Origin of the sequence: Pseudoduganella rhizocola, assembly GCF_045984285.3 — a bacterium.
GTDB lineage: Bacteria > Pseudomonadota > Gammaproteobacteria > Burkholderiales > Burkholderiaceae_D > Rugamonas.
Genome location: NZ_JBJQIK030000002.1, coordinates 445,548 through 501,752, shown reverse-complemented (window position 1 = coordinate 501,752; position 56,205 = coordinate 445,548). Strand labels below are relative to the sequence as shown.

General features: G+C 64.8%; 50 protein-coding genes (2 of these 50 running past the window's edge). 29 read left to right on the top strand and 21 right to left on the bottom strand.

All coding sequences use genetic code 11. The features are described from left to right. Positions 1-266: the end of a TolC family protein gene (locus ACJRPG_RS06005; protein ID WP_407999132.1), read on the top strand. 1,237 nt of this gene lie to the left of the window's left edge; the window shows 266 of its 1,503 coding nt (coding positions 1,238-1,503); its start codon lies off the left edge, out of view; its stop codon occupies positions 264-266. Positions 267-331: 65 nt separating this feature from the next. Here ACJRPG_RS06005 and ACJRPG_RS06000 read toward each other — a convergent pair whose 3' ends face one another. The 3 genes from ACJRPG_RS06000 to ACJRPG_RS05990 are packed head-to-tail and all read right to left on the bottom strand — an operon-like array spanning position 332 to position 3,462. After that, on the bottom strand, positions 332-1,606 hold the full coding sequence (locus ACJRPG_RS06000; protein ID WP_407999131.1) for an NHLP bacteriocin system secretion protein: 1,275 nt from the start codon (positions 1,604-1,606) through the stop codon (positions 332-334). 25 nt (positions 1,607-1,631) lie between these two features. Then, a complete protein-coding gene (locus ACJRPG_RS05995) occupies positions 1,632-2,897 on the bottom strand; it encodes an amidohydrolase family protein (RefSeq protein WP_407999130.1) in 1,266 nt (421 codons plus the stop codon). Then, positions 2,881-3,462 carry a TetR/AcrR family transcriptional regulator gene (locus tag ACJRPG_RS05990; protein ID WP_407999129.1) on the bottom strand — a complete coding sequence of 194 codons (582 nt, stop codon included), beginning with the start codon at positions 3,460-3,462 and terminating at the stop codon, positions 2,881-2,883. Before ACJRPG_RS05990 ends, ACJRPG_RS05995 begins: the two co-directional genes overlap by 17 nt. 323 nt (positions 3,463-3,785) lie before the next feature. On the opposite strand from ACJRPG_RS05990, the gene ACJRPG_RS05985 reads away from it, so the two are divergent. From ACJRPG_RS05985 to ACJRPG_RS05975, 3 genes are all read left to right on the top strand, one after another. Beyond that, entirely contained in the window at positions 3,786-5,309 is a 1,524-nt protein-coding gene (locus tag ACJRPG_RS05985) for a DEAD/DEAH box helicase (protein ID WP_407999128.1), read from the top strand. A 113-nt stretch (positions 5,310-5,422) separates the two neighbouring features. Further along, positions 5,423-6,322: a L,D-transpeptidase family protein gene (locus tag ACJRPG_RS05980; RefSeq protein WP_407999127.1), complete on the top strand. Its 900-nt coding sequence runs from the start codon at positions 5,423-5,425 to the stop codon at positions 6,320-6,322. Between the two features lie 23 nt (positions 6,323-6,345). Then, positions 6,346-7,029, top strand: a complete 684-nt coding sequence (locus ACJRPG_RS05975) for a M23 family metallopeptidase (protein ID WP_407999126.1) — start codon at positions 6,346-6,348, stop codon at positions 7,027-7,029. On the opposite strand, the gene mepK is transcribed toward ACJRPG_RS05975, so the two are convergent. After that, a complete protein-coding gene (mepK, locus tag ACJRPG_RS05970; RefSeq protein WP_407999125.1) occupies positions 7,030-7,566 on the bottom strand; it encodes a peptidoglycan L,D-endopeptidase MepK in 537 nt (178 codons plus the stop codon). A 99-nt stretch (positions 7,567-7,665) separates the two neighbouring features. Here mepK and ACJRPG_RS05965 point away from each other — a divergent pair, with 99 nt between their 5' ends. The 4 genes from ACJRPG_RS05965 to ACJRPG_RS05950 all read left to right on the top strand — a co-directional run bounded on the left by ACJRPG_RS05965 (position 7,666) and on the right by ACJRPG_RS05950 (position 11,687). Further along, the gene (locus ACJRPG_RS05965; protein WP_407999124.1) at positions 7,666-8,097 is read left to right on the top strand and encodes a MarR family winged helix-turn-helix transcriptional regulator; all 432 of its coding nucleotides are present in this window, start codon (positions 7,666-7,668) and stop codon (positions 8,095-8,097) included. Beyond that, positions 8,094-9,356 carry an MFS transporter gene (locus tag ACJRPG_RS05960; protein ID WP_407999123.1) on the top strand — a complete coding sequence of 421 codons (1,263 nt, stop codon included), beginning with the start codon at positions 8,094-8,096 and terminating at the stop codon, positions 9,354-9,356. Before ACJRPG_RS05965 ends, ACJRPG_RS05960 begins: the two co-directional genes overlap by 4 nt. A 35-nt stretch (positions 9,357-9,391) precedes the next feature. Continuing rightward, positions 9,392-10,321, top strand: coding sequence for a LysR family transcriptional regulator (locus tag ACJRPG_RS05955; protein WP_407999122.1), 930 nt, complete (start codon positions 9,392-9,394; stop codon positions 10,319-10,321). Positions 10,322-10,403: 82 nt separating this feature from the next. Next, complete coding sequence (locus tag ACJRPG_RS05950; protein WP_407999121.1) at positions 10,404-11,687, top strand: Glu/Leu/Phe/Val family dehydrogenase; 1,284 nt, start codon at positions 10,404-10,406, stop codon at positions 11,685-11,687. Here the strand turns inward: ACJRPG_RS05950 and ACJRPG_RS05945 are convergent. Next, positions 11,684-13,300, bottom strand: coding sequence for a methyl-accepting chemotaxis protein (locus tag ACJRPG_RS05945; RefSeq protein ID WP_407999120.1), 1,617 nt, complete (start codon positions 13,298-13,300; stop codon positions 11,684-11,686). The genes ACJRPG_RS05950 and ACJRPG_RS05945 overlap by 4 nt on opposite strands. Before the next feature lie 227 nt (positions 13,301-13,527). Between ACJRPG_RS05945 and ACJRPG_RS05940 the strand changes: the two genes are divergently transcribed. After that, positions 13,528-15,570 carry a S9 family peptidase gene (locus ACJRPG_RS05940; RefSeq protein ID WP_407999119.1) on the top strand — a complete coding sequence of 681 codons (2,043 nt, stop codon included), beginning with the start codon at positions 13,528-13,530 and terminating at the stop codon, positions 15,568-15,570. Positions 15,571-15,602: 32 nt separating this feature from the next. Here ACJRPG_RS05940 and senA read toward each other — a convergent pair whose 3' ends face one another. Then, the gene (gene senA, locus ACJRPG_RS05935) at positions 15,603-16,808 is read right to left on the bottom strand and encodes a selenoneine synthase SenA (RefSeq protein WP_407999118.1); all 1,206 of its coding nucleotides are present in this window, start codon (positions 16,806-16,808) and stop codon (positions 15,603-15,605) included. A gap of 36 nt (positions 16,809-16,844) precedes the next feature. Between senA and senB the strand changes: the two genes are divergently transcribed. The 4 genes from senB (at position 16,845) to leuA (ending at position 21,894) form a co-directional block, all read left to right on the top strand. Then, positions 16,845-17,846 carry a selenoneine biosynthesis selenosugar synthase SenB gene (gene senB, locus ACJRPG_RS05930; RefSeq protein ID WP_407999117.1) on the top strand — a complete coding sequence of 334 codons (1,002 nt, stop codon included), beginning with the start codon at positions 16,845-16,847 and terminating at the stop codon, positions 17,844-17,846. Further along, on the top strand, positions 17,843-18,892 hold the full coding sequence (selD, locus tag ACJRPG_RS05925) for a selenide, water dikinase SelD (protein WP_407999116.1): 1,050 nt from the start codon (positions 17,843-17,845) through the stop codon (positions 18,890-18,892). The genes senB and selD overlap by 4 nt, the downstream gene beginning before the upstream one ends. Before the next feature lie 12 nt (positions 18,893-18,904). Next, on the top strand, positions 18,905-19,771 hold the full coding sequence (locus tag ACJRPG_RS05920; RefSeq protein WP_407999115.1) for a hypothetical protein: 867 nt from the start codon (positions 18,905-18,907) through the stop codon (positions 19,769-19,771). 425 nt (positions 19,772-20,196) lie between these two features. Further along, complete coding sequence (gene leuA, locus ACJRPG_RS05915; protein WP_407999114.1) at positions 20,197-21,894, top strand: 2-isopropylmalate synthase; 1,698 nt, start codon at positions 20,197-20,199, stop codon at positions 21,892-21,894. Here leuA and egtB read toward each other — a convergent pair whose 3' ends face one another. Together egtB and egtD are read right to left on the bottom strand one after the other, a co-directional pair. Then, entirely contained in the window at positions 21,895-23,145 is a 1,251-nt protein-coding gene (gene egtB / locus ACJRPG_RS05910) for an ergothioneine biosynthesis protein EgtB (RefSeq protein WP_407999113.1), read from the bottom strand. A gap of 4 nt (positions 23,146-23,149) precedes the next feature. After that, complete coding sequence (gene egtD, locus ACJRPG_RS05905; protein ID WP_407999112.1) at positions 23,150-24,151, bottom strand: L-histidine N(alpha)-methyltransferase; 1,002 nt, start codon at positions 24,149-24,151, stop codon at positions 23,150-23,152. A 113-nt stretch (positions 24,152-24,264) separates the two neighbouring features. Between egtD and ACJRPG_RS05900 the strand changes: the two genes are divergently transcribed. From ACJRPG_RS05900 to ACJRPG_RS05860, 9 genes are all read left to right on the top strand, one after another. Beyond that, positions 24,265-25,131 (top strand): putative selenate ABC transporter substrate-binding protein, encoded by an 867-nt coding sequence (locus tag ACJRPG_RS05900; protein WP_407999111.1) that lies wholly within the window; start codon positions 24,265-24,267, stop codon positions 25,129-25,131. A gap of 3 nt (positions 25,132-25,134) precedes the next feature. Continuing rightward, a complete protein-coding gene (locus ACJRPG_RS05895) occupies positions 25,135-25,956 on the top strand; it encodes a phosphonate ABC transporter ATP-binding protein (protein WP_407999110.1) in 822 nt (273 codons plus the stop codon). Positions 25,957-25,961: 5 nt separating this feature from the next. Further along, on the top strand, positions 25,962-26,807 hold the full coding sequence (locus ACJRPG_RS05890) for a PhnE/PtxC family ABC transporter permease (RefSeq protein WP_407999109.1): 846 nt from the start codon (positions 25,962-25,964) through the stop codon (positions 26,805-26,807). After that, positions 26,804-27,592 (top strand): phosphonate ABC transporter, permease protein PhnE, encoded by a 789-nt coding sequence (gene phnE / locus ACJRPG_RS05885; protein ID WP_407999108.1) that lies wholly within the window; start codon positions 26,804-26,806, stop codon positions 27,590-27,592. The genes ACJRPG_RS05890 and phnE overlap by 4 nt, the downstream gene beginning before the upstream one ends. A 5-nt stretch (positions 27,593-27,597) precedes the next feature. Beyond that, the gene (locus ACJRPG_RS05880) at positions 27,598-28,275 is read left to right on the top strand and encodes an ABC transporter ATP-binding protein (protein WP_407999107.1); all 678 of its coding nucleotides are present in this window, start codon (positions 27,598-27,600) and stop codon (positions 28,273-28,275) included. A gap of 151 nt (positions 28,276-28,426) precedes the next feature. After that, entirely contained in the window at positions 28,427-28,714 is a 288-nt protein-coding gene (locus ACJRPG_RS05875; protein WP_407999106.1) for a hypothetical protein, read from the top strand. Positions 28,715-28,881: 167 nt separating this feature from the next. Then, complete coding sequence (locus tag ACJRPG_RS05870; RefSeq protein WP_407999105.1) at positions 28,882-30,051, top strand: efflux RND transporter periplasmic adaptor subunit; 1,170 nt, start codon at positions 28,882-28,884, stop codon at positions 30,049-30,051. A gap of 2 nt (positions 30,052-30,053) precedes the next feature. Continuing rightward, a complete protein-coding gene (locus tag ACJRPG_RS05865; protein ID WP_407999104.1) occupies positions 30,054-33,302 on the top strand; it encodes an efflux RND transporter permease subunit in 3,249 nt (1,082 codons plus the stop codon). A 1-nt stretch (position 33,303) separates the two neighbouring features. Continuing rightward, positions 33,304-34,728, top strand: coding sequence for an efflux transporter outer membrane subunit (locus ACJRPG_RS05860; RefSeq protein WP_407999103.1), 1,425 nt, complete (start codon positions 33,304-33,306; stop codon positions 34,726-34,728). Positions 34,729-34,831: 103 nt separating this feature from the next. Here the strand turns inward: ACJRPG_RS05860 and ACJRPG_RS05855 are convergent, their stop codons facing one another. The 8 genes from ACJRPG_RS05855 to ACJRPG_RS05820 all read right to left on the bottom strand — a co-directional run bounded on the left by ACJRPG_RS05855 (position 34,832) and on the right by ACJRPG_RS05820 (position 44,754). Next, entirely contained in the window at positions 34,832-35,608 is a 777-nt protein-coding gene (locus ACJRPG_RS05855) for a GNAT family N-acetyltransferase (RefSeq protein ID WP_407999102.1), read from the bottom strand. An 85-nt stretch (positions 35,609-35,693) separates the two neighbouring features. Then, complete coding sequence (locus tag ACJRPG_RS05850; protein ID WP_407999101.1) at positions 35,694-36,197, bottom strand: hypothetical protein; 504 nt, start codon at positions 36,195-36,197, stop codon at positions 35,694-35,696. Between the two features lie 76 nt (positions 36,198-36,273). Next, positions 36,274-37,374, bottom strand: a complete 1,101-nt coding sequence (locus ACJRPG_RS05845; protein ID WP_407999100.1) for a response regulator — start codon at positions 37,372-37,374, stop codon at positions 36,274-36,276. Positions 37,375-37,379: 5 nt separating this feature from the next. Beyond that, the gene (locus ACJRPG_RS05840) at positions 37,380-40,817 is read right to left on the bottom strand and encodes a response regulator (protein WP_407999099.1); all 3,438 of its coding nucleotides are present in this window, start codon (positions 40,815-40,817) and stop codon (positions 37,380-37,382) included. Beyond that, complete coding sequence (locus ACJRPG_RS05835) at positions 40,817-41,638, bottom strand: substrate-binding periplasmic protein (protein WP_407999098.1); 822 nt, start codon at positions 41,636-41,638, stop codon at positions 40,817-40,819. The genes ACJRPG_RS05840 and ACJRPG_RS05835 overlap by 1 nt, the downstream gene beginning before the upstream one ends. A gap of 122 nt (positions 41,639-41,760) precedes the next feature. Further along, positions 41,761-43,215 carry a Ppx/GppA phosphatase family protein gene (locus ACJRPG_RS05830; RefSeq protein WP_407999097.1) on the bottom strand — a complete coding sequence of 485 codons (1,455 nt, stop codon included), beginning with the start codon at positions 43,213-43,215 and terminating at the stop codon, positions 41,761-41,763. Between the two features lie 63 nt (positions 43,216-43,278). After that, complete coding sequence (locus tag ACJRPG_RS05825; protein ID WP_407999096.1) at positions 43,279-44,457, bottom strand: GGDEF domain-containing protein; 1,179 nt, start codon at positions 44,455-44,457, stop codon at positions 43,279-43,281. Positions 44,458-44,478: 21 nt separating this feature from the next. Beyond that, a complete protein-coding gene (locus ACJRPG_RS05820; protein WP_407999095.1) occupies positions 44,479-44,754 on the bottom strand; it encodes a hypothetical protein in 276 nt (91 codons plus the stop codon). A gap of 71 nt (positions 44,755-44,825) precedes the next feature. Between ACJRPG_RS05820 and ACJRPG_RS05815 the strand changes: the two genes are divergently transcribed. Next, positions 44,826-45,584, top strand: coding sequence for a spermine/spermidine synthase domain-containing protein (locus ACJRPG_RS05815; RefSeq protein ID WP_407999094.1), 759 nt, complete (start codon positions 44,826-44,828; stop codon positions 45,582-45,584). A 107-nt stretch (positions 45,585-45,691) separates the two neighbouring features. Next, a complete protein-coding gene (locus tag ACJRPG_RS05810) occupies positions 45,692-48,574 on the top strand; it encodes a bifunctional diguanylate cyclase/phosphodiesterase (RefSeq protein ID WP_407999093.1) in 2,883 nt (960 codons plus the stop codon). A 12-nt stretch (positions 48,575-48,586) separates the two neighbouring features. Here the strand turns inward: ACJRPG_RS05810 and ACJRPG_RS05805 are convergent, their stop codons facing one another. Then, positions 48,587-49,060, bottom strand: coding sequence for an acyl-CoA thioesterase (locus ACJRPG_RS05805; RefSeq protein ID WP_407999092.1), 474 nt, complete (start codon positions 49,058-49,060; stop codon positions 48,587-48,589). A gap of 100 nt (positions 49,061-49,160) precedes the next feature. Here ACJRPG_RS05805 and ACJRPG_RS05800 point away from each other — a divergent pair, with 100 nt between their 5' ends. Further along, on the top strand, positions 49,161-50,477 hold the full coding sequence (locus ACJRPG_RS05800) for a M16 family metallopeptidase (RefSeq protein ID WP_407999091.1): 1,317 nt from the start codon (positions 49,161-49,163) through the stop codon (positions 50,475-50,477). A gap of 4 nt (positions 50,478-50,481) precedes the next feature. Then, positions 50,482-51,876 carry a M16 family metallopeptidase gene (locus ACJRPG_RS05795; RefSeq protein WP_407999090.1) on the top strand — a complete coding sequence of 465 codons (1,395 nt, stop codon included), beginning with the start codon at positions 50,482-50,484 and terminating at the stop codon, positions 51,874-51,876. Here ACJRPG_RS05795 and ACJRPG_RS05790 read toward each other — a convergent pair whose 3' ends face one another. Further along, positions 51,877-52,236: a hypothetical protein gene (locus ACJRPG_RS05790; RefSeq protein WP_407999089.1), complete on the bottom strand. Its 360-nt coding sequence runs from the start codon at positions 52,234-52,236 to the stop codon at positions 51,877-51,879. It abuts the gene before it with no gap. Positions 52,237-52,299: 63 nt separating this feature from the next. Then, the gene (locus tag ACJRPG_RS05785) at positions 52,300-52,428 is read right to left on the bottom strand and encodes a hypothetical protein (RefSeq protein ID WP_407999088.1); all 129 of its coding nucleotides are present in this window, start codon (positions 52,426-52,428) and stop codon (positions 52,300-52,302) included. 186 nt (positions 52,429-52,614) lie between these two features. Here ACJRPG_RS05785 and ACJRPG_RS05780 point away from each other — a divergent pair, with 186 nt between their 5' ends. Continuing rightward, positions 52,615-52,776 (top strand): hypothetical protein, encoded by a 162-nt coding sequence (locus tag ACJRPG_RS05780; RefSeq protein WP_407999087.1) that lies wholly within the window; start codon positions 52,615-52,617, stop codon positions 52,774-52,776. On the opposite strand, the gene ACJRPG_RS05775 is transcribed toward ACJRPG_RS05780, so the two are convergent. After that, entirely contained in the window at positions 52,766-52,936 is a 171-nt protein-coding gene (locus ACJRPG_RS05775; RefSeq protein ID WP_407999086.1) for a hypothetical protein, read from the bottom strand. The genes ACJRPG_RS05780 and ACJRPG_RS05775 overlap by 11 nt on opposite strands. Positions 52,937-53,030: 94 nt before the next feature. On the opposite strand from ACJRPG_RS05775, the gene ACJRPG_RS05770 reads away from it, so the two are divergent. Together ACJRPG_RS05770 and ACJRPG_RS05765 are read left to right on the top strand one after the other, a co-directional pair. Next, positions 53,031-53,639, top strand: coding sequence for a sulfite oxidase-like oxidoreductase (locus ACJRPG_RS05770; protein ID WP_407999085.1), 609 nt, complete (start codon positions 53,031-53,033; stop codon positions 53,637-53,639). Continuing rightward, on the top strand, positions 53,636-54,358 hold the full coding sequence (locus ACJRPG_RS05765; protein ID WP_407999084.1) for a ferredoxin reductase: 723 nt from the start codon (positions 53,636-53,638) through the stop codon (positions 54,356-54,358). Before ACJRPG_RS05770 ends, ACJRPG_RS05765 begins: the two co-directional genes overlap by 4 nt. Here the strand turns inward: ACJRPG_RS05765 and ACJRPG_RS05760 are convergent. Further along, positions 54,343-56,205: the 3' portion of a sensor histidine kinase, YfiR-like protein-associated gene (locus tag ACJRPG_RS05760; protein ID WP_407999083.1), read on the bottom strand. Its footprint extends 39 nt past the window's final position; 1,863 of the gene's 1,902 nt are visible here — the last part of the coding sequence; the start codon falls outside the window, past its right edge; it ends in the stop codon at positions 54,343-54,345. The genes ACJRPG_RS05765 and ACJRPG_RS05760 overlap by 16 nt on opposite strands.

The window sequence follows — 56,205 nt, the reverse complement described above, 5'->3', positions numbered from 1 at the left end:
CCGCCCAGTTGCGCGCGTCGGAGCTGACCATCGAACGCTACCAGGCCGCATTGCGGGATACGGCCACGCGGCGCCAGCTGGGCAGCGCCACGCTGATCGATGTGCTGAATGTTGAGGACCGCTTGAACAATGCGCTGCTGGCGCGCCTGCAGTTCCAGCAGGGCTACGCCACGGCGCGTGCGCAGATCCTGTACGAAACGGGACGCCTCCTGCGCACCGCGCCGGACGGCACACTGTCGGTCGCGCTCGAAGACTTGCTGCCGTAGCCGTCGCCCCTGCGCAAGCGAACAGGCGCTAAACTCCTGCCCCCCCGCCTGCGCGGGGGTGACGGTCAGCTGTTCTTGCCGCTCACCGTGCTGCGGAAAATCGGCAGCACAAGGCTGATCGGCCGCTCGTGGTGCACCAGGATCTCGCCCTGGCACATCGCCCCGCTGGACACGGGAACATTGCTGCCCGCTGCCGCCGACCACAGGTAAGGATTGCGCGCCCCGGCCTGCGCTTCGGCGCTGCGCCGCAGCCCAATGCGCACTTCATAGGTCGCGGTGCCGTGCGCCAGCTCGCGCATCAGTTCCGGATTGGTAATCGTATTCAGCAGCCCCTGCGGGGTGGACGGATAGGCCGAGGTCGACAGCACCTGCGCCCGCAGCACGCCGTGCTCCTCGCGCCGCGCGTGCGTCGGCAGCAGCTCCACCTTGTCTTCAACCGAAATCTTCTTGCCGTCTGCCGCCGACACGAACATCACCGCCTCCAGCTGCCCTGCTTCGCTGTCGACCGGTTCCACGCTCAGCACCGGGGTGTCGCGCTTCACCGCGCCGTTCAGCGCCGTTTTCACCTCCACCACGCGGCCGGCGACCGGACTGCGCAGGCGGGTCACGGACTCCCCCTGCGCTTCCAGCGCCGCCAGCTCGCGCTGCGCTTCGGCGCGCTGCTGGTCGATGCGGGCCAGGTTGCCGCCGCTGCTGCGCGCGAAATCGGTGGCCCGCTTGTCCACTTCCTTCAGCTTGCGTTCCGTGTCGGCCAGCGAGGCGCGGGCGTCGGCCAGGTCCAGCGGCGTTTGCGCGGCGGCGCGTTTGGTGATCAGTCCTTCGGAGCGCAGGCGCTGGTCCAGCTCCATCTGCTGCTCCAGCAGGCGGATGCGCTTGCGGTCGGATTCGGCACGCAGCGCCAGGGTACTGCGCTGCTCGGCCAGGCTCTCGGCGCTCAGCTGGCCGCTGCGCTGCATTTCGCCATGCGTCAGCCTGGCCATGGCATCGAGGTCGGAGAGGCGGTTGCGCGCCTGCTGGATGCGGTCGAACAGCTCGGGCGTGGCCACCACGGCCACTTCCTGCCCCGCCGCCAGCCGTTCGCCCGGCTGCACCAGCAGCGCCGTCACGCGGCCTTCCATGTCGGCCGTAACGTCGCTCACGCCGCGCGGATGCATGATGATGCAGCTGCCCGCCACCCGCGTGGGAATATCGCCGAAGATGCTCCACACGATCACCACGGCGATCACGAGCCCCAGCCCGAGCAGGTTGGCCCAGGCCCGCCAGCTTACCCGCGCTACGTGCTGGTCGAAGCTGCGCAGGGCGGCAGGCAATTGGCCCGCGGTCTCTTGTTTATCTTTCATGAAACGTATTATGCCTCGGGACGGCCTACTGCTGGAAGATAAGGCGCCCGGATGCAATGGTGCATTTCACGTCGCCGAAACGCTTGACGTCCACGGCCGGATCGCCGTTCAGGACCACGAGGTCCGCCGCCATGCCGGGCTGGAGTCGCCCGCGCAGCGCTTCCTGGCGCCAGCGCGCGGCAGGCGCGGTGGTCAACGACGCAAGGATCTGCATCGGCGTCAGGCCGGCCCGCGCCATCAGGGTATATTCGCTGGCCGGGTCGAACTCCGTCATATAGCCCACGTCGGTGCCGAACAGCACCTGGCCGCCGGCGTCGGCAAAGGCTTTGAGCTGCCGCTCAGCCAGGGCGACAATTCTTTCCCGCACCTCGCCGGGAACGCGCGCCTTATCCAGTTCGTAGCGCCACAACTGCAATGTAGGCACCACGGACACCTTGCGCGCGACCATCTCCGAGACCAGTTGCGGACTCCAGGCCGAACCGGGCGGGTCGATAGTCGTATGCACGATAATGTCGGCGCCGGCCGCCACTGCCGCGCGAATGCCTTCCGGGTCGGTGGGGTGCACCATCACAAGTCCGCCCAGCCGGTGCGTCTCTTCCGCCGACGCGCGGGCGATCTGCGGGTCCATGCGCCGGATTTCGCCCCGCCCCATCGGGGATGCGACAAACAGCTTGGTGCCATCAGCGCCGGCGGCGATGTTGGCGCGGATGTGGGCCACCGCTGCTTCGGCCGTTGCCGGCTGGGCCAGCTGCCGCAAAATCTCCGGCGGCAAGTCCTTCAGGTAGACCGGAATTCCCTGGTGCGGATAGAGCGGCGAACCTGCCGTGAGAATGCGCGGCCCGCGCACGTCGCCGCTGGCGATGCGCTGCCTCAGCGCGGCGGTATCGGCCAGCATCGAGCCGGTATCCACCACGGTCGTGTAGCCGAAGCGCGTCAGCATCTGCGTCAGCCCCTGTTCCAGCTCCCCGGCGGCGCGGGTAGCGGCGCCGCCAAATTTGTCATCGACGAAGTGCACATGGCTGTTCTGGAACCCCGCGGCGATCACACCGCCCGTGCAGGCAGCCTCGTTGCGGATGCCCGCGGGCGGTGCGGCAGTGCCCACCGCCTCGATCTTCCCGCCGTTCACAACCAGCCATGCGTTGGCGAGCGGCGGTTGGTCCGGCGCCACGTAGAGCTGCGTGCCCGTGAGCAGCCATCGGTCCGCACCGGCGGATCGCGGGACGGTGGTGCAGGCGCCCAGGCTCGCCAGCGCGAACGCTATTGCGGCAAGCCGCTTACTGTTTGATGCCATCGAACAGAACTCCCAAGGATTGAAGATAAAAGGCCCGGAACTGTGCTTCGCTGTAGCTGAAACGGCCGGCACGGAAAAGGGAAATCAGGCCGTGGGCCTGTCCCCAGAGTGTCATGGCGATATCCCAGGGGTCGGCCTTGCGCAGCAGGCCGCGCCGCATGCCCTCGGCCAGCAGGTCCGCCACGACATTGAAGGTCGGCGACAGCCGGGCGCGGAAATCCTCGGGAAAGCGGCGCGCGTCGTCACGCGAGACGGAATAGGCATAGTCGAACAGGTGCGGATGTTGCAATGCGTAGTCGAGATAGTTCTCCATCGATTGCAGCAGGCCTTGCAGCACGTCCGGATGGCGCGAGCGTTCCAGCCACACTTGCGCCACTTCGTTGAAGGCGTCGTCCGAAATCCGCTTCAGCAGCGCTTCCCGATTCGGGAAATGGCGGTAGATCGCCATCGGCGTGATGCCCACCGCGTCGGCTACGCGGCGCATGCTGACGGCAGCCGGCCCTTCGCGCTCAAACAGCTCGCGCGCGGAGGCCAGGATCTTCTGCTGGGTGTTCTGACTGGTCATGTATACACCGTATACACGTCGGGTACACTTGTCAACGCTCCCGCACGCTTGATTCTTTATTTGTGCAGGAATTCCGAAAGTACGGTATAGTGTCGTCTTGTGCGCTGCAACAGGCAGCCACAAACACAGACAAGCAGCTTCGCTAGCCTTCGCGCGTCCCCAGGGACAGCGCTTAAAAAAGCCCCCCCGCCTTTGGTGTCGCACCATGACACCGTCCCGGCGCAAAGCTTTTGTGCCGAAATTTCTATTCTCAGTGTGTAGATCCATTTCGTTTGGTTGACGTTGTCTGCGTTTTTTTGCATGAATTTTACGAAAGTATTCGAATGAGTTTTGAAACACTAGGCCTCCACCCGTCCATCCTGAAAGCCCTGACCGACGCCGGCTATACCGCGCCGACCCCGGTCCAGGAGCAGGCCGTTCCGGCCGCGATTCAGGGCAAGGACCTGCTGGTGTCCTCGCAAACCGGTTCCGGCAAGACGGCAGCCTTCATGCTGCCGTCGCTGCACCGTCTCGCCGGCATCGAGCCGGCGGAAGGCGCACGCACGCCGAACCAGGAACGCCAGGCTGCGCAAGCGCGCGGCGAGCGCCCACGTTTCCGTCCAGCCCAGCCGAAAATGCTGGTGCTGACCCCGACCCGCGAACTGGCTTTGCAGGTCACCACCAATACCGACAAGTACTCCGTCAACCTGCGTCGCATCAAGGCTGTGTCCATCCTGGGCGGCATGCCTTATCCGAAGCAGATGCAGCTGCTGTCGCGCAATCCTGAAATCCTGGTGGCGACGCCGGGCCGCCTGATCGACCATATGGAATCGGGCAAGATCGACTTCTCCCAGCTGCAGATCCTGGTGCTGGACGAAGCCGACCGCATGCTGGACATGGGCTTCATCGACGACATCGAGAAGATCGTGGCCGCCACGCCGGAATCGCGCCAGACCATGCTGTTCTCCGCTACGCTGGACGGCGTGGTGGGTAATATGGCCCGCCGCATCACCAAGGACCCGCTGACCATCCAGATCAGCAGCACCAGCGCCAAGCACGAGAACATCTCGCAGCGCGTGCACTTCGTGGACGACCTGTCGCACAAGAACCGCCTGCTGGACCACCTGCTGCGCGATGAAACGCTGGACCAGGCCGTGGTCTTCACCGCCACCAAGCGTGATGCAGACACCATTGCCGACCGCCTGAACATCGCCGGCTTCTCGGCCGCCGCACTGCATGGCGACATGCACCAGGGCGCCCGCAACCGCACGCTGGACGGCCTGCGCCGCGGCAACGTGAAAGTGCTGGTCGCGACCGACGTGGCAGCGCGCGGCATCGACGTGCCGAACATCACCCACGTGTTCAACTACGACCTGCCGAAGTTCCCGGAAGACTATGTGCACCGTATCGGCCGTACCGGCCGCGCCGGCCGCAATGGCCTGGCGATCTCGCTGGTGAACCACGCCGAAGGCATGCATGTGAAACGCATCGAGCGCTTCACCAAGCAGACCATTCCGGTCAACGTGATCGAAGGCTTCGAGCCGAAGCGTACCGCTCCTCCACGTTCGGCCACACGTCCGGGCTGGAAGCCGGGCGATGGCCGCAAACCGGGCCAGCGTTCCTTCAGCAAGCCGGGCGCACCGCGTGAAGGCGGCGGCCACTATCGCAGCGAGAGCGCACCGTTCCGCAGCGAAGGCCAGCGTCCTGAAGGCGGCTACCGCAAGGAAGGCGGCTTCCGCAGCGAAAGCGCGCCGCGTGAAGGCGGTTTCCGCTCCGAGGGCGGCTTCCGCCGTGAAGCAAGCGGTGGCTACAAGGGCAGCAACCCGCGTTCGGGCGATGCACCGCGCCGTCCATGGGGCGAGCGTTAATCGCTGATGCCTGAATAAGAGGCCGCCGGTGCGATCCGGCGGCCTTTTTTCATTGCGCGCACGAAGTGCGCTAGCGTACAGAGCGGCCCGGCAGTGCGCGTCACACTGGGCTGATGAAAAAACTATTCCTTACCATGCTGGCTGCCAGCGCCCTGGCGCAGGCGCAAACCGGCGATATCGCACCTGACCTGCGCGCCCAGATCCTGCTGGAACGCGCCCATTTCTCGGCCGGACAGATCGACGGCAAATACGGCAGCAATATGCAGCAGGCCATCAGCGGCTTCCAGAAAGCGCGCGGCCTGCCTGTCACCGGCAAGATGGACAAGCCCACCTGGGATGCGCTGGACGACGGCCAGCAGCCGCTTGCGCAATATACGATCACGGACGCCGACGTTGCCGGCCCCTTCGCAAAAGTTCCCGAATCCATGGCCGACAAGGCAAAACTCGGCGCCCTGAACTTCGCCAGCATCGACGAAGCGCTGGGCGAGCGCTTCCGCTCAAGCCCTGCCCTGCTGAAGCAGCTCAATCCGGGCAAGGACTTCTCGGTGGCCGGTGAACAGATCACGGTGCCGAACGTGGCAAGCATTGCGCCGCTGCCGCCTGCTGCCAAACTGCTGGTGGACCGTTCGGAGCGCGTGCTGGTGCTGCTTGACGCGGCAGGCCGCGCCATCGCGCAGTTCCCGTCCAGCACCGGCAGCGAGCATGATCCGCTGCCGGTCGGCGAATGGAAGATCAATGGCGTAGGCCGCAACCCCCATTTCAACTACAACCCCAAGCTGTTCTGGGATGCCGATCCGGGTGAAGGCAAGGCGCGGATTCCGCCCGGCCCGAACAACCCGGTCGGCGTGGTATGGATAGACCTGTCGATCGACCACTACGGCATTCATGGAACGCCGGAACCGGGCAGCATCGGCAAAACCGAATCGCACGGCTGCATCCGGCTGACGAACTGGCATGCCATGGAGGTGGCAGGCCAGGTGAAGCCCGGGTTCCCCGTGCTCCTGCAGGAGTGAGTCGATAACAAAAGGAGGCTGCGATGAAATGGCTCGTGACTTTGCTGCTCGGCGTTGCAATCGGCGTTGTGGCGGCTGTGCTTTACCTTGGCAGGTCGGTGCCGGTAGCGGCGCTGCAGACGGCGCCTGCCACCGCAACACCTGCCGCCGCACCGGTTGCGGCAGCAACGGCGCCGGCGGAACCGCCGGTATCCGTGCCCGCGCCTGCGGCCACGCCGGTACCGGTGCCTGCCGCCGCCACCAGCGTGCCCACCAACCTGCAGGTCGCCACCGAACCGCTGCTGCTGCCGGTGGCGGGTGTGAGCGCAAAGGAGTTGACCGACACTTTCAACCAAGCCCGCGGCACGGAGCGCAAGCATGAAGCGCTGGATATCCTCGCGCCCAAGGGCACGCCGGTGTTCGCGGTTGCTGACGGCAAGATCGTGAAGCTCTTCACCAGCAAGCCGGGCGGCCTCACGGTGTATCAGTACGATGTGCTGGAAAAGTATTCCTACTACTACGCCCACCTGGACCGCTACGCGCCGAACCTGAAGGAAGGCCAGGATATCCGCCGCGGAGAGATGATCGGCTATGTGGGCACCAGCGGCAACGCGGATCCGGCCACGCCGCACCTGCACTTCGCCATCTTTGAACTGGATGCAAAAAAGAACTGGTGGGAAGGCACGCCGGTCAACCCCTACCCGCTGCTGACGGCGCAGGTGCAGTAATTACCAGTGCCGCACGCGCCCCGTGTCCATGTGCACGAACTTCGAATCGGGGTAGTAGCCCACGCCGCCGCGCTTCTGGGCCAGGGCGGCCTTGCGCAGGTCGTTCAGGTCATAGCCCGGAATGCGCACATCGATCGCCTTTCCTTCCAGGTGCATGCTGTGCTTCGCCACGCCGCCGCTGGCTTCAGCCAGTTTGCGGTTGGTTTCCGGCGAGCGGTAGCCCGAGATCACGTGGATCACATTATTGCTGCCGAACTGGGTGCTCACCTTGTTCAGCAACACGATCAGTTCAGGGTCGATGGGCGCCACCGTATTGCTGCGGTGGTCGCGCAGCAGGCGGTTGATGTCCTGCAGCGCATCGGGGATGAACTCGCCCTCGGCCCAGAACATGGTCCGCAAGGTTTCGCCGGTGTGGGTGTTGTAGAAGCGCAGGCTGCGCTCATGCGGAGCGGCCACGGCGGCCCGCGCCAGGGCTGGCATGCTCAATGCGGAAGCCAGCGCCACCGAACTTTTGAGGAAAGATCTGCGTTGGTTCATGCCTCAATGATACCCCTGCAAAAAAATCCCGGTTTTTATGGCGCGCGGCAAGAAACCGCGATATACTTGCGCAATCAAGTATATCTCATGGAGTTTGCAATGATTACCCCGGATGAGGGCCAGGCCCTCGATTTCTGCCTGCGCCTGGCGCGCGCCCACGCCGCCGTCGTGCGCCGCCTCGACGCGGCCCTGGGCGGCCATTTCGGCCTCAGTTTCGGCGACTTCATGCTGCTGAACCACCTCGCCAATGCGCCCGGCGGCCGCCTGCGCCGCGTGGATCTGGCCGACAGGCAGGGCCTGACCGCGTCCGGCGTTACCCGTTCCCTGCTGCCGCTGGAGAAGATCGGCGTGGTCGCGCGCCGCTCGGACGAACGCGATGCGCGCGTCAGCTATGCCCTGCTCACGCCCGCCGGCCACGACATGCTGGATAACGCCCTGCCCGTCGCACGTGAAATCTGCAAGGAGCTGCTGCGCAATGCAAAGCAGGAAGAGCTGGCGGCGCTGAGCACCGTGCTGGGGAACCTGGCATGAATGCGCCGGCCGATCCGCGCGCGGCCGTACGCGCCAACGCCAACTTCCGCTGGCTGGCGGCGGGTGGCCTGCTGTCCATGCTGGGCGACCAGTTCACGCTGATCGCGCTGCCCTGGCTGGTGCTCAAGCTCACCGGCGACCCGCTGGCGCTGGGCCTCGTGATCGCGCTCATGAGCGTTCCGCGCGCGGTCTTCATCCTGATCGGCGGCGCGCTGGTGGACCGCTATTCGCCGAAGAGTGTGCTGATGCAGACGAAGTTCATCAACGCCGCGCTGATGGCCGTGCTGGCGGCGCTGACGTTTGCAGGACAGGCCACGCTGCCCCTGGTCTACCTGCTGGCCTTAGGCATCGGCCTGGCGCAGGCCTTCTCGATTCCGTCGGCCACCTCGATGTCGCCGCGCGCGCTGCCGCCGCAGTTGCTGCAGGCCGCGAACGGCATGATGCTGGGCATGCGGCAATTGACGATGCTGGCCGGTCCGCTGCTGGCGGCGCTGATGATCGCCCTGGCAGGCGGCGGCGGCAGCGTGCAGGACATGCGCGCTCTTGGCCTGGCCTTCGCCATCGACTGCGCCACCTTCCTGCTGTCCGCCTGGACGCTGGCCAACGTAACACTGCTGCCGGCGCCGCAGCGGGAACCGGAAAAGCAGTTGCTGCGCGCGGTCGCATCCGGCATCGCCGCGGTCTGGCGCGACGCCTCTCTGCGCCTGTGCTTCATCTACTGGGGCATGGTGTCCTTCTTCATCGGCGGCGCGATCCAGGTTGCATTGCCGGTGCTGGCCAAGGACACGCTGCACAGCGCCGCCGCTTTCGGCGTGTTGGTGGGCGCGCATGGCGCGGGCACGCTGCTGGGCATGGCAGCATCGGCTGTGGGCAAGCGGCTGGCGGCACTGCTGCCTTTCGGCGCGATGCTGCTGCTGGGCGATGCGCTGGCCGGGCTCCTGCTGATGCCTTTGGGCGCCATCTCCTCGACGGCACAGGGCATCGCCCTGCTGCTGGCGGTGGGCGTGGTGGGCGGCTTCATGCAGATTGCCGTGTTCACCTGGATCCAGCGCCGCGTGGCGCCGCAGATGATAGGCCGCGCCATGAGCCTCTTCATGTTCATCTTCATGGGCCTTGCGCCGCTGTCGGCGGCCGCCACCGGCTGGCTGCTGCAGCATGTCACGCTGGCGCAGCTGTTTGCCGTGGCCGGCGGCGGACTGGCGCTGTTTGCGCTGCTGGCCTGGCTGTTCACGCCGATGCGCACTATCCAGGCAAGTTAGAATGGCGCCTTCTCGACTGCGCGGACGCACGAAGCATGGAAACCAAATGGCTGGAAGACTTCATCTCCCTTTGCGAAACCAATAACTTCAGCCGCTCCGCGCAGTTGCGGCACGTGACCCAGCCGGCCTTCTCGCGCCGCATCCAGTCGCTGGAAAACTGGCTGGGCACCGACCTGGTGGACCGCACCTCCTACCCTACCCGCATCACGCCTGCGGGGCTGGTGTTCTACGAGCAGGCGCTGGAGATGCTGGGCCAGATCAACGGCGTGCGCGAACTGCTGCGCAACAAGCGTGCCGCCGCCCAGACCAGCATCGACCTCGCCGTGCCGCACACGCTGTCGCTGACCTTCGTGCCGAAGTGGCTGACGGCACTGGAAGCGGAATTCGCGCCGATCAACAGCCGCCTGATGGCGCTGAACGTGCACGACGCCGTGCTGCAGCTGGTGGAAGGCGGCTGCGACCTGCTGCTGTGCTACCACCATCCGCGCCAGCCGGTGCAGCTCGACCCGGGCCGCTACGACATGCTGGTGATGGGCCGCGAAGCGCTGCGCGCCTACGCCCGTTGCAACAGATCGCGCGAGCCCGAATTCGAACTGCCGGGCCGCAAGAACGCCCCGCTGCCCTTCCTCTCCTATACCCACAGCGCCTACCTGGCGCGCATGGTGGACCTGATCCTGCACGACGCGAAACCGGCGCTGCACCTGGAAACGCATTACGAAACCGATATGGCCGAAGGCCTGAAGATGATGGCGCTGGAAGGCCGCGGCATCGCCTTCCTGCCCGAATCGGCCGTCACGCGCGAAGTGAAATCGAAGCTGCTGGCGCGCGCCGACAAGGGCAACGACCAGTGGACCATCGAGATGGAAATCCGCCTGTACCGCGAGCGCCCGTCGCCGCAGCGGCCTGGCAAGCCCATCGTGGCAAAACTCTGGGATTTCCTCGTTATGCAAAATTTGCATAGTTAGATGCACCAACAGCATTGGCCGCGCCAGCGGCTGCGGGCATATGATTCGCGCCATCCAAACACCGCGAATCAGGAGTCATATCATGACCAGCCACGCACTGCCTTCCTACCTCAACGCCGACGATCTCGGACCATGGGGCCAATACCTGCAGCAGATCGACCGCGTCACCCCTCACCTCGGCAGCCTGTCGCGCTGGGTGGAAACGCTGAAGCGCCCGAAGCGCATCCTCACCGTTGACGTGCCTATCGAGCGCGACGATGGCAGCATCGCTCACTTCGAGGGCTACCGCGTGCAGCACAATATGTCGCGCGGTCCAGGCAAAGGCGGTGTGCGCTTCCACCAGGACGTAACGCTGTCCGAAGTGATGGCGCTGTCGGCATGGATGACGGTGAAGAATGCGGCCGTGAACGTGCCGTACGGCGGCGCCAAAGGCGGCATCCGTGTCGATCCCAAGACCCTGTCGCGCGGCGAACTGCAGCGCCTGACCCGCCGCTACACCAGCGAAATCAGCCTGATCATCGGCCCGACCAAGGACATTCCTGCGCCGGACGTCAACACCAACGAACAGGTGATGGCATGGATGATGGACTCCTACGCCATGATCGAAGGTAATCTCTCCACTGGCGTCGTCACCGGCAAGCCGGTCTCGCTGGGCGGCTCGCTGGGCCGCCGCGAAGCGACCGGCCGCGGCGTGTTCGTGGTGGGCCGCGAGGCGGCTGCCAAACGCGGCGTGGCCATCGAAGGCGCACGCATCGCAGTGCAGGGCTTCGGCAATGTGGGCGGCGTGGCCGCAACCATGTTCGCGGAAGCGGGCTCCAAGGTCATCGCCGTGCAGGACCACACCGGCACCGTGGTCAACCAGGGCGGCCTGAATGTGGCGCTGCTGCACAAACACGTGGCCGAAGCAGGCGGCGTGGCCGGCTTCCCGGGCGCGGAACAGACGCTGGACCGCGACGCCTTCTGGGGCATCGAGTCCGACATCCTGATTCCGGCCGCGCTGGAACAGCAGATCACGGCAGCCAACGCGCCGAAGATCCGCACCAAGATCATCCTGGAAGGCGCCAACGGCCCGACCACGCCGGAAGCGGACGACATCCTGAACGACAAGGACATCCTGATCGTGCCGGACGTGCTGGCCAATGCCGGCGGCGTAACCGTGTCCTACTTCGAGTGGGTGCAGGACTTCTCCAGCTTCTTCTGGAGCGAGGACGAAATCAACGCCCGCCTGACCCGCATCATGCAGGACGCCTTCAACGCGGTATGGGAAGTGTCGCAGGACAAGAAGGTTTCGCTGCGCACCGCCACCTTCATCCTCGCCTGCACCCGCGTGCTGCAGGCGCGCGAAGTGCGGGGCCTCTACCCTTAAACGCTTGCCGCAATGCGCAGCGCGGAAGTAGCGGAGCCGGCCGGCAGCCGCTTCATGCCCTGCGCGGGCGCCAGCCTGAAAATGCCCACCATGCCGGCCAGCGCTGCAGCCTGATCCTGCAGCGCCTGCGCCGCCGCCGCGGCTTCTTCCACCAGCCCGGTGTTCTGCCGGGTCAGTTCATCCATCTCCGCAATCTCCGTATTCACCTGGCCGATCCGCGCGCTCTGCTCCCGGCTGGCCGACGAGATCTCGCCCATGATGGCCGTCACCTGGCGCACGCTGTCCACCACCTTCGTCATGGTACCGCCCGCCTCTTCCACCAGCGCCGAGCCGCTACGCACCTTGTCCACCGAATCGTCGATCAACGATTTGATCTCCCGCGCCGCCGCGGCCGAGCGCTGCGCAAGGTTGCGCACTTCGCTCGCCACCACCGCGAATCCACGTCCCTGTTCGCCGGCGCGCGCCGCTTCCACTGCGGCGTTCAGGGCCAGAATATTGGTCTGGAAGGCGAGGCCGTCGATGACGCTGATGATGTCCACGATCTTGCGCGATGATTCGCGGATCGAATCCATGGTCACCACCACCCGCTCCACCACACGACCGCCCTCCTCGGACACCTCGGAAGCCGACAGCGCCAGTGCATTGGCCTGGTCCGCATTGCCAGCATTCTGCTTGACCGTATTGGTAAGCTCCTCCATGGCGGCCGCGATACGGCTCAGCGCATCGGCCTGGTGTTCGGTCCGCACGGACAGCTCACGGTTGCCGGCCGCGATCTCCGCCGTTTCGGCTGCCATCGTGTCGCTGCGGCTGCGCACCTGCCCGACGATGGAGGCCAGCCGGTCACGCATCGCCTTGATGTCGAACAGCAGGCTGCTGTCGTCGCCATCGCGCACGTCGATCGCAAGCGCCAGCTCTCCCTGCGCGATGCGGCCGGCGATGCGGGCCGCATAGGCGGGCTCGCCGCCAAGCTGCCGCAGCAGGTGGCGCGTGATGAGCCAGGCAATGACAATGCACACCAGCAGTGTGAATGCGGCTTCGGCAATGATGCTCTTCACCGCGGCGCGGTACTCCCCTTCAGCGGCGTGATTGGCAAGCGCCAGTTCCTGTTCTGCAGCGCGCACGGTCACTTCGATATCGGCAACGATGCGGCGCCGCAGGGGACTGCATTCGTTGACCAGAAAACGGCCATACTCTTCCAGCTTGCCGTCATTGCGGAAAGCGCGCGGGCGCTTCAGTTCCTCGGCCATGGCAAGCAGCCCGCTGCGCACTTTTTCGAATTGGGCGTCGCCGGCAAAGGCCGGCGCCATCTTGTCCAGTGCCGCCAGGTAGGCCGCTTTCTGCTGGTCCAGGATATCGAGCTCACGCTGCGCATCGGCTTCCGCGGTGAAGATGTAGGCATTGCGCGCCGCCAGCCCGGTTTGCGCCAGCGCTTCACGGGCAGCATACAGCGGCGCCAGCTTGGCCTCCTCCACGCGGTTCTGGGCCTGCATCGCATCCTCGATGGCAGCCAGCCGCGACAGGGAAAAAGTCGCAAGCACCAGCATCAGCACCACCAGCGTACCGAACCCGAGGGTCAGCCTGGCGCCAATGCCGAGCTTCCGAAAATAGTCCATATTTGCTCCTTAATTGAGATAAACCACTTTTGTCCTGGACAAATTATGCACTATTACAATGAAAGTTGCTTGGAGTCACTCCGTCAATCGTGCCCCCCCCTGCGGGCTGCCGGCCGCGCCCTGCGCGGCGTGCCGAGGAACTGCCGTTCTGATCACGAGCGCAAGCTGGTATCATGCGCGCCGGGCCGGCGCGTCCGGCCGTCCAATTCATACACCGGAGATACCGAATGACTCTACGACTTCTGGTCCTTGGCGCCCTTGCGGCCGCAAGCACCGCGATGGCTGCCCCACGAGGGCTCACCGTCGAAGACCTCGCGAGCATGGACCGCGTGGGCAGCCCTGCCCTGTCGCCCGATGCAAGCCGCGTGATCTACACCGTGCGCAGCACCAATATGGAAAAGAACCGCGGCAATACGCAGCTGTGGATGCTGGACCTGCGCAATCCGAAAGCGGCGCCCGTGCAGCTGACCCAGGCCGATGCCTCCAGCACCGATCCCGAATGGTCGGCCAACGGCGACGCGGTGTACTTCCTGTCGTCACGCTCCGGTTCCTCGCAGCTGTGGCGCCTGTCGATGCACGGCGGCGAAGCGGTGCGCATCACCGATACGCCGGTCGATGTCGAAAGCTTCCACGTCTCGCCGAAGGGCGACCGCGTGGCGCTCACCTTCTCCGTCTTCCGCGACTGCCCGGACCTGGCCTGCACCAAAAAACGCGCCGAGAACAAGGGCAAGGCCACCGGCCGCGTCTACACCGAAATGTTCGTGCGCCACTGGGATACCTGGGCCGACGGCCGCCGCAATGTGCTGTACAGCGCGCCGATCGACGCTGCGGGCCGCATCAGTGCGGCGCCGGTCAGCCTGAGCGGCGCCATCGACGGCGACGTGCCGTCCAAGCCATTCGGCGACCGTGGCGAATACACTTTCAGCCCGGACGGCAAGAGCATCGTGTTCTCGGTGCGTGCCGCAGGCAAGTCCGAATCCTGGTCCACCAACTTCGACCTGTACCAGGTGCCGGCCGAAGGCGGCGCCGCGCCGCGCAACCTGACCGCCGACAATCCCGCCTGGGACACCAAGCCACAGTTCTCGCCGGATGGCAAAACGCTGGCCTACCTGGCGATGAAGCGTCCCGGCTTCGAAGCCGACCGCTTCCACCTGAAGCTGATCGACCTCGCCACCGGCAAGAAACGCGTGGTGGCAGAACAGTGGGACCGTTCGATTGCCGATATGCGCTGGCGTCCGGACGGCAAAGCCATGCTGGCGACGGCTGACGATATCGGCCAGCACCGCCTGTTCTCCATCGACACCGCAAACGGCAAGGTCACGCCGCTGACGGACAAGGGCTACGTGGCCGACTTCGACGCGAAGCGCGACACCATCGTGATGGCGCAAGCCAGCCTGTCTTCCGGCGCGCAGCTGTTCAAGCTGTCCGGTTCGAAGCAGGAGCAGCTGACGCAGTTGAACGCCGAGCGCCTGAAAGATGTGCGCATGGGCGAATTCGAGCAGTTCTCCTTCAAGGGCGCGAACGGTGAAACCGTCTACGGCCACGTGATGAAGCCATGGAACGCCGAACCGGGCAAGAAATATCCGGTGGCCTTCCTCGTGCACGGCGGCCCGCAAGGCAGCTTCGGCAACTCCTGGAGCTACCGCTGGAATCCGCAGGTGTATGCGGGCGCCGGCTACGCCACCGTGTTCATCGACTTCCACGGCTCGACCGGCTACGGCCAGGCCTTCACGGATTCGATCAGCGGCGACTGGGGCGGCAAGCCGCTGGAAGACCTGCAGAAGGGCCTGGAAGCCGCTGCGCAGAAGTATTCCTGGCTGGACCGCGAGCGCAGCTGCGCACTGGGCGCCTCATACGGCGGCTTCATGATGAACTGGATCGCCGGTAACTGGAGCGATGGCTTCAAGTGCATCGTCAACCACGACGGCATCTTCGACCAGCGCGGCATGGCCTATGCGACGGAAGAACTGTGGTTCACCGAATGGGAAAACGGCGGCACCTATTACGACAAGCCGGAAGCCTACGAGAAGCACAACCCCGTGCACCACGTGGCGAAGTGGAAGACGCCGATGCTGGTGGTACAGGGCGACCTGGACTTCCGCGTGCCGACCACCCAGTCGCTCGGCACCTTCGCAGCGCTGCAGCGCCGCGGCATCGAAAGCAAGCTGCTGGTGTTCCCGGATGAGAACCACTGGGTACTGAAGCCCGCCAACTCGATCCTGTGGCACCACACCGTGATCGGCTGGCTGGACGACCACCTGAAAAAGTAAAAAATCAAAGCGCAACTCCGGTTGCGCTTTTTTTATCCGTTCCAGGCGCAGGTACGGAAGCCGCAGAAGATGTCGTCGCGCTCCGGCATGTAGAAATTGCGGAATTTGGCGGAACCAAAGCGCGACGGCGTGGCGAACGAAGCGCCGCGCAGCACCTGGTGCGTGCTGAACCAAGGCTGGGAATACTCGCGGTAGCGGTCCGGCGTGAAGCCCGGATAGGGCTCGAACGGCGACGCCGTCCACTCCCACAGCTGCCCCCAGCGGAAAGCTGGATGGCCATGCAGCGCCGCATACTCCCATTCTGATTCAGTCGGCAAACGGCGCCCCGCCCAGGCACAGTAAGCCTGGGCCTCATACAGCGTGATGTGCCGCACCGGTTCATGCGCCGCCAGCGTGCATAGCTGCCCGAAGCGCATGGTGCGCCACTGGCTGCCCTCGCGCTGCCAGTAGCGCGGTGCCGAGCGTTCCTGCCGCATCAGCCAATCCGCGCCGCTCAGGCTCCAGAACTGCCGGTTGTCATAGCCGCCATCGGCGATGAAATCGGCGAACTGCGCGTTCGTCACCAGCGTGGAATCCATACGGAACGGCGGCACGTAGCAGGAATGCGCGAACTTCTCGTTATCGAACATGAAGCCGCCCACGCTGGCCGAGCTGCCCAGCTGTATCGAACCGCCGGGGAAGGCGATCTCCGATGGCGCGCTGAAACTCTGCTCGTCGTGCGTGAGCTGCGGCGGCGCGGCGAGGCCGAGCGTCTGCAGGCTGTAGAGGAATGCCTCGCCGTGCATGTCCTCGTGCGCCAGTGCCAGGCGGTAGGGATACAGCGCTTCGTCCACATTCGCCTCGCGTGTCAGCTTGTCCAGCACGCGGTCCAGCACTTCATGGCAATAGGTTTTCACACCGCCGGTGCTCGGCAGGTCCAGCGTCCAGCGGTTGCGGTGCGGGACCGTGTTGGAATCGAACCAGTCGTCACCCTTGCTCAGCAGCGAATTGCCCTGCGCGTCCGCCGGATGGCTCGACGCGGCCTCGCGCAGCACAAACCATTCGGTGAACCAGGCGGTATGGCCCAGCTCCCACAGCGGCGGATTAACGATGCGCAGCTGCGGCACGCGGACGGGATTATCCAGTCCCGCGTCCACAAAGCATTCGAAGAGACGCAGCGTATAATGCCGCGCATCCTGCAGTGCTTCTGCCAGCTGTTGCGTGCGTGCGGTTCGAAAGGAAACGTTGGTAGTGGCCATGGCACGATTGTAGCCATTTTTAGCGATGACACAGCAGTGAAACGTTCAACAATTTGTATCATCAGTCCGGCGACCGCAGAAGCCAATAACGGCAACTGGCACACTGCCAGCCGCTGGGCGGCTATGCTCGCGCCGCGCTACGACACCGATATCGCAGCCGGCTGGCCCGCAGCGCCGTTCGCGCCCGCCATGGCCGCTGCGCCGGACCTGCTGATCGTCCTGCACGCGCGCCGCTCGGCCGCTGCGCTGGCTGCATTTCGCGCCGGCCACCCCGACCGCCCTGCCATCCTGCTGCTGACCGGAACCGATCTCTATCGCGACATCCGCCACGATGCCAGCGCCCAGCACTCGCTGCAGGCGGCGACCGCGCTCGTGCTGTTGCAGCCCGCGGGGCTGAGCGAGCTGCCGCCACAGCTACGGGCCAAGGCGCACGTCATCTACCAGTCCGCGCCGGCGCTGGCGCCTCTGCCACAAACCGGCAAGCCGGTCATCACCATGGTCGGCCACCTGCGCGACGAGAAGGATCCGCTCACCTTCATGCGCGCGGCGGGAATGGTGGATGCGCAGCTGCTCCACATCGGCGGCGCCCTCGATCCGGCGCTCGCCGCCGCGGCGCAAGCCACGCAAGCCGAACGCGCCAACTACCGCTGGCTGGGCGCCCTGCCCCACGAGGCGGCGCGCGAGCAACTGCGCCGCAGCCATGCCATGGCAATCTGCTCCCGCATGGAAGGCGGCGCCAACGTCATCATCGAGGCGGTAACGAGCGGAGTCCCCGTGCTGGCCAGCGATATTCCGGGCAACCGGGGCATGCTGGGCGAGGACTACGAAGGCTATTTCTCCACCGGCGATGCAGCCGCACTGGCCCGGCTGATCGGCCGCAGCATCGGCGACGCGGCATTCCACCAGCGCCTGCGCGCCCAATGCGCCGCCTGTGCCCACCTCTTCGCCCCTGAAGCCGAGCAGGCAGCCTTGCTCGCTTTGGTGGATAATCTCCTCCTTCGGCGCACTGCGCCACCCGATACCAGCGAAACCACATGAGCACTGAACCGATCAAACTCACCTCCTTCTCCCACGGCGGCGGCTGCGGCTGCAAGATTGCGCCGGGCGTGCTGTCCGAGATCCTGAAGAACACGAACGGCTTCCCGGTGCCGAAAGAGCTGCTGGTGGGGATCGAAACGGCAGACGATGCCGCCGTCTACAAGCTCAATGACGAGCAGGCGCTGATCGCCACCACCGACTTCTTCATGCCCATCGTCGATGATCCCTTCGACTTCGGCCGCATCGCCGCCACCAATGCCATCTCCGACGTGTATGCCATGGGCGGCACGCCGATCATGGCGCTGGCGCTGGTCGGCATGCCGGTCAACAAACTGCCGATCGAAACCATCGGCCAGATCATCAAGGGCGGCGAATCGATCTGCGCGGAAGCGGGCATCCCGATTGCCGGCGGCCATACCATCGATTCCGTGGAACCGATTTACGGCCTGGTGGTGATGGGCCTCGTGCATCCATCGAAAGTGAAGCGCAATGCGGATGCAAAAGCAGGCGATGTGCTCATTCTCGGCAAGCCGCTGGGCGTGGGCGTGCTGTCGGCGGCGCTGAAAAAGGATGTGCTGGGCGCGGAAGGCTACAAGGCCATGATCGAGAACACCACCAAGCTGAATAAGCCGGGCAAGGCGCTCTCCGAACTGCCCGGCGTGCATGCGCTGACCGACGTCACCGGCTTCGGCCTGCTGGGCCACCTGCTGGAACTGGCGCGCGGCGCGAAGCTGACGGCGCGCCTGAACATGTCGCAGATTCCGCTGCTGCCGGGCGTCGAACAGCTGGCGCATGACGGCTTCTTCACCGGCGCCTCCGGCCGCAACTGGGCCGCCTACGGCAGCGATGTGCAGCTCTCACCGAACATCACGCCGGCCCAGCACACCCTGCTGACCGATCCGCAAACCTCGGGCGGCCTGCTGGTGTCCTGCGATCCGTCCGCCGTGGACGAAGTGCTCGCCCTGTTCGCCCGCGAAGGCTTCGCCCACGCCGCCGTCATCGGCGAAATGGCAGCAGGTGCCCCTCGGGTACAAGTCGCCGTGTAAGGACGGGTACGAATGACTACAGCAAAACTGTCCTTTACAATGGTTTATCGGCCACTTTTCATCACCCTGCTGGGAGCGTTTGCCATATCCGCTGACACCCATGCGCAAATGGATGCGGAACGCCTTACGCCAGCAGGATCAGATCTCGCGCCCCAAATCAATTCGGCCACTCGGTTCTCGCAAATTCCATTTGACGAGCATCTTCAGGCACTCCCCGACTTTAAAGGAAACAGCTGCGAACAGCTGCTTATTCCACTGAGGGCCTTGAATGGGGCGAAGGGGGAATACGAAACCAGCGCGGCATACGCGCAACGGCTCGAACAGATAAGGACGGCGAATCTGGCCGGGTCTATCACGGCATCGAGCATCGTTTCATTCGAGGCCACGCGTCATGCCTCCATCTCCTCAGAGTACGACGCGGACGCGAAAGTTCTATCGGTCTACTTCAGCATGAGTCCGAGTTCAGAAATCATGTCCGGCGGGCAGTCCATCGCATCGGCGGTTATTGACCTGCTTGAACGGAATGTGGACTCCTATGTCGCTGAAAACATTTATGGCCGTAAGTCGGACGTGACACGCACCAGAGCCAAAGTTTGCGCCATCGGCTTCAAGAACCTTAAATTCGAGCCAGGCCGTGCAGAAATCCATATGCAGATCGAAGCAGATAAAGCGCCAGCAGCAAGAAAAAATCTTGGTCTCATCTATGTGGGGCAACTATCGGCACCGTATTTGCTCAAATATTCCTATTCTCAGGCGCCAACCGTCAGCCTCCCGGTAGATTTTGAAGCAGTTGGCGACGTCATTATGCTGCAACTGAAAAAGGCCTACCTGTACGACCGGCAGACCGGCGAAATTCATCGAGTCGCCGACTATAAGTAGGCAGCGATGCCTGTAGATGTGGCTGTTGACAGTATTTCACAGCCATGTCCTGCACTTTTCTCTTGACAGTCCGGAACTTCGTCCCGTACATTTGTGTAATGTTCTCGCATCTGCACCTATCCGCTTTCCTGCTAAGCGCCCTATCCAAGGTGGCGCTACTACTAGCACGCGCCTGATTTTCCCGCTGTATCTGTAGCACCCCGCGTCGGCCACAAGCCGGCAAAGTCCCAAAATCCAGGAAAGATTGCACCGATGTTGACGACGGCTTCCCGCCTGTTTGCCCCAACCCTGCGGCTATCGCTATTGCTAGCGACCGGTTGCCTGGTCTAGCGCCCCGTGGCCCATCAGGCAGCCCCTCGCCACACGCAATCCGGCGCCTCGCGCCCACCGATTTCCAAAAATTTTGAAGACTTCAGGAGTCCACCATGATGTTGCAGAACCCGGCCGCCAAATACCGCGCCTACCCGACCGTCCAACTGAATGACCGCACCTGGCCGAACCAGGTGATCAGCAAGCCGCCGATCTGGATGAGCACCGACCTGCGCGACGGCAACCAGGCGCTGATCGAGCCGATGAGCATCGAGAAAAAGCTGCGCTTCTTCGACCTGCTGATCAAGACCGGCCTGAAAGAGATCGAAGTGGGCTTCCCTTCCGCCTCGCAGACCGATTTCGATTTCGTGCGCACGCTGATCGAAGAGAACCGCATTCCGGACGACGTGACCATCATCGTGCTGACCCAGTCGCGCGAAGAGCTGATCCGCCGCACCGTGGAATCCTGCGTCGGTGCGAAGCGCGCCACCATCCACCTGTATAACTCGGTGGCGCCGGTGTTCCGCAAGGTGGTGTTCGGCATGTCGCGCGAAGAGATCACCAATATCGCCACCACCGGCACCAAGCTGGTAAAGGAACTGCTGGCCCGGCATCCTGACACCGACTGGACTTTCGAATACACGCCGGAATCCTTCTCCACCACGGAACTGGACTTCTCCAAACATATCGTGGACGCCGTCTCCGCCATCTGGCAGCCGACGCCGCAGAAGAAAATGATCGTCAACCTGCCCGCCACGGTGGAATGCAGCACGCCGAACGTCTACGCCGACCAGATCGAATGGATGTCGCGCAAGCTGGAACGCCGCGACTCCATCATCATCAGCGTGCACCCGCACAATGACCGCGGCACCGGCATCGCCGCCGCCGAACTGGCCGTGATGGCCGGCGCCGAGCGCGTGGAAGGCTGCCTGTTCGGCAACGGCGAACGCACCGGCAATGTGGACCTGGTGACGCTCGCGCTCAACCTGTACACGCAAGGCGTGCACCCCGGCCTCGATTTCTCCGATATCGACTCGGTGCGCAAGGTGGTGGAAGAGTGCAACCAGCTGCCGGTGCATCCGCGCCATCCTTATGTGGGCGACCTGGTATTCACCGCCTTCTCCGGCTCGCACCAGGACGCCATCAAGAAGGGCTTCGCCAAGCAGCAGCCGGACGCGCCATGGGAGATCCCTTACCTGCCGATCGACCCGGCCGACCTTGGCCGCAGCTACGACGCCGTGATCCGCGTGAACAGCCAGTCCGGCAAGGGCGGCATGGCCTACCTGCTGGAACAGGACTACGGCCTGGTGCTGCCGCGCCGCCTGCAGATTGAATTCAGCCGCGCCGTACAGCGCGTGGCCGACCAGACCGGCCTGGAAATCACGTCGGAAGGCATCTACGAGATCTTCGAGCAGGAATACCTGGCGCAGACTTCGCCGTATGCCTATGGCTCGCACAAGATGGTGGAAGACACCACCAGCGACGAGCCGGTGCAGATCGATATCGCGCTGATGCACCGCCAGTCGCCAATGTCGCTGCAGGGCGGAGGCAACGGCCCGATCGACGCCTTCGTGGACGCGCTGGGCCTGGACATCAAGCTGATGGACTACCACGAACACGCCATCGGCCACGGCGCCAACGCCAAGGCGGCCTGCTACGTGGAACTGCGCCTGGAGAACGGCCCGACCCTGTTCGGTGCGGGCATCGACAGCAATATCGTCACCGCTTCGTTCAAGGCCGTGCTGAGCGCCGTGAACCGCCAGCTGGCGCAGAAGGAAGCGGCGGCGGCGCCGGCAAAACAGGTCGCTGCCTGATCAGGGCTGGCGCGCGAGGCGGATCCCCGTGAACTGCCAGCGCGCCGACGATGGGAAGAAGTTGCGGTAACTGGCCCGCGCGTGGCCGGCCGGCGTAACGCAGGACGAGCCGCGCAGCACATACTGGTTCACCATGAACTTGCCGTTGTATTCCCCGATTGCGCCTGCCGCCGGTTTGAAGCCGGGGTATGGCGCATAGCTGCTGCTGGTCCATTGCCAGCAATGGCAGAACAGCTGCTGCAGCCCGCCCTCTTCCGCCGATACCGGCTCGCCCGGATGCGGCAGCCCTGCGGCCGCTCCCGGTTCGCGCGCTTCGTGGCGTGCGGCCAGTTCCCATTCCGCTTCCGTCGGCAGCCGTGCACCTGCCCAGTTGGCGTAGGCATCCGCTTCAAACAGCGAGATATGCGTAACGGGCCGCTCCAGGTCCAGCGCCTGCTGTCCCATCAGCGTGAACTCTTCCTTGCCGCGCCAGTACAGCGGCGCTTCGATGCCCTGTGCGCGGATCCAGTCCCAGCCCTCGGCCAGCCATAGCGCCGCGTTGCGGTAGCCGCCGTCTTCGATGAAGGCCAGGTATTCGCGGTTCGTCACCAGCCGCGATGCAAGGCTGAATGGCGCCACATACTGCGGGTGTTGCGGCAGCTCGTTGTCGAAACAGAAGCCGCTGCCCGCGTAGCCGATATCGCACATGCCTCCTTCGAACGGCAGCCAGACCAGCGGCGCGGCGGCGGGCGCCGGCGGCAACCCGGCCGCCAGGTACTCCGGCTGCAGCGCATTCTGCGCCAGCAAGTGCTTCACGTCGGTCAGCATCAGCTCCTGGTGCTGCTGTTCGTGTTCGAGCCCCAGCGTGAGCAGCGCAATCAGCTGCGTGCGCGCCGCATCGTCCAGCGCACGGCCGAGCAAGGCGACCATGCGCGCATCCACATTGGCGCGGTAGTCGCGCACCTGCGCCATCGCGGGCCGCGTGAGCAGGCCGCGCTGCGGGCGCGGGTGCTTGTCGCCCACGCCGTTGTAATAGGAATTGAACAGCACGCGGAAGGCCTGGTGGAAGGGCGCGAAGCCCGGCTCCAGCCGTTCCAGGATAAAGGTTTCGAAGAACCATGTGGTGTGCGCCAGGTGCCACTTGATGGGGCTCGCATCCGGCATCGACTGGGCGCCGCAGTCCTCGTCCGAGAGCGGCGCCGCAATCGCCAGCGACTGCTGGCGCACCGACTGGTAGCGCGCTGCCCACAAGCCCGTATCGTGCATATGCATGGGCTTACTCGCTGCAGGCCTTGGCGTGCATGACGGCAAACCAGCCGGCGTCGTCGGTCCACACATCCTGCACGGCGAAGCCGGCATCCTTCAGCAGGCTGGCGAAACTGTCCGCCGTGTATTTGTAGCTGTCTTCGGTATGAATGCGTTCACCGCGCGCGAAATGGCGTTCGCCCTCCTGCCAGCGCACCGTAAGCGCGCGGCGCGCTTCGAGGTGCATCTCGATGCGGCTCTCTTCGGCGTTGAAGAAGGCCACATGGGCCCACTGGCGCACGTCGAAGTCGGCGCCCAGCAGGTGGTTCAGGTGGCGCAGCATGTTCAGGTTGAAGGCCGCCGTGACGCCGATGGCGTCGTCATAGGCCTCATCCAGCACGGTGCTGTCCTTGATGAGGTCCACGCCGATCAGCAGGCCGCCGTCCGCGCCGCAGTTCTCGCGCACCTGGCGCAGGAAGGCGATGGCAGCATGCGGCGCAAAATTGCCGATCGAGGAACCCGGATAGAAGAAGGTGCGGGCGGCACTGCGCACACTGCCCGGCAGCCGGAACTCGCCGGACAGGTCGAGCGCCAGCGGCTCCATCATGATCTGCGGAAAACGCTGGCGCAGGCGGCTCACCGCCTCGTTCAGGAAATCGCGCGAAATATCGATGGGCACATACTGCTTGGGTTCCAGCAGCGGGAACAGGCTGGCCGCCTTGGCGCAATTGCCGGCGCCGAGGTCGATCAGCGTGCCGCGCGTGCCGATGCGCCGCGCCATGTCGGCGCCGTGGCGGGCGAAGATCGCCGCTTCCGTCCTTGTGGGATAATACTCGGGGAGTTCGCAAATGGCTTCGAACAGCTTCGACCCAAGGCTGTCATACAGATACTTGGGCGAAGTGGACGCTTCAGGCGCGAGCAGACCGGCTGTCAGCTCCGCGACGGTGGCCTGGTCGCCATGCGCAATGCCGAGTGGAAGATCGGTTGGCTCTGGCGAAACGACGCGAATCGCCGCGTTGCGGGTCAGTGACATACAGTCTCCAATAGCACTTTTGTTATTATCATAGCTGATTCCCGCATTTCGGGTTTTCGCTCGCCCAGCGGTGCGCATCCCTTAACTTCTCAACAATAAACGTCCAAAAACACATGAAATTTTCCTCTCTGCGCGTCATCAAGTCCCTGATCGCGGCCGGCCTCGTGCTGGCATCCGCCCAATCGTTTGCTCAGCAGGTGCTGCGCGTTTCCGCCATTCCGGACGAAGCGCCGACCGAACTGCAGCGCAAGTTCAAGCCGCTGGGCGAATACCTGGAGAAGAAACTGAACATGAAGGTCGAGTTCACGCCCGTGACCGACTATGCCGCCTCGGTGGAAGGCCTGATCAACAACAAGCTGGACATGGTGTGGTTCGGCGGCTTTACCTTCGTGCAGGCGAAGGAGCGCAGCAAGGGGCAGGTAGTGCCACTGGTACAGCGCGCGGAAGACGAAAAATTCCGCTCGGTCTTCATCACCACCTCCAAATCCATCAACAGTCTGAATGACCTGAAGGGCAAGACCCTGAGCTTCGGTTCCGAGTCCTCCACCTCCGGCCACCTGATGCCGCGTTCCTTCCTGCTGGCCGCCAACATCGATCCGGACAGCGACCTGAAACGCATCGCCTTCTCCGGCGCGCACGACGCCACCGTGGCTGCCGTTTCGGGCGGCAAGGTCGACGCGGGCGCACTGAATATCTCGGTGTGGGAAAAACTGGTGGCCGAGAAAAAGGTCGATCCGAACGTAGTGCGCGTGTTCTACACGACCCCGGGCTACTACGATTACAACTGGACCGTGCGTGCCGACATGCCTGCGGCCCTGAAGAAGAAGATCACCGACGCCTTCCTGGCGCTGGATGCCGGCACGCCTGAAGGCAAGGCCATCCTGGACCTGCAGCGCGCCAGCAAGTTCATTCCAACCAAGGCCGAAAACTACACCGCCATCGAAGCCGCCGCAAAGAACGCGGGCCTGCTGAAGAAGTAATCGATGCCGCAAACCGTCTACCGGCTGCAAGGCCTGTCCGCGCGCCACCAGGGCGGCACCCGCGCCTTTGCGCTGCAGGATGTTACGCTGCAGATCGCCGAGGGCGAACAGCTTGCGCTGATCGGCCCTTCGGGCGCGGGCAAGACCACGTTGCTGGCGACGCTGGCCTGCGCCCACAAGCCTGACAGCGGCCGCTTCGAAGCCTTCGGCGTGCAGCCGTGGACGCTGGGCGACGGCGAACGCCATGCCCTGCGCGCACGCCTCTTCCTGGCGCCGCAAACGCCGCCGCTGCCGCCGCGGCAGCGCGTGGTGACGGCCGTGCTGGCGGCGCGCCTGCCGCACTGGAGCCTGTGGCGCGCACTGGTATCGCTGTTCAAACCGGCCGATCCGGAAGCGGCCTTCAAGGCCCTGTCCCGTTTCAACCTCGGCGACAAGCTGTATAGCCGCGTGGACCGCCTGTCCGGCGGCGAACGCCAGCGCTGCGGCCTGGCGCGGCTGCTGCTGTCCTCGGCGCAGGCGCTGCTGGTGGACGAACCGCTGTCCGCCCTCGATCCCGCGCTGTCCCAGCTCACGCTGGCCACGCTGCAGCAGGAAGCGGGGGCACGCAATGCCGCGCTGGTGTGCAGCCTGCACCAGGTGGAGCTGGCGCTGGCCAACTTCCCGCGCATCGTGGCGCTCAAGGATGGCCGCGTGGTGTTCGACCTGCCGCGCGAACAGGTCACGCCTGCCATGATCGACGAGCTCTATCTGGGCGAGAAACCGCCTGCAAACTCGGAACATCCAGACCATCTGCCGGCGAAACTGGCCGTTGGCGCCTGCCTCTAAGCCGCATGCACAACGTTCCTGCCGTAGCCTATTCCGAACGCCATCCCGACCCCGCCTGGCGCGGCCGGGTCACGCTGACGGTGCTCGCCCTCATCGTGCTGTGGCCGATGGTGGTGACGAGCGAGTTCCATCCGTCCATCCTGTTCGACTGGCAGAGCCTGAGCGCCACCGGCCGCTTCCTGGCGGACTTCCTGCCGCCTGCGCATTCGCCGGAATTCCTCATGCTGCTGCTGCGCGAAACCTGGCAGACCGTGGCCATTGCCACCGCCGGCCTCGCGCTGGCCCTGCTGGGCGCCATTCCCGCCACGCTGATCGTCACCGAGCGCCTGTCGGTGTCGCGCCTCGGCACCGGCCGCATCGCACTGCTGCCGCGCCTTGTGCGCCAGGCCGTGCGCTGGCTGCTGATCCTGCTGCGCAGCGTGCCGGAGCTGGTGTGGGCCCTGCTCTTCGTGCGCATCATCGGCCTCGGCCCCACGGCCGGCGTGCTGGCCATTGCCCTCACTTATGCGGGCATGCTGGGCAAGGTGTACGCCGAGATCCTGGAGTCCTCCGAACACCACGCCACCGATACGCTGCTGGCCAATGGCAGCGGGCGTCTTGCGGCATTGTTTTACGGCGCGCTGCCGGAAGCGACGTCCGAACTGGTGTCCTACACCATGTACCGCTGGGAGTGCGCCATCCGCGGCTCCGTGGTCATGGGCTTCGTGGGCGCGGGCGGCCTTGGCCAGCGCATGGATGAATCGATGAAGATGCTGGCGGGCGGCGAAGTGTGCTCCATGCTGATCGTGTTCGTGCTGCTGGTGGCGCTGGCCGACGTGGTCTCGAAAATGTTGAGGAGAAAGCTGGGATGAGCCGGATGCCCGCACCGCCGCAGCGCAGCTGGACCGCGCCCCTGCTGGGCCTTGGCCTGCTGCTGCTGGCCATTGCCAGCTTCGCCACCTTGCCCTTGCAATTTGCCGCATTCTTTACGCTCGACGCCGTGAACAGCGTCAGCGAATTTATCGGCGGTTTCGCGCCGCCGGAACTCCGTACCGGCTTCCTCAGCAAAACCGCCTGGGCCACGGCCGAAACGCTGTCCATGTCCGCGCTCGGCACCCTGCTCGCCGTGGCCGGCGGCATGCTGCTGGCGATTCCCGCGGCAGGCCGCTTCGGCAGGCCGCTGCGCGGCGCCGTGCGCGCTGTGCTGAACGTACTGCGTTCAATCCCTGAACTGGTGTGGGCCTCGGTGCTGCTGATCGCGGCGGGCCTTGGTCCCTTCGCGGGCACGCTGGCGCTGGCCGCGCACACGGCCGGCGTGCTGGGCCGCCTGTTCGCGGACGCGCTGGAAAATGCGCCGCTGCAGCCGGAACAGAGCCTGCGCATCAACGGCGCCTCGCCGATGGCCGCCTTCTTCTACGCCACGCTGCCGCAAACCCTGCCGCAGATGGTGTCCTACACCCTGTACCGCTGGGAGAACAATATCCGCGCCGCCGCCGTGCTGGGCGTGGTGGGTGCGGGCGGACTGGGGCAGATGCTCAAATACCACCTGTCCCTGTTCCAGATGCAGAAAGCGGCCACCGTCATCCTCGCCATGCTGCTGCTGGTGGCGCTGGTGGACGGCATCAGTTTCGCCATGCGGCGCGCACTCACCCGATGACGGCCATGCTCGAACTGCGCCGGCTCAGCAAATCCTATGGCGGCAAGCGCGTGCTGGCCGAGCTGTCGCACAGCTTCCGCGCCGGCGAATTCATTGCCATCATGGGCGACTCCGGCGTCGGCAAGTCCACGCTGCTCAACCTTGTTGCGGGTCTCGACCATCCCGACAACCCCGCCGAAGCGCCGGTCATCGTGGACGGCATCGCCATGTCCTCGCTGGACGACGACGCGGCCACGCGGCTGCGCCGCGAACGGATGGGCTTCATCTTCCAGGCCTTCCACGTGCTGCCCCACCTGAACCTGCTGCAGAACGTGGCGCTGCCGCTGCTGCTCAACGGTTTGCCGCAGCAGCGCGCGGCCGACATGCTGTCCGCGGTCGGCCTGAAAGGCCGCGAAGCCGATTATCCGCACCAGCTGTCGGGCGGCGAACTGCAGCGGGTCGCCATCGCCCGCGCGCTGGTGCACCGGCCTGCCCTGGTGCTCGCCGATGAACCCACCGGCAACCTCGATCCCGATACCGCACACCAGATCCTGTTACTGCTGCAACAGGAAATCCGCAGCAGCGGCGCCTGCACCATCATGGTCACGCATTCGGTAGCAGCCGCAGCCATGGCCGATTCCACGCTCATCCTTGGCAAGGACGGCTTGCTGCCCGCTCCTTCCGTCAAGCCGTCCGCGCAATAAAATCCAATATTTTTTGCGATTTGGCGCTCAAAATTTTAATACCCGTAGTATTATTTAGATAACTTGCTTAGTTATAAAGCATGTTTTTATTGCACGTTATCAAGTACTTAGACAATCTTCTGGCTTGCAACTTTTTATAAGGGAGGGGCAAATGAGCGTGAGGCAGAAAAAACTGGAATTAATCGAAGCGATGAACCGGGCGCGCGCGATGGAACCATCGAGCTTCGTTCCCAACAAGCTTCTGGATACGCTGATCGAGCGTATGAACCTCAAGAACGACGCGGAGCTGTGCCGGGTGCTGGAAGTGCAGCCTCCCATCATCAGCAAGATCCGCCACCGCAAACTGGCGGTCGGCGCCACCATCCTGCTGCGCATGCACGAGAAATCGGACATGAGCATCAAGGAGCTGAAGGAGCTTTCTTCCGCGTCTGTGCACTAAGCAGGACCAACCCTCCGCAATGCCAGGCGCCAGCATCGCAGTACCGGCGCCCCCTCCACTTTTGGGAGATGTGCCTCCCAATCCCCGCCCTTACACTGAATTGACAAAAGCTATGAGCGGACGGCTCGCGCTCGCTCTCCCGGATCAATTCTTTGAAGGGCAATGCAATGAACAAGCCGCATCCAATCCTGCTTTCCGTTATCGCCGTGGCGGCCCTGTTGCCGCTGGCCGCCTGCAAGCAGGCTGGCAGCAAGGAAGGCGCACCGCCTCCAGGCGCAGGGGCGCCGGTCTCCGCCGCAGCCGTGCTGCAGAAGGAAGTCGTCGAAACGCAGGAGTTCTCGGGCCGCCTGGAAGCAATTGAGCGTGTCGAGATCCGCCCGCGCGTGCCCGGCTATATCACCTCGGTCAACTTCACGCCCGGCGGCCTGGTGCGCAAGGGCGACGTGCTGTTCACGATTGACGCGCGGCCCTACCAGGCGGAACTTAACCGGGCCGAGGGCAATGCCAGTTCCGCCAACGCGCGCGCCGGACTGGCGAAAGTGGAACTCACGCGCGCCGAACGCCTGCTGGCCGACAAGGCCATTGCGCAGCGCGAATTCGATGAACGTTCCGCAGGGCTGAAGGAACTGGACGCCTCCGCGCGCTCGGCGCAGGCTGCCGTGGAAACGGCTAGGCTGAACCTCGCCTATACGCGCGTGGTATCGCCCATCGATGGCCGCGTGAGCAAGGCCGAGATCACCGTGGGCAACCTGGTGGACCAGAACGCCGTGCTCACATCGGTCGTGTCGACCGACCGCATCTACGCCAGCTTCGATGGCGACGAGGACGCCTACCTGCGCGTACGACGGCAAGCGCAGCAGAACCGGCCCGTAACGGTGCGCATCGGCCTCGCCAACGAAACCGGCTTCCCGCATGAAGGCAAGCTGGAATTTGTCGACAACCGGCTCGATCCCGCAACGGGCAGCGTGCGCATGCGCGCCACCTTTGCCAATGCCGACAAAACCCTGGTGCCCGGCCTGTTCGCACGCGTGCAGGTGGCGGGCGGCAGCGCCCAGCCCGGCGCATCGTCCGCCGTGCTGATCCATGACCGCGCCGTCGGCACGGACCAGAACCGCAAGTTCGTGTTCGTGGTGGCCAGGGACAACAAGGCCGAATACCGCCCGGTGGTGCTGGGCCCCAGCATCGACGGCCTGCGCGTGGTGCGCGATGGACTGAAGCCGGGCGAGAAGATCGTGGTCTCCGGCCTGCAGCGCGTGCGTCCCGGCGCGCCGCTGGCGCCGCAGCTGGTGCCGATGGATGCCGATCCTGATGCGCCTGCGCCGGCGAAGAAAGGCTGACCATGAACTTCTCCCGCTTCTTTGTCGACAAGCCCATCTTCGCGGCGGTCCTGTCCATCATCATCTTCGTGGGCGGGCTGATCTCGATCATCGAGCTGCCTGTTTCCGAGTATCCGGAAGTGGTGCCGCCATCCGTGGTGGTGCGTGCCCAGTATCCGGGCGCGAATCCGAAAGTGATCGCGGAAACGGTGGCCGCGCCGCTGGAAGAGCAGATCAACGGCGTCGAGAACATGCTGTACATGGACTCCAAGGCCACCTCCGACGGCTCGCTGGCGCTGACCGTGACCTTCAAGATCGGCACCAATGCGGAACAGGCCGAAACCCAGGTGCAGAACCGCGTGCAGCGCGCCATTCCGCGCCTGCCGGAAGAGGTTCGGCAGATCGGCGTAACGACCGTGAAGTCCTCGCCCAACCTGACCATGGTGGCCCACCTCGTATCGCCCAACGGACGCTATGACGATGTCTACCTGCGCAACTACGCTGTGCTGAATGTGAAGGACCAGCTGGCGCGCATCCCCGGCATGGGCGAGGTGCAGCTGTTCGGCGCGGGCGACTACGCCATGCGCATCTGGATCGACCCGCAGAAGCTGGCCGCGCGCAATATGACGGCCAGCGACGTCGTCAACGCCGTGCGCGAGCAGAATATGCAGGTGGCGGCGGGCGTGGTGGGTGCTTCTCCGTCCAGGGGTTCGGAATTCCAGCTCACGGTCAACACCACGGGGCGCCTGAAATCCATCGAGGAATTCGGCGCCATCATCGTGCGCACCAATGCCGATGGCGCGGTGACGCTGCTGCGCGATATTGCGCGCGTGGAGCTGGGCTCGAACTCCTATTCCCTGCGCTCGCTGCTGAACAACAAATCGGCCGCGGCCATCGGCATTTTTGAGGCGCCTGGCGCCAATGCGCTGCAGCTTTCCACCGACGTGCGGGCCAAGCTGGCCGAGTTGTCGAAGGACTTCCCGGAAGGCGTGGAATACGACGTGGTGTACGACCCCACGCAATTCGTGCGAGAGTCCATCAAGGCCGTGATCCATACCCTGCTGGAAGCGGTGGCGCTGGTGGTGCTGGTGGTGATCGTCTTCCTGCAGACCTGGCGCGCATCCATCATTCCCCTGCTGGCGGTGCCGGTCTCGATTGTGGGCACCTTTGCCGTGATGCTGGGCTTCGGCTTCTCGATCAACACGCTGTCCCTGTTCGGCCTCGTGCTGGCGATCGGCATCGTCGTGGACGACGCCATTGTGGTGGTGGAAAACGTGGAGCGCAATATCGCCGCCGGGCTCTCGCCGCACGATGCCACGATCCAGGCAATGAACGAAGTGAGCGGGCCTATTATCGCGATTGCACTGGTGCTGTGCGCGGTGTTCGTGCCGATTGCCTTCGTATCCGGCCTCACCGGCCAGTTCTACCGCCAGTTCGCGCTGACGATTGCCATCTCCACCGTGATCTCCGCGATCTGCTCGCTGACGCTGGCGCCCGCGCTGGCGGCCGCCCTGCTGCGCGCACACGATGCGCCGAAGGACAAGCTGACCATCCTGATGGACAAGCTGTTCGGCCGCTTCTTCACCTGGTTCAACCGCTTCTTCCACCGCGCCTCCGATTCCTACGCGCGCGGCGTGAAAGGCGTGATGGTGCGGAAGACCATGGGCATCGGCGTCTACCTCGCGCTGACGGTGGCAGCCATCTTCGTGTTCCGTGCCGTGCCTGCGGGCTTTGTGCCGGCGCAGGACAAGCAATACCTCGTCGGCTTCGCCCAGCTGCCGGATGCCGCCTCGCTGGACCGCACGGATGCCGTGATCCGGCGCATGTCCGATATCGCCAAAGACGTGCCGGGCGTGATGGATTCCATCGCCTTCCCCGGCCTGTCGATCAACGGCTTCACCAACGCGCCGAATGCGGGCATCGTATTCGTCGGGCTGAAGCCCTTCCACGAACGCACCTCGAAGGAGTTGTCCGGTCCTGCCATTGCGGCAGAGATCAACAAGCGCATGGGCGCGGTGCAGGATGCCTTCATCATGGTCTTCCCGCCGCCGCCGGTGAATGGCCTCGGCACCATTGGCGGTTTCAAGATGATGATCGAAGACCGGGGCAACCTCGGCTACGATGAGCTGTACAAGGCCACGCAGGCGCTGCAGATGAAAGCGTGGCAGACGCCCGAACTGGCCGGCGTATTCTCCAGCTACCAGATCAACGTGCCGCAGCTGTTTGCCGACATCGACCGCACCAAGGCCAAGCAGCTCGGCGTGCCGCTGGCAACCATCTACCAGACCTTGCAGATCAATCTCGGTTCGCTGTATGTGAATGACTTCAACCAGTTCGGGCGCACCTACCAGGTGCGGGTGCAGGCGGACGCGCAGTTCCGCTCGCAGCCGGAACAGATCTCGCAGCTCAAGGTGCGCAATGACAAGGGCGAGATGATTCCGCTGTCCTCGCTGATGCGCCTGAAAGACACCTACGGTCCCGATATGGTAAACCGCTATAACGCCTACACGGCTGCGGACCTGAACGGCGGCCCGGCGCCCGGCATCTCCTCCGGCCAGGCCCAGGCCGCGCTGGCGAAGATTGCGAAGGAAGTACTGCCGAAGGGGATCGTCTACGAGTGGACGGAACTGACCTACCAGGAGATTTTGGCGGGGAACACGATGGTCTACGTCTTCCCGCTGTGCGTGCTGCTGGTGTTCCTCGTGCTGGCGGCACAGTATGAAAGCTGGACGCTCCCGCTGGCCGTGATCCTGATCGTGCCCATGTCCATCCTGTGCGCGCTGGTGGGCGTGAAGCTCACGCATGGCGATAACAATGTGTTCACCCAGATTGCGCTGTTCGTGCTGGTGGGGCTGGCGTCGAAGAACGCCATCCTGATCGTCGAATTCGCTCGCGAACTGGAAGACCATGGCCGCAGCGTGGTGCAGGCCGCGTTTGAAGCCTGCCGCCTGCGCCTGCGTCCTATCCTGATGACATCCATCGCCTTCATCATGGGTGTGCTGCCGCTGGTATTCTCCAGCGGAGCCGGTTCCGAGATGCGGCATGCGATGGGCGTGGCCGTGTTCGCGGGCATGCTGGGCGTGACCTTCTTCGGCCTCTTCCTCACGCCGCTGTTCTACGTGCTGCTGCGCGGGCTCGCGATCAAGATGGCCGGTGCGCCGCGCCGCAGGCACCACCGCGACACCGGGCTCGGTGGCGCGGGCGATCCGGGCGTGCACGATGGCTCCACGCCGGCGCCAATCCGCACCAACTGCCGCGAAGGAGGACGCTGACATGCGCACATTCTCCATCACTCTCGGCGCGGCACTGCTGGCAGGCTGCGGCGCCCCCACGCTGCAGCAGCAGCCACTCGACCTGCCCGCCGCCTTCAAGGAAGCGCCTGCCCAAACCGCAGCCGACGGCACACGCTGGAAACAGGCGCAGCCCGCGGAAGCCCAGCCGCGCGGCGAATGGTGGCTGGCCTTCAACGACCCCGCGCTGAACGCGCTGATCGCCGAGGCAACGGCGGCCAACCAGAACCTGGCGGGAGCGGCAGCGCGGCTCAGGCAAGCGCGCGCCATTGCGGGCATCGCCGAGGCCGACCGCATTCCGCAAATCGGCCTGCAGGCGGGTGTGCAGCGGCTGCGCTCATCGCCAACTGAGCTCGGACTCCCGGCGGGCACGCCCGTCGCGCCGCAGACGCTCTACCGGGCCGCGCTGACGGCCAGCTATGAGCTCGACCTGTTCGGCCGCGTGTCCTCCAACGTGGCGGCAGCGCGCGGCGACGCGGCGGCCAGCGAAGCCAGCTACCGGTCCGTGCTGCTGTCGGTGCAAGCCGACGTGGCCCAGGCCTGGTACCGCCTGCGCGCCACGGACGCGGAACTGGCCACGCTGGACCAGACCGTGCGCCTGCGCGAAGAAAACGTGCGCATCAACCAGCGCCGCTTCGACCTGGGCGACATCGGCGAATTCGACCTGTCGCGCGCACGCACCGAGCTTGCCACAACGCGCGCCGAAGCCGTGGGCCTGCAACGCCAGCGCACCAACACCGAACATGCGCTGGCCATCCTGCTGGGAAAAACGGCATCCGGCTACACGGCAGCCGCATCACCGCTGCAGGATGGGCTGCTGATGCCGGCGATTCCGGCCGGCCTGCCCTCCTCGCTTCTGGAACGCCGTCCCGACATCGCGGCCGCGCAGCGGGCAATGGAAGCCTCCAATGCCCGCATCGGCGTCGCGCGCTCGGCCATGTTTCCCGCGCTCACGATCAGCGCCAGCGGCGGCGGGCTGTCCGACAGCGGCGGCGACGTTTTCAAATGGAGCAGCCGCTCCTGGGTGCTGGGCGCGCTGATGTCGATGCCCCTGATTGACGGAGGCCGCAACCGGTCCAACGTCACGCGCAGCGAAGCCGCGCTGGAAGAAGCGGTCGCCAGCTACCGCCAGAGCGTGCTGGTGGCGTTTGCGGAAGTGGAAGACAACTTGGCGGGCCTGCGCATCCTGGAAAACCAGAGCAGCGAAATCGACGCCGCGCTGCAATCCGCGCGCCGCTCCGCCGGCCTCGCGCAAAAGCTGTACGATGCCGGCCGCTCCAGCTACCTCGAGCTGCTGGACGCCCAGCGCAACCTCGCAGCCGTGGAGCGCAGCGCAGTCCAGCTGCGCGGCAGCCGCGCCATCACCACCGTCGCCCTGATCCGCGCCCTCGGCGGCGGCTGGCAATAACCCCTGACACCCTGGGGTCAGGCACCACGTGTCAGGTACAGTCGCCGTGAACTCCGCAACTTACGATAACTGTGTCTGACAGCAGGTGCCTGACCCCATGGTGTCAGGCGGCGGCGGGGAGGGGGTCGGCGACGCCGTAGTGGCGGGCGTAGCGGGCGTCGAGGTTGGCCAGGGGCATCAGGAGGAACAGGTCGGCGCTTTCGAAGTCAGGGTCCCAGGCCGGTTCGCCGCAGATCCAGGCGCCGGAGCGCATATAGCCTTTCAGCAGCGGCGGCACTTGCGCCGACAGCGCCGGGGCCACTTTCTGGAACGGGAACGGCAGGTGCGGGGTGACGCGGTATTCGGCCGGCGCCATATGCTTCTGGCGCAGCTGTTCGAATACGGCGACCGCATTGTGGCCGCCATCCGCCAGGCTGATGCTGGCGCAGCCAACCAGGTAGTCGCACTGCTGGCGGCGCATGTAGTCGGCCAGGCCGGACCAGAGCAGCATGATCACGCTGCCGCCGCGGTAGTCCGGATGGATGCATGCCCTGCCCGCTTCGACCATGCGGCCGCGCAGGTTGTTCAGGCGGCCCAGGTCGAATTCATTTTCGGAGTACACGCGCCCCAGTTTGCGCGCGCCCGCCGGGCTCAGCAAGCGGTAGGTGCCGACCACGCGCAGGCTGTCCGATTCGCGCACGATCAGGTGGTCGCAATGCGCGTCGAATTCGTCGGCGTCCAGGCCATCGGCACGCTGCAGCGAAGTCAGGCCCATGGTCTCGATGAAGACCTTGTAGCGCAGGCGTTGTACTTCGCGCAGTTCGTCCGGCGTGCTGGCCATGCTGAGTACGAGGCGGGGCTGTGCGGTACGCACCGCCAGCTGTTCGATCGGCTGTTGCATGCTTCGTCCTTGGTAGTGGAAGACGAAGCAAGCGTAGCGGTCTATTGCTTCACGGCCATGACAATGTCATTTCAGTTTTGTGACATCAGGCCTTCTTCGGACGGCCCGTCTTCAGTTGCGGCAGCGAGGCGAGCACATTCTGCAGCGTGGCCATGTCGATCTGGCTGATCAGCGCGACGCCAATACGCAACAGTTCACTTTTCTTGATCTCGAAGCCGGCTTTCAGGCAGGCTTTCTTTACCTGGCCCAGCACCGCATATTCGGCCTCCGGCATGGTGAAGCTGTCGCGCACCAGTTTTTCCTTGCGCGGCTTCTCTTTCAGCACCTCGGCTGCCTTGGTGGGCTTGACCGGCTTCGCCGGCTTTGCGGCTTTCACAGGCTTTGCTGCGGCAGGCGCTTTCGGCGCGGATTTTGCAGCTGGTTTTGCGGCGGGCTTCGCTACCGGCTTGACGGCCGGCTTGGCGGCCGCTTTTGCAGCAGGCTTTGCGGCAACCTTGGCGGCGGGCTTCGCAGCCGGCCTGGCGGCAGGTTTGACGGCGGCTTTCGCTGCGGGTTTCGCAGCTGGTTTTACTGGCTTGGCAGTTGCCATAGGTGCTCCTTCGGAAATCAACAATATAAATAATATATACTATTTTTCCGAAAGCACTAGCCAGTATTACAAAATTTCACACCTCTTCTTCGGCGTCGCGAAATTCCTGAGCGATCTGTGCAAAGCGGGCTTCGATCTCGAAGAAGGCATCCAGCATGTCCGGGTCGAAGTGCGTCGCCCTGCCCTTGCGCATGATGCCCAGAGCTTCTTCATGGCTGTAGGCAGGCTTGTAGACGCGCTTTGAAATCAGCGCGTCATATACGTCGGCGATCGCCATCAGGCGTGCGGACAGGGGAATGGCGTCGCCGCACAGGTTCTGCGGGTAGCCGGAACCGTCCCATTTCTCCTGGTGCGACTGCGCGATCTCGCGTGCATAGGTGAGGAAGCTGTTGGTGCCGCCCAGGTGCTTTTCCACCTGGCGGATGGTGTCGCCGCCATACTCTGCGTGCAGCTTCATGATCTCGAATTCGTCGCGGTCCAGCGGCCCCGGCTTGTGCAGGATGCGGTCCGGAATCCCGACCTTGCCGATATCGTGCAGCGGCGCGGATTTGTACAGCAGGTGGATATTCTCGTCCGTCAGCTCGTCCGCGAAGCGCGGATGGCCCTTCAGCTTCTCGGCCAGCGCCTTCACATAGTTCTGCGTACGGCGGATATGGTTGCCGGTTTCGTTGTCGCGCGTTTCGGCCATCGTCGCCATCGCCATGATGGTGGCGTCCTGCACCCGCATGATCTGGCTGGTGCGTTCGGCCACCAGCGCTTCCAGGTTGCGGTTCTGGTCCGCCAGCACCTTGCGCGCTTCGCGCAGCGTGAGGTGGGTGCTGACGCGCGCAAACAGGATCGGCGGGCTGACCGGCTTGATCAGGTAGTCCACGGCGCCGATGCCCAGGCCGCGCGCTTCGTCTTCCGGCTGGCTTTTCGCGGTGAGGAACAGCACCGGGATATCGCTGGTGCGGGGATCGGCCTTGATGCAGCGGCACACCTCATAGCCATCCATCTCCGGCATCATCACGTCCAACAGCACCATGTCCACCTCCGGCGTGTTCTGCAGGATCTGCAGCGCTGTTGCGCCATTGGTGGCAACCTTGGTGTTGTATTGCTCTTTCAGCAGGCTGGAAAGCAGCATGATGTTGTCGGGCGTGTCGTCGACAATCAGGATGGTGGGGCGTGTTTTGTCCATGGCGCTCAGGTTTCCTGGGCGGCAGACCGCAGCAGGCGGTGCGCCGCTTCAAATTCATAGTGCGCCATATGGTGTGCCAGACGGTCCAGGGTGGCCGCAGGCAGCAGCGTGGCAAGCGCGGAACGCACGCTGTCGAAGTAGTCGGTGCTTTCGCCGCTGAATCCGGCCAGCAGGCGTGTGAGCTCGGCCAGCGCGGTGTCCGGGCTGACGGCGGTATCGCTCGGCGCCTGCGCGGGGGCGTTGGCGAAGTGGCTGTCCAGCGCGGCGATGGTATCGGCCAGCGCGCTTTCCAGCGTGGTGATCATGGCGCCGGTAACGGGATCGCCGCCCGCCAGCGCACTTTCCAGCGTCTGCGCCGCCGCCTCGGCTGAGGTGGCGCCGATATTGCCCGCCACGCCGCGCAGCGTATGCACGCGCTTGCCCGCCGCTGCCATATTCCCTTCCGCCAGCTCCGAGCGCAGGTCGGCCGCCGTTTCGCGCTGCGAATGGCGGAAGCGGTCCAGCAGCTGCATATAGAGCTGGTTGTTGCCCGCAACATGGCGCAGCCCGCGTGCGGTATCGATGCCGTTGAACACGGGCAGCACGTTATTGGCGCTGCCATTGCTGCTGCGCGGCTGCACCGGCGGTGCAGGCAGCAGCGCCTTGCCCAGCCAGCGCGACATGGTGGCGTACAGCTGCTCCGGATCGATCGGCTTGGTGATGTAGTCCTGCATGCCCTCCCTGAGGCAGCGCTCGCGGATATCGGCCAGCGCATGCGCCGTCATGGCCACCACGGGCAGCTCGGCGAAGCGCGCGTCCTTGCGCAGTTCGCGCGTGGCTTCGTGGCCGTCCATCTCCGGCATTTCCAGGTCCATCAGCACCAGGTCGAAGGCTTGCGGACCCTCGCGCTGCAGCAGCTCCAGCGCTTCGCGGCCATTGCCCGCGAAATCGACCTGGATGCCCTGCACCGCCATCAGCTCCGCTGCAATCTGCTGGTTGACCGGATTGTCCTCCACCAGCAGCACGCGCGAGGTGAACTGCTGGCCCGGCACCGTGATGCGCGGTTCCGTCACCGGGTTCGAGGAGGCGAACATCGATACCAGCGTATCCACCAGCGCGCTCTGCCCGATAGGCTTGAACAGGAAGCCCACGAAGCCCGCCGCATCGGCTTCACGCTGCACTTCTTCGCGGCCAAAGGCCGTCACCAGCACCATGCCGGGCGCCTGCCGCAGCTTTGCATCTTCGCGCACCTGGCGGGCCAGCTCCACGCCGTCCATGCCGGGCATGCGCCAGTCCGTGAACACCAGCTTGTAGGGATCGCCCGCCGCATCGGCGGCGCGCACCGCGGCCAGCGCGGCCACACCATCGGCCGCCGTATCGGCGCGCAGCGGCAAGGCGCGCACGGCTTCGCTCAGCACTTCCAGCGCTACCGGGCTGTCATCGACCAGCAGCACGCGCGCGCCGTTCAGTTCCGCAGGCACCAGCGCCACGCGCTCCGGCTGGCCGGACAGCTGGAACTGCAGGTCGAAGTAGAATGTGGAGCCCTTGTTCTCTTCGCTTTCCACCTGGATGGCCCCGCCCATCAGGCGCACCAGCTGCTGCGAAATCGAGAGGCCCAGTCCCGTGCCGCCGTACTGCCGGGTGGTCGAGCCATTGGCCTGGCTGAAGGCGCGGAACAGCTTCGTTTTCTGCTGCGGCGACATGCCGATGCCGGTATCGCGCACGGCAAAGCGCAAGGCCACTTTTCCGCCGGCCGGCTGGTCCAGCAGCGATACCGCCAGTTCCAGTTCGCCGGCGGCCGTGAACTTCACCGCATTGTTGACCAGGTTGATCAGCACCTGGCCCAGGCGCAGCGGGTCGCCGCACAGGTGGCGCGGAATCGAAGGCGGCACATTGAACAGGTATTCAAGCTGCTTGTCCGCAGCGCGCTGGCTGGTAACGCTGGCCACATTGGCCAGCACATCGTCCAGGAAGAAGGGAATCTCTTCCACTTCCAGCCGCCCTGCCTCGATCTTCGAGAAATCCAGGATATCGTTGATGATGCCCAGCAGCGCCAGCGCGGCGCGGTGGATCTTGCTCACATAATCGTGCTGCTTGGGCGAGAGCTCGGTGCGCAGCGCCAGGTAGGCCATGCCGATGATCGCGCTCATCGGCGTGCGGATCTCGTGGCTCATATTGGCCAGGAATTCGGACTTGGCGATATTGGCCGCCTCCGCCATCACGTTCGCCGTCACCAGCTTCTGTTCGCGTTCGCGGCGGTCGCTGATGTCGCGGATGAAGGCGCAGAATTCGTAGTTGTCGTCGCCGTCCAGCACTACCCTCGTAATCGACAGTTCGATCGGGAATTCGCTGCCGTCGGCGCGCAGCGCTTCCACTTCGATGCGGCGGTCCAGCACTTCGCCGCTGCCGCGGCCGCCCGCCACATAGCGCTGCATGCCCTTGCGGTGGTCGTAACGGTAACGCTGCGGAATGATCAGCGTTTCCAGCTGCTGGCCCAGCGCCTCTTCACGGCTGTAGCCGAAAATGATTTCGGCCTGGCGGTTCCAGCCCACGATGCGGCCGTTGCGGTCCATGCCCACCACGGCATCCAGCGCCGTGTCCACGATGGCCTGCACCTTGCGCTGGCTGTCGCGCGCCACCTGCATGGTGAGCTTGAGTTCATGCGTACGCGCGTCGATCTTCTGTTCCAGGTCGCCATTCAATTCGCGCAGTTCGCTTTCCGCATCGCGCAGGCGCGTCAGCGTGTCGCGGAAGCTGCGCACGGCGCCGGACAGGCGGCCCACCTGGTCGGCACGGCCAATGCCGGACAGTTCGATGTCGGTCTTGCCCTGGGTGAGCTTTTCCAGCGAACGCTGGATGTCGGCGAAAGGCCGCACTGCCTTGCGGCCCACGAGGAAGATGGACCCCACGATGGTGAGCGCCAGCAGCAGGTTCACCGCCAGCGCATGCAGCAGGCGGCGCCGCGTTTCCTCGTCCACTTCGGACCGCGAATAGGCAAGGTCGATGGCGCCCACCACATAATTGCGACTGCCGTCCTGGAAGCTGATTTCGCGGTGCACGACGATGGCCATTTTCGGGTCGATGCGCGGCACCGTGAAGCTGGCCATTTCCCCGCCGCCCGGCGCCAGCACGCGCAGCATCAGCACTTCGGGCGTGCCGCGCATGGCGTCCACCACACTGGTGATGGCCGCGTTGTTGATGTCGAACAGCGGACGCGCCAGCGCCTGCGCCAGCATGGTGGCGATGCGTTCGGAGCGCTGCTGGAGATTCTGTTCCGCTTCCGCGCGCAGGGTGCGCACGGCATAGGTGGTGTAGGCGGCCGTGGACAGGGCCACGGCGAGGAAGATACTGACGGCCAGCCGCAGCAGGATATCGCGCTGCCAGGTATCCCGCAAGCGGGTGGTGAATGCAAGCACGATGGCGCCGATGCGGGTTCCCTGCAAAAGATTCAGCACGTTGCGCATCAGGGCTGCTTGCCTTTCGCCGCCCGCTCCAGCTGCTGGTAGGCGCTGCTGTTGCGCACCTGTTCAATGGAGGACCAGATCTTCTTCGACTGCTCCGGCCAGCGCTCCACCATCTGGTGCGACAGGATCAGGAAGTAAGGCTTTTCGGCCAACGGCCGGGGGATCATTTCCAGCTGGGCGGCGAAGGGACCGCTCATCAGCGTCACCGCATCGCTGCCGCCTACCGCTGCCGCCGCCAGCCGGCCGGCAATCAGCTTGCGCGCCAGTTCGTCCGAGCGCTGGCTGCCTTCATCCACAGTGACGTTCAGGCTGCGCAGCTGGTCGCCGACGGAATAGCCAAGCTGTGCGCCCACGGCGCCGTCCACATTGCTCAGCGTTTTGCCGTCCCAATCGACCTTGCTGCCCTTCTTGCGCAGCAGCATATAGCGATCCACGTGCATGCGTTTAGCCGCATCGGGATTGCTGCCGCCGGGGTATTCACCGAGCTCGCGCCGGTCAGACTTGTAGCTGACGGCGAAGGCGCCGTCCACTTCATTCGCCTTCAGTTCGGCGAGGCAGCGCTTCCAGGGCATGGCGCGGTATTCGAACACGATGTTTTCGCGCTTCGCCACCATGTTCAGCAAATCGAAATTAAGGCCCTGCCCGTTCTGGCTGCGCCATGGCAGCACGTCGGCGCGCTCGTAGCAGAGCGTGATGATGCGCGAGGCGGCCGTGGGTTTGGCCGGTTCGGCCGGCGCGGCGATGGCGGAGGCCAGCGGCAGGAGCGCCAGTGCGCCGCCGATCCGCTTCACCCATCCCTGCCACTTTGCCGCTACCGCCATTCCGCCTCCTGTGCACCTGCATCCATCATACAGGCTAAGGCTCTAGTGTAAGCAAAACACTAAGCAAGAGATAGATTCCAAATTACAATATTTCTTCCTGAATGTGTATTAAAGACACAGTTTCAGGCGACAGTCTTGACAGTGAAATCGATCCCCACCTCATCCCACTGTTCCTGCTCCTTTTCGAACCAGTAGGACACGGTGGGGTGCTCGGCCACCCATTCGCGCCGCAATTCGAGCTCGATGCGGTTTTTCATGCGCAGTTTGAGCAGCTCGAAATCGGGCTCGATGCGCGAATGCATGAACAAAATGGCAAGCCTGAGCGCCACCACGGCTTTCGCGAAATCCGGGTCCGGCAGCTGGTCCTCCACCTTGCGCAGGTTGCCCTTCTGGGCCAGCACCAGGCGGCTCATGAGCTTCTGTTCGCGCGTGGTGAAACCCGGCATGTCGGCGTTCTCGATCATGTAGGCGCCGTGCTTGTGGTAGCCGGTCTGGGACACCGCCATGCCGATTTCGTGCAGCATGGCGCTCCAGTACAGGGGCTTGGCCAGCGTGTCGCCGGCTGGCTTCATCTGGCCGAACATGGCCAGCGCGGCGTCGGCCACGCGGGTAGCGCGCGCTTCGTCGGCGTGGAACTTGCGCAGGCTGTCCAGCACCGACTGTTCACGCCGGTCGCGCCGCGTGGAGCGCAGGTGCAGGTCCCACAGCACGCCCATGCGCAGCCCGGCCTCGATCGGCTCGATCTGGCTGATGCCCAGTTCATGGAAGATGCCGATCAGGATGGCCAGGCCGCCGATCACGGTGCCGGCGCGGTCCGGCCGCAGGCCCGGCATATCGATCTTGCTCACATGGCCGAAGGCGATGAAGCGCTTTTTCAGGGCTTCCAGGCTAGTCGGGGTCACGCCCTTGCCGAGATTGTTCTTCTCGATGATTTCGCCGATGGAGCGGATGGTGCCGGACGAGCCGTAGGCCCGCTTCCAGAACTGCGGATAGTAAGGCGGCGCGCCGTCCTCGAAATGGCTGCGCGCCGAGAGGATGGCGGCCTCGAAGGACGGCGCATCCACCCGCCCGCCAACGAAGAAGGACAGGCTCTGCTTCACGCTGCCCACGCTGAAGGACTCCACGCGCTCGATATCGGCGCCCCTGCCCAGAATCAGCTCGGTGGAACCGCCGCCGATATCGACCACCAGGCGCCGCTCGGACGGCTGCCCCAGCGACTGCGCCACGCCCATATAGATCAGGCGCCCCTCTTCCTCGCCGGAGATGATTTCGATGGGATGGCCGATGGCCTGCTCGCATTGCGGCAGGAAGGCGCCCAGGTTGCGCGCCTGGCGCATGGCCGAGGTGCCCACCACGCGCAGGCCTTCCAGCGGATAGGCCGACAGGGTGCTGCGGAAATTGCGCAGGCAGAGGATGGCGCGCTGGATGGCTTCTTCGCTCAGCTTGCCGGCCGCATCCAGCCCGGCGGCAAGGCGGATCGGCTCGCGCGCGCTCTTGTGGACACGGATGGCGTCGCCATCGTGGGCGCCTATCGACAGGCGAAAACTGTTGGAGCCGAGATCAACCGCTGCGTACATGAGGATTCCGTTTATACCGTTTATACGAAAATCCTAACACAGTACTCCAGCCAGATGACGCGTCTATGACAGACTGAGTTCTTCTTCCGGCTCCGGTGCAGGCGCCGCCTCGGCCACCTGGTTTTGGCCGCGCAGCTTGGCGGCCTGCAGCGCCTCGTCGGCGCGCTTGAACAGGCTCACATTGCTGTCGTCGGGCCGGATCGTGGTCACGCCGAGGCTGATCGTCAGCTTGATCAGCGCGCTGGCCGCCTTCACGGAACGCTGCTCGACGGCCGCGCGCACGCGTTCGGCCACCACCAGCGCATCCTGCACGCTGGTGCGCGGCAGCAGGATGGCGAATTCGGCCCCGCCCAGGCGGCCCATCAGGTCACTGTCGCGCAGCTGCTTGTTGCAGGCGTCGACCATGGCTTTCAGCACGGTCTCCCCTACCGGGTGGCCGTAATGGTCGTTGATCGGCTTGAACTGGTCCAGTTCCAGCAGCACCAGGGCGGTCGGCTGGCCGGGACGGCGGGCCAGCGACATCCACGGCGCCAGCGCGGTGTAGAAACCGCGGCGGTTCGGCACGTCGGTCAGCGGGTCCACCACTTCCTGCCGCGCCAGTTCGCCCTGCAGCTTCTCGCGCGCCAGCAGCAGGAAGCCCAGGCCATTGGCCAGCATCAGCAGGTAGAAGGCGCCGTAGCCCAGCGCCTGCATCAGGTTCGGGCTCACCCAGTACCAGCCGTCCGGCAGCAGCAGCGGCGTGAGGCCGCGGTTGGCGATGGCCAGCGCCAGCACGGCCATGGTGACGGCGAGGAAGCGGCGCAGCATGCTGGCCTCGTGCCAGCGCCGCGCCAGCGCGGCCACGCCGGCCAGCACGAAGGCGCCCGCAATCGCGGAACCGGCCGCGGTGCGCAGGCTGGATTCGGGATCGCTGGCATAGGTGGCCAGGTAGACGGCAAGGCCGGCGCCGAGTGCCGGGAACAGGATGCGGCGCCAGCGGGTGCGGCCGTCCGCCTCCCACAGGGCGCCGGCGTCCAGCGCCAGGCCGGCCAGCAGCAGCGCGTTGGCGGCGGGACCGGCCAGCATTTCCGGCACCACGCCGCGGAAATACAACAACAGCCAGGCCACGGCCTGGAACTGCTTGGCCATGGCCCAGGTGGACAGCGACAGCGCCTTGCGGCTCGAGTAATCGTGGAAGAACAGCGCCGCGCACAGGGTCACATTGCCCAGTGCCAGCGCCAGGATCAGGGTTTTGATATCCATAGTTCAGCGCTTGCGGCGCGCTCAGACCTCGTGCTCGACGTTGGTGGTGCCATCGCCCATGCGGCTGGCCCAGCCCTGCACGAAGAGCGCCTTTTCCTCTTCCGTCGGCATATCGTGCCAGAACACGATCAGCGTGCCCTTGTGGTCATGCAGCTGGCTCAGTTTTTCGATCAGGTGCTTGTTTCCGGACAGGTCTGCCAGCGCTGCGACGTAACCATAGACCCGCGTCAGGCGTTCGATGCGGTCCGGCTCAGTGAGACTGTTGGTGGCGGTGATGGTGGGATGGTCCAAAAACATATTGTGTCTCCATTGCGCTGGCGGCTACCATGAGCTTATCAGAACTTTACCGGCCATAACAAGCAAGCAAGATGGAAGACCCCTCCGGGCAACGCCCCATCGTCCACAAACGCGGCGGCCGGCTGACCCTCGAATTCACGCCGGGCGAGGTGCAGAGCCAGATGGACCTGGCCGACCCGCACCGCCTGCTGCTCGCCTACGTGCGGGCCATGATGTGTTTTGTACTGTTTAAACCACAGCCGCGCCATATCGTGATGGTTGGCCTGGGGGGCGGCTCGCTGGCCAAGTTCTGCCACCGCTACCTGCCGCACAGCCGGATTACCGTGCTGGAGCTGCGCGCCGACGTGATTGCGCTGCGCGGGCGCTTCGGCGTACCGCCGGACAGCGAGCGCTTCCGCGTGATCCATGCCGACGCCTGCGAGTATATGAGCCGGCTGGCCGACAGCGCCGATGTGCTGCTGCTGGACGGCTTCGACAGCAAGGGCCTGCCGCCTGTCCTGGGCAGCGAGGCCTTCTATGCCGACTGCCGCCGCGCGCTGCGGCCGGACGGCCTGCTGGTGGCCAATATCTTCAGCTACGACCCGCATTACCACAGCATGCTGCAGCGCCTGCGCGAGTGCTTCCACGGGCGCATCTGCCAGTTCCGTGGCATTGCCGGCAATAACCGCATCATCTTCGCCGTCAAAGCCGGGGCCGGGCCGGCCACCCGCGCGGTGCGCCTGCAACGCCGCGTGGCCCGGCGCCACGGCCTGTGGCCCGGCCTCGGCTTCGGCCTCGCCAACCGCTTCCTCGCCCACTGGATCGTCAACGAACTGCGCCGCCGGCCCTGAGCCCATTTGTCGCAAATTGGCAGCGGGCCAGTCGGCAGGAAGCGCTTTTTGTGACACACTAGCGGCGCGCGGCGGGGACCGCACTTATTTTTATAACAAGGAAAGCAATGGGGCAGCGCTGCAAAACATCGCCGGTATCCTACGCAGCGGCGTTGACGCTGGGTGCCGGCCTTGCCGCGACCGCCGTGCTGTTCCTGGCCGTCAGCCGCCTCGAATACGGCAAGCTCTCGCTCGGCTTCCAGCAGCGCGCCGCCACCCGCGTGGCCGCCATCCAGCGCGGCCTGGATGACGCGATTGAAGTCCTCACCGTCACCAACCAGCTGTTCCGCACCGTTACGCCGGTCACGCGCGAGCAGTTCAATGTGTTCACGCGCCCCCTGCTTCACCGCTACCCCTTCATCCAGGCCTTCAACTTCCACCGTGTGATGACGCGCAACGAAATGCTGGCCTACGAGCAGGACATGCGCCGCAGCTGGCCCCAGTTCCGGGTCACGGAGATGCAGGACGGCGCCGTCGTGCCCGCGCCGGAACGCCCCTTCTACAACATCATCGACTACCTGGAGCCGATGCAGGGCAACGAACCCGCCTTCGGCATGAACGTGAGCCCGAACAGGACCGTGCGCAACGCCATCGACCACATCCTGCGCACCGGCAGGCCGGCGTCAACGGCCCTGCTGCAGCTGGCGCAGGATCCCCGGCAGCGCAACAGCTTCGTGATGATCATGCCGGTCTACCGGCCCAACGCACCGCTGAACACCTACGAACAGCGCCACGCGGCATGGATAGGCGACACCGCGGCCGTTATCCGCGCGCCGCACCTGGTGCACACCATCCTGCAGTACAGCGGCCTGCTGGACGATGCCGAGCTGCTGGTGCGCGTCTATGTGGGCCCACAGGCCGGCGACGGCACCGCCGTCTATACCACCGGCCAGGCCGCGCCGGTGCCGGGCGCCCTCGATTTCCTGCCCAACTGGCTGGCGCTGGATTTCCGCAACAGCGAAACCCATTCCTTCGATGTGCTGGACCAGCCCTGGCAGGTGCGGATCGACGCCCTGCCCCGTCCCTTCCTGGCCGACCATCTCGGCTCCCTGTCCACGCTTTTGGGCGGCATCCTGTTCAGCATCCTGGGCGCGGCCTTCGTGCACACGCTGGTGCAGCGCTCGCGCCGGGTGCAGCTGCTGGTGGATGCGCGCACGGCCGACCTCCAGCGCAGCAACGAGAAGCTGAATGCCGACGTGGCCGCGCGCCAGCGCACCGAACGCGCGCTGCAGGAGAGCGAACAGCGCTTCCGCCGCCTGCTGGCCTTGTCCTCGGACTGGTACTGGGAGCAGGACGAGAAATACCGCTTCACCCATATCACCGGCGGCTTCTTCGAAAAGGGCCACCTGAGCAAGGACGACTATATCGGCCAGACCCGCTGGCAGGCCAACCCGGACATGCTGAATACGAAATGGGGCCGCGAGCACCAGGCCCTGCTGGAAGCGCGCCTGCCCTTCTCCAACCTGGAATATTCACTGGTCGGCAACGACGGCATCACGCGCTGGTTCCAGACCAGCGGCGAGCCGGTGTATGACAACAAGGGCGTGTTCAAGGGCTACCGCGGCACCGGCAGCGAAATCACCGAACGCAAACTGGCCGAACAGCGCATCCAGCACATCGCCCACCACGACGTGCTCACCGGCCTGCCGAACCGCATGCTGCTGCAGGACCGCCTGTCGCAGGCCATTGCCTACGCCAACCGCAGCGGCCACCCGCTGTGGGTCATGCTGATTGACCTGGACCGCTTCAAGTTCGTCAACGACACCATGGGCCACAAGGCAGGCGACCTGCTGCTGAAAACCATTGCCAGCCGCCTGCAGTCCAGCGTGCGCGAAAGCGACACGGTGGCGCGCCTGTCCGGAGACGAGTTCGTGGCCATCCTCAGCGAATACCCGGACGAATCGCTGTCGCCCGATATCGTGGGCCGCGTGATGCGTGCGCTGTCCCAGCCGGTGCTCCTGGACGGCAAGGAGTTCGCCGTGACCTGCAGCATCGGTGTGGCGGTCTACGAGGCTAACGGCACCCCGGCCCAGCACCTGATCGAGCATGCGGACATTGCCATGTATTCAGCCAAGAAACTGGGCCGCAACTGCTACCAGTTCTACCAGCCGGAAATGAACGAGGAAGCGCAGGAACGCCTGCGCATCGAAGGCGCCCTGCGCAAGGCGCTGGAACGGGGCGAATTCGTGCTGCACTACCAGCCGCAGGCCGACCTTGGCAGCGGCGAAATCGTGGGCGTGGAAGCGCTGCTGCGCTGGCAGCATCCGGAACTGGGCATGGTGCCGCCGGACCGCTTCATCGGCCTGGCCGAGGAAACGGGCCTGATCGTGCCGATCGGTGCCTGGGTGCTGCAGACCGCGTGCGCGCAGGCGCGCGCCTGGCTGGATGAAGGGCTGCCGGAGCTGCGCATGTCGGTCAACCTGTCGGCCCGCCAGTTCGCCCAGCCCGGCCTGGTCGGCGCCATCGGCAAGGTGCTGGCGGATACCGGCCTGCCGCCGCGCTGCCTGGAACTGGAACTGACGGAAAGCGTGTTCATGAACGATGTGGCCAAGGCCGTGGGCCTGCTGCACGAACTGAAGGCGCTTGGCGTCACGCTCTCGATCGACGATTTCGGCACCGGCTATTCCAGCTTCTCCTACCTGCGCAACTTCCCTATCGATGTGCTGAAGATCGACCGCTCCTTCGTCGGCGATATCCGCAGCGAGGCCGACGAGGCCGACCATGCAGCCATCGTGGTGTCCATCATCGCGCTGGCGCGCAACCTCAAACTGCGCGTGATTGCCGAAGGCGTGGAAACGGAAGCGCAGCTCGGCTTCCTGCGCGGCCACGGCTGCGACGAGATGCAGGGCTATTTCTTCAGCCGCCCGGTTGCCGCCGACGGCCTGCAGAAGATGCTGTCCGAGCGCCGCGTGCTGCCGCACGCGATGGACGGCAGCCTGAAACGAGCCTGACTGCGGGCCTGACTACGCCGCCTGCTTTTTCTTCGCGCCCAGCTGCAGGCGCGCTTCCTTGCGCAGCTTGGCCTGCTCGAAGCGGGCGATCTGTTCCGGCGTCTGCGGCACCAGCGGCGGCACGGCCACCGGCTTGCGCTTGTCATCCACCGCCACCATCGTGAAGTAGCAGCTGTTCGCATGCCGCACCAGGCGCTGCTGGATATTCTCCGTGACCACGCGGATGCCCACCTCCATCGAGGTCTTGCCGGTGTAGTTCACGGAAGCGAGGAAAGTCACCAGCTCGCCCACGTGGATAGGCTGCAGGAACATCACCTGGTCCACCGACAGCGTCACCACATAGCTGCCCGAATAGCGGCTGGCGCAGGCATAGGCCACGCTGTCGAGGAATTTCAGGATGGTGCCGCCGTGGACATTGCCCGAAAAATTGGCCATGTCGGGCGTCATCAGGACGGTCATCGTCAGCTCGTGGGCCGACCAGTGCATTGCGCTATCCATAGCTTGCAGAAGTGTGGTTGCAGATGATGCATTTTACTTGCAAATACCTTATGCTTGGCGACTGCTCTTTCACCCGAAAGGAACAACCATGAAGTGGAAAGTCCTGGCCGCTGCCGCCGCATTTTGCGCCGCAGCGACCGCACAAGCCGCGCTGACTGCGGACCAGGTTAAGACGTTCACGCTGCCGAACGGGATGAAGTTCATCGTCCTCGAAAGCAGCAATATCCCGAACGCGAACATGTACACCTTCTGGAAGGTGGGCTCGCGCAACGAATCGCCCGGCACCACCGGCCTGTCGCACTTCTTCGAGCACATGATGTTCAACGGCTCCAAGAACTACGGCCCCAAGATGTTCGACCGCACCATGGAAGCGAACGGCGGCGCCAACAACGCCTACACCAACAGCGACGTGACCGTGTACCAGGACTGGTTCCCTGCCTCTTCGCTGGAGACCATCTTCAAGCTGGAAAGCGACCGCATCGCCCACCTCTCCATCGATCCGAAGATGGTGGAGAGCGAGCGCGGCGTGGTGCTGTCCGAGCGCAGCACGGGCCTGGAGAACTCCAATGTGCGCATGCTGATGGAAGACCTGAACAGCGTGGCCTATACGGCGCACCCGTATTCCTGGCCGGTGATCGGCGTGGAATCCGACATCAAGGCCTGGACCCTGCAGGACCTGAACAACTACTTCCGCACCTACTACGCGCCGAACAACGCCGTGGCCGTGATCGTCGGCGATGTGAAGGCCGACAAGGTAAAGGCCATGGCCACGAAATACTTCGGCGCGATTCCGAAGCGCGCGCTGCCGCCCGCCGTGCGCACCGTGGAGCCGGAACAGAAGGGCGAACGCCGCCTGTTCGTCGCCAAGCCCTCCGCCACCTCGGCCAACCTGATGGTGGCCTGGAAGGTGCCGGAAGCGAACCACGCCGACCACTACGCGCTGGACGTGCTGCAAACCCTGCTCACCGAAGGCAAGACCTCGCGCCTGTACAAGGCGCTGGTGGAACAGCAGCTGGCCACCTCGGTCGGCGCCGATGCCACCGACGGCTTCGATCCCGGCCTGCTCTATGTATTCGCGGTTGCCGCCAACGGCGTGGATGCAGGCAAGGTTGAAAAAGCCCTGCTGGCCGAAATCGACAGGCTGGTGAAGGATGGCGTGAGCGAAGAGGAACTGCAGAAGGTGAAGAACCGCAAGCTGGTGAACCTCTACCGCCTGCAGGAGACCATCAACGGCAAGGCCCAGCAGCTCGGCAACTACGAGGTCTTCTTCGGCGGCTACCAGAAGCTGTTCGATGCTCCCGCCGCCTACCAGAACCTGAAGCCGGCCGATATCCAGGCCGTGGCCGCCAAGTACCTGAAGAAATCGCAGCGCACCGTCGGCGTGCTGGCTGCGAAGGAGGAATGACACGATGAAGCATCTCTTTAGCAGCATCCTCGCCGTTGGCCTGCTGGCCGCAGGCGCGGCCGGTGCAGCGGAATTCCGCCTGCCCGCCTACGAAAGCACGCGCCTGCCGAACGGCCTCACGGTGATCCTGATGGAACGCCATGAAGTACCGCTGATCGCCGTGCGCGCAGTGGTGAAGGCGGGCGCGGTCAACGACGGGGCACAGGCAGGCCTGGCCAACCTGACGGGCGACGCCATCCTGCTGGGCAGCGAAAAGCACAACAAGGCCTATATCGACCAGGCCTTCGACTTCCGTGGCGCCGTGCTGGCGGGCGGCAGCAGCACCGAAATCAGCACCGTGCAGGCCAACTTCGCGAAAGCCGATACCGGCGCCCTGCTGCCGCTGTTCGCCGAGATCGTGCAGCAGCCGGGCTTCGATGCGGCGGAACTGGACAAGCTGCGCGCCCGCAAGGTGAGCGGCCTGAAACAGGCCAAGGAAAGCCCGCGCCAGGTGGCGGGCACCTACTACCGCAGCATGCTGTTCGGCAGCGGCGCCTACGGCAATCCGGCCGGCGGCACCGTGAGCAGCATGGAGGCGCTGAAGCAAAGCGATGTCAAAGGCTTCCACCAACGTTACTTCCGCCCGGACAATGCAGCCATCGTGGTGGTCGGCGACTTCAAGACGGACGAGATGCGCCAGCAGATTTCAGCGCTGTTCGGCGGCTGGAAAGCCGAAGGCCCGGCGCCGCAGAGCGCCGGCTACGGCAAGGTGGACGCAAGCAAACCGCGCGTGTGGCTGGTGAACAAGCCGGATGCGATCGAGACCACCTTCCTGATCGGCGGTCCCGGCATCGCCCGCAACGACGCGGACTACGTGCCGCTGCAGGTGCTGAATACGGTGCTGGGCGGCCGCTTCACTTCCTGGCTGAACGATGAACTGCGCGTGAATTCCGGCCTGACCTATGGCGCCAACAGCGCCTTCTCGCCGAATGCGCAGGCGGGCACTTTCGCCATCTCCAGCTTTACCGCCCTGCCGAAAACGGAAGCGGCGCTGGACCTGGCGCTGAAGACCTACAACCGCCTGTGGGACAAGGGCATCGACAAGGCCACGCTGGATTCCGCCAAGGCTTATGTGAAGGGCCAGTACCCGCCGCGCTTCGAAACCAGCGAGCAGCTGGCCGGCCTGCTGGGCGAAATGTATGCGCTGGGCTTCGGCCGCGAGCAGATCGACAACTTCATGAAGGACGTCGACAGCCTGACGCCGGAACGCGTGCGCCAGCTGGTGGACAAGCATTTCCCGCGCAAGAACCTGCAGATGGTCCTGATCGGCAAGGCGGCCGATATCCGCAAGATTGCGGCGAAATACGGTGAAGTGACCGAGCTGGAAATCAGCGCCGACGGTTTCCGCCCGGCGCAGTAATCAAGTCCCCTGGGCTTCGATATCGGCCAGCGATTCGAGGCCCTTGGGGGTGATGGCGAAGCCGCCCTCGGTGGCGGCGATATGCGATTTCTTGCCCAGCAAGGCCGCCACATCGGCATCGATGGCGGCGCCCGGCGTATCGGCCAGGGTACGCAGCGCCAGTACGCAGCGGCGCAGGAACAGGGCTTCCTTGCCCTTCTCCGTCACCGAAATCCGCCCGTCGCGGGCGAAGCTGATGAATTTGATGCCCGACAGGCGCTTGCTGTTGCGGCCCACGCAGGCGCTGGGCTTGCCCTTGATGCCCTGGGCCACCTCGGCCAGGGCGTTATATTCGTCCGTACTCAATTTCTCGTTTTTCATTGCCTTATCCATGATGCGCCTGTGCGGCCATCATGGTACGCGCCCGGCCCGGCCGCGGCAAGCTTACTTAATGACGCGCAAGGTCAGCAGCAGTAGGCCCAGTCCGGCGACCGCGCCGGCGCAGATGATTGCGCGCAATGCCGCATCGGTGCGGCGGCCCAGGTAGATCTTGTTGTGCAGCGAGTTACCCATGATGGCTCCCTGAAAAATGGCTTATGGATGAATCAATTATAAAAACAGCTTGATGACGCACTTGTGACACACCGCACAAAAACGACACTTTGTATCCCTGTGGCAACAATTTCTTCGCACCAAAGCCGCGCCGTCTTCCTTTGCGCGCTGCTAGCATCGGTCGCTCTACGTCTTATGGAGGACACCATGCAGCAGGACAAACCAGACCGGGCCACCGACGGCGGCCACCTGATGAACGAGCCGGATATCGGCAGCGGCGAAAAAACGCCGGGCGAGAAGGAAACCGAAGAACTGGTGCGCACCATCAAGCCGCCGCCAGTCCAGCCGCCCGAACCGCCTAAGCCTTGATCGGCGGCTGCGGGGCGCGCGGTTCTTCCACCGGAGGCGCCTCCGGCACCGGCTGGATATCCGGCGGCGGCTCCTTCTCGGGCACAGGCGGCGGCGTTTCCGGATCCGGCGTGGAATGCGCGCTTGCCGGCACTGGCTGTTCGGTGTTAACACTCATCATTAGCTCCTGAACAATGTTATCAAACCCATCATAACGACTTCTGCAAAAGAGGCGCGCGCGGATTACACTGGGGCCTTCCATGACAGGAGCCCGCATGAGCACCAGAGGATTTACCGGCCGCCGCCCGGCCGCCGATACCGCGCACCGCCTGCCGCCCGGCCAGCATGAGACAGAGGATTTTCCCGTGCTGTCACTCGGTCCGGCGCCCGCCATCGACCTGGCGAACTGGCGCTTTACCTTGCGCCACGGCGCGAAGCCGCTGGCCAGCTGGAGCTGGCAGGAATTCGAGGCGCTGCCGCGCACCACCTGGCGTGGCGATATTCACTGCGTCACCACCTGGAGCAAGTTCGATACCGAATGGGAAGGCGTGGCCATCGACGACCTGCTGGCCGCCGCCGGCATCGCCGCGCCAACCGGCTTCGTGCTGGCCCAGTCCTACGATGAATACGATACGAATGTACCCTTTGCCGACCTGGCGAACGGCAAGGCCATGATTGCGACCCGCTACAACGGTGCGCCGCTGGAGGCCGAACATGGCGGGCCGGCGCGCCTGCTGGTGCCCCACCTGTATTTCTGGAAAAGCGCCAAATGGATCAAGGGCCTGAAGTTCACGGAGCGCGATACCGCCGGCTTCTGGGAGCTGCGCGGCTATCACATGTATGGCGATCCCTGGCGCGAACAGCGCTACGACGGCGACGAATGAGCGCCTGGCAAAGCGCCGCCATTGTCCGCATCGCGCAGCAGACGCCGCGCATGCGCAGCTATTTCCTGCAGGCGCCGCTGGCACGGCACACCGCGGGCCAGTATCTCGATATCAAGCTGACCGCGCCGGACGGCTACTCGGCGCAGCGCAGCTATTCCATCGCTTCTGCGCCGGGCGCGGAACATTTCGAACTGGCGGTCGAAGTGCTGGAGGATGGCGAGGTATCGCCGTGGTTCCATGAAGTCGCCCTGCCCGGCGATACGATCGAGGTGCGCGGTCCGCAAGGCGGCCACTTCGTCTGGTCGCCGGACGGCACGGCGCCGCTATTGCTGATGGGCGGCGGCTCCGGCGTGGTGCCGCTGATGTCCATCATCCGCGCCTGGCGCGATGCGGGAACGCGCACGCCGCTGATGCTGTTCTATTCGGCCCGCCACTGGCACGAGCTGGCATGGCGCGATGAGCTGCTGGAGCTTGCGGAGAGCGAGCCGCGGTTCACGCTGGCCGTCACCGCCACACGCAGCGCGTCACCCCGTCCGCAGGACTACACGCGCCGGCTTGACGCCGCCATGCTGCAGGAATTGCTGCAGCGCTGGCCGCACGCCGCGCCGCAATGCTACCTGTGCGGCGCAAACGGCTTCGTGGAAACGGCGGCGCAGCTGCTGCTGGCGGCGGGAACGCCGGCGCAGGCAATCCGTACGGAACGTTACGGCGGCAGCTGACGCGCGCTGCCTTTGCCCTGCGCGGGCTTCATGCCCTGCTGTTCGCCGGCGAGAATGGCGAGAATCTGCTCGATGCTGACCGGCTTGACCAGATGGCCCTGGAAGCCCGCATCGAAAGCCATCTGACGGTCTTTCTGCTGCCCCCACCCGGTGACGGCCACCAGCACCGTCTTGTCTAGCAAGGGCATGCGGCGCAGCGCGCGCGCCAGGTCGTAGCCGTTGAGGTGCGGCAGGCCGATATCGAGGAAGGCAAAATCGGGCGTAAAGGCTTCGGCCGCCGCCAGCGCCTGCGCGCCATCGTGGCTGATCTGCACGGTATGCCCCATGGTGCGCAGCAAGGCCCCGATGGCGTTGACGAAATCGATATTGTCATCGGCCAGCAGAATGCGGTAAGGCCCTGCCGCCAGCGGACTGGGTTCGCTGCGCGCCGCAACACCCGCGGCGGACGCCATGACGGGCAGCGTCAGCACGAACTCGCTGCCCCGGCCCTTGCCCTCGCTGTGCGCCACGATGGAGCCGCCATGCAGCTCCACCAGCCTGCGCGCCAGCGACAGGCCCACACCCAGGCCGGCCGTGGTGCGCTCCAGCGAGGAGTCGGCCTGGATGAACATCTCAAAGATATCGCCCAGCATCGCGGGCTCGATGCCGATGCCGTTATCGCGCACGCTGAGCGAGAGCTGGCCATCGGCCACCGAAGCGGACAGCGTGATCCTGCCGCCACGGCCGGTGTACTTCGCCGCGTTATTCAGCAGGTTGGACACGATCTGCGCCAGCCTGGTGGAGTCGCCCAGCACATATACCTTCTCTTCCGGCAGCGATACCTCCAGCGTGTGCGCCTGCGCTTCGATGTAGGCGCGCGCCACTTCCAGCGCATCGCCGATGAAGGCATGCAGCTCGACCTGCTCATGGCGGATGGTGAGCTTGCCGGTATTAATGCGCGAAACGTCCATCAGGTCGTCCACCAGCCGCACCATCTGCTTCAGCTGCCGCTCCATGATGACGCGCGCGCGTTCACCGGCCGCTTTGTCGTCCGGGTTCAGGCGCATCACATCAAGGCCGGTGCGGATCGGCGCCAGCGGATTGCGCAGCTCGTGGGCCAGCGTGGCGAGGAATTCGTCCTTGCGGCGGTCCGCCAGCAGCAAGGCGCGCTCGGCGCACTGGCGCACCGTCATCTCGTGTTCCAGCGTGCGGTTGGCCTCCTGCAGGGCATTGGCGCGGCGGCCGATCTCGGCCAGCATGTCATTGAAGGCATCCACCAGGGTGCCGATCTCGCCGCTGCTCCGGCCCGGCACGCGCAGCGAGAAGTCGCGCCGCTGCATCACCTCGCGCGCCACGCCGGTAACAGCAGCCAGCGGCCGCGTAATGGCCTCCTGCAGCCGCGTTGCCGTCAGCGCCGCCATCAGCAGGCTGCCCACCATCACACCGAACAGAATCAGGATGTAGCTGTTCACGCGGTCCAGCAGCCGGTAGCGCGCGCTCAGGTAGACCGTGCCCACCCGCTCGCCGTTCTCCATAATGGCGTGGTAGACCACCATGCGGCCGCCCTTGATGTCGTGGCCCAGCGCGCCGGGACGGTCGGGGAAGACCGGGGTTTCCAGCGAGGACTGGGCATAGGCCGCGAACATTGCGCCGTTCGCGCTGTAGATGGCGCCCGCCCGGATCTGCGGGCGCACGCGCAGCAGCGCCAGGTTCTGGCGCGCGGCCACCGGGTCGTTGAAGCTGATGGCGGGGGCGGAAACGGTGGCGACAATCTCGGCCTGCGTGGTGAGATCGTCGATCCAGTTCTGCTGGAAGGTGCTCAGGTCGTAGACCAGCATGGCCGCCGACATCGTCACCAATGCGACGAA

Excerpts from the sequence above, each read along its gene's own strand:
- ACJRPG_RS06000 (WP_407999131.1), bottom strand. The coding sequence starts at position 1,606 with ATGAAAGATAAACAAGAGACCGCGGGCCAATTGCCTGCCGCCCTGCGC.
- ACJRPG_RS05995 (WP_407999130.1), bottom strand. The coding sequence starts at position 2,897 with ATGGCATCAAACAGTAAGCGGCTTGCCGCAATAGCGTTCGCGCTGGCG.
- ACJRPG_RS05990 (WP_407999129.1), bottom strand. The coding sequence starts at position 3,462 with ATGACCAGTCAGAACACCCAGCAGAAGATCCTGGCCTCCGCGCGCGAG.
- ACJRPG_RS05985 (WP_407999128.1), top strand. The coding sequence starts at position 3,786 with ATGAGTTTTGAAACACTAGGCCTCCACCCGTCCATCCTGAAAGCCCTG.
- ACJRPG_RS05980 (WP_407999127.1), top strand. The coding sequence starts at position 5,423 with ATGAAAAAACTATTCCTTACCATGCTGGCTGCCAGCGCCCTGGCGCAG.
- ACJRPG_RS05975 (WP_407999126.1), top strand. The coding sequence starts at position 6,346 with ATGAAATGGCTCGTGACTTTGCTGCTCGGCGTTGCAATCGGCGTTGTG.
- mepK (WP_407999125.1), bottom strand. The coding sequence starts at position 7,566 with ATGAACCAACGCAGATCTTTCCTCAAAAGTTCGGTGGCGCTGGCTTCC.
- ACJRPG_RS05965 (WP_407999124.1), top strand. The coding sequence starts at position 7,666 with ATGATTACCCCGGATGAGGGCCAGGCCCTCGATTTCTGCCTGCGCCTG.
- ACJRPG_RS05960 (WP_407999123.1), top strand. The coding sequence starts at position 8,094 with ATGAATGCGCCGGCCGATCCGCGCGCGGCCGTACGCGCCAACGCCAAC.
- ACJRPG_RS05955 (WP_407999122.1), top strand. The coding sequence starts at position 9,392 with ATGGAAACCAAATGGCTGGAAGACTTCATCTCCCTTTGCGAAACCAAT.
- ACJRPG_RS05950 (WP_407999121.1), top strand. The coding sequence starts at position 10,404 with ATGACCAGCCACGCACTGCCTTCCTACCTCAACGCCGACGATCTCGGA.
- ACJRPG_RS05945 (WP_407999120.1), bottom strand. The coding sequence starts at position 13,300 with ATGGACTATTTTCGGAAGCTCGGCATTGGCGCCAGGCTGACCCTCGGG.
- ACJRPG_RS05940 (WP_407999119.1), top strand. The coding sequence starts at position 13,528 with ATGACTCTACGACTTCTGGTCCTTGGCGCCCTTGCGGCCGCAAGCACC.
- senA (WP_407999118.1), bottom strand. The coding sequence starts at position 16,808 with ATGGCCACTACCAACGTTTCCTTTCGAACCGCACGCACGCAACAGCTG.
- selD (WP_407999116.1), top strand. The coding sequence starts at position 17,843 with ATGAGCACTGAACCGATCAAACTCACCTCCTTCTCCCACGGCGGCGGC.
- ACJRPG_RS05920 (WP_407999115.1), top strand. The coding sequence starts at position 18,905 with ATGACTACAGCAAAACTGTCCTTTACAATGGTTTATCGGCCACTTTTC.
- leuA (WP_407999114.1), top strand. The coding sequence starts at position 20,197 with ATGATGTTGCAGAACCCGGCCGCCAAATACCGCGCCTACCCGACCGTC.
- egtB (WP_407999113.1), bottom strand. The coding sequence starts at position 23,145 with ATGCATATGCACGATACGGGCTTGTGGGCAGCGCGCTACCAGTCGGTG.
- egtD (WP_407999112.1), bottom strand. The coding sequence starts at position 24,151 with ATGTCACTGACCCGCAACGCGGCGATTCGCGTCGTTTCGCCAGAGCCA.
- ACJRPG_RS05900 (WP_407999111.1), top strand. The coding sequence starts at position 24,265 with ATGAAATTTTCCTCTCTGCGCGTCATCAAGTCCCTGATCGCGGCCGGC.
- ACJRPG_RS05895 (WP_407999110.1), top strand. The coding sequence starts at position 25,135 with ATGCCGCAAACCGTCTACCGGCTGCAAGGCCTGTCCGCGCGCCACCAG.
- ACJRPG_RS05890 (WP_407999109.1), top strand. The coding sequence starts at position 25,962 with ATGCACAACGTTCCTGCCGTAGCCTATTCCGAACGCCATCCCGACCCC.
- phnE (WP_407999108.1), top strand. The coding sequence starts at position 26,804 with ATGAGCCGGATGCCCGCACCGCCGCAGCGCAGCTGGACCGCGCCCCTG.
- ACJRPG_RS05880 (WP_407999107.1), top strand. The coding sequence starts at position 27,598 with ATGCTCGAACTGCGCCGGCTCAGCAAATCCTATGGCGGCAAGCGCGTG.
- ACJRPG_RS05875 (WP_407999106.1), top strand. The coding sequence starts at position 28,427 with ATGAGCGTGAGGCAGAAAAAACTGGAATTAATCGAAGCGATGAACCGG.
- ACJRPG_RS05870 (WP_407999105.1), top strand. The coding sequence starts at position 28,882 with ATGAACAAGCCGCATCCAATCCTGCTTTCCGTTATCGCCGTGGCGGCC.
- ACJRPG_RS05865 (WP_407999104.1), top strand. The coding sequence starts at position 30,054 with ATGAACTTCTCCCGCTTCTTTGTCGACAAGCCCATCTTCGCGGCGGTC.
- ACJRPG_RS05860 (WP_407999103.1), top strand. The coding sequence starts at position 33,304 with ATGCGCACATTCTCCATCACTCTCGGCGCGGCACTGCTGGCAGGCTGC.
- ACJRPG_RS05855 (WP_407999102.1), bottom strand. The coding sequence starts at position 35,608 with ATGCAACAGCCGATCGAACAGCTGGCGGTGCGTACCGCACAGCCCCGC.
- ACJRPG_RS05850 (WP_407999101.1), bottom strand. The coding sequence starts at position 36,197 with ATGGCAACTGCCAAGCCAGTAAAACCAGCTGCGAAACCCGCAGCGAAA.
- ACJRPG_RS05845 (WP_407999100.1), bottom strand. The coding sequence starts at position 37,374 with ATGGACAAAACACGCCCCACCATCCTGATTGTCGACGACACGCCCGAC.
- ACJRPG_RS05840 (WP_407999099.1), bottom strand. The coding sequence starts at position 40,817 with ATGCGCAACGTGCTGAATCTTTTGCAGGGAACCCGCATCGGCGCCATC.
- ACJRPG_RS05835 (WP_407999098.1), bottom strand. The coding sequence starts at position 41,638 with ATGGCGGTAGCGGCAAAGTGGCAGGGATGGGTGAAGCGGATCGGCGGC.
- ACJRPG_RS05830 (WP_407999097.1), bottom strand. The coding sequence starts at position 43,215 with ATGTACGCAGCGGTTGATCTCGGCTCCAACAGTTTTCGCCTGTCGATA.
- ACJRPG_RS05825 (WP_407999096.1), bottom strand. The coding sequence starts at position 44,457 with ATGGATATCAAAACCCTGATCCTGGCGCTGGCACTGGGCAATGTGACC.
- ACJRPG_RS05820 (WP_407999095.1), bottom strand. The coding sequence starts at position 44,754 with ATGTTTTTGGACCATCCCACCATCACCGCCACCAACAGTCTCACTGAG.
- ACJRPG_RS05815 (WP_407999094.1), top strand. The coding sequence starts at position 44,826 with ATGGAAGACCCCTCCGGGCAACGCCCCATCGTCCACAAACGCGGCGGC.
- ACJRPG_RS05810 (WP_407999093.1), top strand. The coding sequence starts at position 45,692 with ATGGGGCAGCGCTGCAAAACATCGCCGGTATCCTACGCAGCGGCGTTG.
- ACJRPG_RS05805 (WP_407999092.1), bottom strand. The coding sequence starts at position 49,060 with ATGCACTGGTCGGCCCACGAGCTGACGATGACCGTCCTGATGACGCCC.
- ACJRPG_RS05800 (WP_407999091.1), top strand. The coding sequence starts at position 49,161 with ATGAAGTGGAAAGTCCTGGCCGCTGCCGCCGCATTTTGCGCCGCAGCG.
- ACJRPG_RS05795 (WP_407999090.1), top strand. The coding sequence starts at position 50,482 with ATGAAGCATCTCTTTAGCAGCATCCTCGCCGTTGGCCTGCTGGCCGCA.
- ACJRPG_RS05790 (WP_407999089.1), bottom strand. The coding sequence starts at position 52,236 with ATGAAAAACGAGAAATTGAGTACGGACGAATATAACGCCCTGGCCGAG.
- ACJRPG_RS05785 (WP_407999088.1), bottom strand. The coding sequence starts at position 52,428 with ATGGGTAACTCGCTGCACAACAAGATCTACCTGGGCCGCCGCACCGAT.
- ACJRPG_RS05780 (WP_407999087.1), top strand. The coding sequence starts at position 52,615 with ATGCAGCAGGACAAACCAGACCGGGCCACCGACGGCGGCCACCTGATG.
- ACJRPG_RS05775 (WP_407999086.1), bottom strand. The coding sequence starts at position 52,936 with ATGATGAGTGTTAACACCGAACAGCCAGTGCCGGCAAGCGCGCATTCC.
- ACJRPG_RS05770 (WP_407999085.1), top strand. The coding sequence starts at position 53,031 with ATGAGCACCAGAGGATTTACCGGCCGCCGCCCGGCCGCCGATACCGCG.
- ACJRPG_RS05765 (WP_407999084.1), top strand. The coding sequence starts at position 53,636 with ATGAGCGCCTGGCAAAGCGCCGCCATTGTCCGCATCGCGCAGCAGACG.